54 protein-coding genes, 1 tRNA gene and 1 pseudogene (2 of these 56 only partly in view) are annotated in these 55,203 nt (G+C 63.4%); 41 read left to right on the top strand and 15 right to left on the bottom strand.

What is annotated here, in order from left to right; all coding sequences use genetic code 11:
* A protein-coding gene (dprA, locus tag IVB18_RS29030; protein ID WP_247983814.1) for a DNA-processing protein DprA crosses the window boundary here: on the bottom strand, positions 1-940 show its 5' portion. The gene continues 179 nt to the left of window position 1, outside the view; 940 of the gene's 1,119 nt are visible here — the first part of the coding sequence; it begins with the start codon at positions 938-940; the stop codon falls past the left edge of the window.
* A 24-nt stretch (positions 941-964) separates the two neighbouring features.
* Here dprA and IVB18_RS29025 point away from each other — a divergent pair, with 24 nt between their 5' ends.
* From IVB18_RS29025 to IVB18_RS29015, 3 genes are read left to right on the top strand one after another with little or no spacing between them, the layout of a single operon-like run.
* Complete coding sequence (locus tag IVB18_RS29025) at positions 965-1,285, top strand: DUF6471 domain-containing protein (RefSeq protein WP_247983813.1); 321 nt, start codon at positions 965-967, stop codon at positions 1,283-1,285.
* 42 nt (positions 1,286-1,327) lie between these two features.
* Positions 1,328-1,492: a hypothetical protein gene (locus IVB18_RS29020; RefSeq protein ID WP_247983812.1), complete on the top strand. Its 165-nt coding sequence runs from the start codon at positions 1,328-1,330 to the stop codon at positions 1,490-1,492.
* Positions 1,455-2,690, top strand: a complete 1,236-nt coding sequence (locus tag IVB18_RS29015) for an IS701 family transposase (protein ID WP_247983811.1) — start codon at positions 1,455-1,457, stop codon at positions 2,688-2,690. Before IVB18_RS29020 ends, IVB18_RS29015 begins: the two co-directional genes overlap by 38 nt.
* A 171-nt stretch (positions 2,691-2,861) precedes the next feature.
* Here the strand turns inward: IVB18_RS29015 and IVB18_RS29010 are convergent.
* Positions 2,862-3,703: pseudogene (locus IVB18_RS29010) on the bottom strand (IS5 family transposase).
* Between the two features lie 59 nt (positions 3,704-3,762).
* Between IVB18_RS29010 and IVB18_RS29005 the strand changes: the two are divergent.
* The 5 genes from IVB18_RS29005 to IVB18_RS28985 all read left to right on the top strand — a co-directional run bounded on the left by IVB18_RS29005 (position 3,763) and on the right by IVB18_RS28985 (position 9,602).
* On the top strand, positions 3,763-4,497 hold the full coding sequence (locus IVB18_RS29005; RefSeq protein WP_247983810.1) for a hypothetical protein: 735 nt from the start codon (positions 3,763-3,765) through the stop codon (positions 4,495-4,497).
* Between the two features lie 186 nt (positions 4,498-4,683).
* On the top strand, positions 4,684-6,480 hold the full coding sequence (locus tag IVB18_RS29000; protein WP_247983193.1) for an IS1634 family transposase: 1,797 nt from the start codon (positions 4,684-4,686) through the stop codon (positions 6,478-6,480).
* 303 nt (positions 6,481-6,783) lie between these two features.
* Positions 6,784-8,025: an amidase gene (locus tag IVB18_RS28995; RefSeq protein WP_247983809.1), complete on the top strand. Its 1,242-nt coding sequence runs from the start codon at positions 6,784-6,786 to the stop codon at positions 8,023-8,025.
* Positions 8,026-8,099: 74 nt separating this feature from the next.
* Positions 8,100-8,957 (top strand): AraC family transcriptional regulator, encoded by an 858-nt coding sequence (locus IVB18_RS28990; RefSeq protein WP_247983808.1) that lies wholly within the window; start codon positions 8,100-8,102, stop codon positions 8,955-8,957.
* Between the two features lie 42 nt (positions 8,958-8,999).
* The gene (locus IVB18_RS28985) at positions 9,000-9,602 is read left to right on the top strand and encodes a cupin domain-containing protein (protein WP_247983807.1); all 603 of its coding nucleotides are present in this window, start codon (positions 9,000-9,002) and stop codon (positions 9,600-9,602) included.
* Positions 9,603-9,610: 8 nt separating this feature from the next.
* Here IVB18_RS28985 and IVB18_RS28980 read toward each other — a convergent pair whose 3' ends face one another.
* From IVB18_RS28980 to IVB18_RS28965, 4 genes are all read right to left on the bottom strand, one after another.
* The gene (locus tag IVB18_RS28980; protein WP_247983806.1) at positions 9,611-10,819 is read right to left on the bottom strand and encodes a patatin-like phospholipase family protein; all 1,209 of its coding nucleotides are present in this window, start codon (positions 10,817-10,819) and stop codon (positions 9,611-9,613) included.
* Positions 10,820-10,961: 142 nt separating this feature from the next.
* On the bottom strand, positions 10,962-11,558 hold the full coding sequence (gene plsY, locus IVB18_RS28975; protein WP_247991762.1) for a glycerol-3-phosphate 1-O-acyltransferase PlsY: 597 nt from the start codon (positions 11,556-11,558) through the stop codon (positions 10,962-10,964).
* A 204-nt stretch (positions 11,559-11,762) separates the two neighbouring features.
* On the bottom strand, positions 11,763-13,064 hold the full coding sequence (locus IVB18_RS28970; RefSeq protein WP_247983805.1) for a dihydroorotase: 1,302 nt from the start codon (positions 13,062-13,064) through the stop codon (positions 11,763-11,765).
* Positions 13,065-13,069: 5 nt separating this feature from the next.
* Entirely contained in the window at positions 13,070-14,017 is a 948-nt protein-coding gene (locus tag IVB18_RS28965; protein ID WP_247983804.1) for an aspartate carbamoyltransferase catalytic subunit, read from the bottom strand.
* A 218-nt stretch (positions 14,018-14,235) separates the two neighbouring features.
* On the opposite strand from IVB18_RS28965, the gene IVB18_RS28960 reads away from it, so the two are divergent.
* The 3 genes from IVB18_RS28960 to IVB18_RS28950 all read left to right on the top strand — a co-directional run bounded on the left by IVB18_RS28960 (position 14,236) and on the right by IVB18_RS28950 (position 17,577).
* Positions 14,236-15,000, top strand: coding sequence for a M15 family metallopeptidase (locus tag IVB18_RS28960; RefSeq protein ID WP_247991761.1), 765 nt, complete (start codon positions 14,236-14,238; stop codon positions 14,998-15,000).
* A gap of 20 nt (positions 15,001-15,020) precedes the next feature.
* Positions 15,021-16,664 (top strand): acyl-CoA dehydrogenase family protein, encoded by a 1,644-nt coding sequence (locus tag IVB18_RS28955; RefSeq protein ID WP_247983803.1) that lies wholly within the window; start codon positions 15,021-15,023, stop codon positions 16,662-16,664.
* Positions 16,665-16,809: 145 nt separating this feature from the next.
* Positions 16,810-17,577: a type II CAAX endopeptidase family protein gene (locus tag IVB18_RS28950; protein WP_247983802.1), complete on the top strand. Its 768-nt coding sequence runs from the start codon at positions 16,810-16,812 to the stop codon at positions 17,575-17,577.
* Positions 17,578-17,595: 18 nt separating this feature from the next.
* Here IVB18_RS28950 and IVB18_RS28945 read toward each other — a convergent pair whose 3' ends face one another.
* Together IVB18_RS28945 and ruvX are read right to left on the bottom strand one after the other, a co-directional pair.
* A complete protein-coding gene (locus IVB18_RS28945) occupies positions 17,596-18,519 on the bottom strand; it encodes an AEC family transporter (protein WP_247983801.1) in 924 nt (307 codons plus the stop codon).
* A 3-nt stretch (positions 18,520-18,522) separates the two neighbouring features.
* Entirely contained in the window at positions 18,523-19,014 is a 492-nt protein-coding gene (gene ruvX / locus IVB18_RS28940) for a Holliday junction resolvase RuvX (protein WP_247983800.1), read from the bottom strand.
* Positions 19,015-19,061: 47 nt separating this feature from the next.
* On the opposite strand from ruvX, the gene IVB18_RS28935 reads away from it, so the two are divergent.
* Positions 19,062-19,277, top strand: a complete 216-nt coding sequence (locus IVB18_RS28935; protein ID WP_247983799.1) for a hypothetical protein — start codon at positions 19,062-19,064, stop codon at positions 19,275-19,277.
* Here the strand turns inward: IVB18_RS28935 and IVB18_RS28930 are convergent.
* Positions 19,264-20,154 (bottom strand): LysR family transcriptional regulator, encoded by an 891-nt coding sequence (locus IVB18_RS28930; protein ID WP_247983798.1) that lies wholly within the window; start codon positions 20,152-20,154, stop codon positions 19,264-19,266. The genes IVB18_RS28935 and IVB18_RS28930 overlap by 14 nt on opposite strands.
* Positions 20,155-20,207: 53 nt before the next feature.
* Between IVB18_RS28930 and IVB18_RS28925 the strand changes: the two genes are divergently transcribed.
* The 11 genes from IVB18_RS28925 to IVB18_RS28875 all read left to right on the top strand — a co-directional run bounded on the left by IVB18_RS28925 (position 20,208) and on the right by IVB18_RS28875 (position 30,750).
* Positions 20,208-21,266, top strand: coding sequence for a nitronate monooxygenase (locus tag IVB18_RS28925; RefSeq protein ID WP_256476403.1), 1,059 nt, complete (start codon positions 20,208-20,210; stop codon positions 21,264-21,266).
* Between the two features lie 12 nt (positions 21,267-21,278).
* Positions 21,279-22,355: a nitronate monooxygenase family protein gene (locus IVB18_RS28920; protein WP_247983796.1), complete on the top strand. Its 1,077-nt coding sequence runs from the start codon at positions 21,279-21,281 to the stop codon at positions 22,353-22,355.
* Between the two features lie 76 nt (positions 22,356-22,431).
* Entirely contained in the window at positions 22,432-22,719 is a 288-nt protein-coding gene (gene gatC / locus IVB18_RS28915; RefSeq protein ID WP_247983795.1) for an Asp-tRNA(Asn)/Glu-tRNA(Gln) amidotransferase subunit GatC, read from the top strand.
* 83 nt (positions 22,720-22,802) lie between these two features.
* The gene (locus IVB18_RS28910) at positions 22,803-23,015 is read left to right on the top strand and encodes a hypothetical protein (RefSeq protein WP_247983794.1); all 213 of its coding nucleotides are present in this window, start codon (positions 22,803-22,805) and stop codon (positions 23,013-23,015) included.
* Positions 23,012-24,487, top strand: a complete 1,476-nt coding sequence (gene gatA, locus IVB18_RS28905) for an Asp-tRNA(Asn)/Glu-tRNA(Gln) amidotransferase subunit GatA (RefSeq protein WP_247983793.1) — start codon at positions 23,012-23,014, stop codon at positions 24,485-24,487. The genes IVB18_RS28910 and gatA overlap by 4 nt, the downstream gene beginning before the upstream one ends.
* Entirely contained in the window at positions 24,478-24,780 is a 303-nt protein-coding gene (locus IVB18_RS28900; protein ID WP_247983792.1) for a hypothetical protein, read from the top strand. The genes gatA and IVB18_RS28900 overlap by 10 nt, the downstream gene beginning before the upstream one ends.
* Positions 24,777-26,255: an Asp-tRNA(Asn)/Glu-tRNA(Gln) amidotransferase subunit GatB gene (gene gatB / locus IVB18_RS28895; protein ID WP_247983791.1), complete on the top strand. Its 1,479-nt coding sequence runs from the start codon at positions 24,777-24,779 to the stop codon at positions 26,253-26,255. Before IVB18_RS28900 ends, gatB begins: the two co-directional genes overlap by 4 nt.
* Positions 26,256-27,795: 1,540 nt before the next feature.
* Positions 27,796-28,062 carry a hypothetical protein gene (locus tag IVB18_RS28890; protein WP_247983790.1) on the top strand — a complete coding sequence of 89 codons (267 nt, stop codon included), beginning with the start codon at positions 27,796-27,798 and terminating at the stop codon, positions 28,060-28,062.
* 73 nt (positions 28,063-28,135) lie between these two features.
* A complete protein-coding gene (locus tag IVB18_RS28885; RefSeq protein WP_247983789.1) occupies positions 28,136-28,459 on the top strand; it encodes a hypothetical protein in 324 nt (107 codons plus the stop codon).
* A 66-nt stretch (positions 28,460-28,525) separates the two neighbouring features.
* Positions 28,526-28,619, top strand: a tRNA-Ser gene (locus tag IVB18_RS28880).
* Between the two features lie 553 nt (positions 28,620-29,172).
* The gene (locus IVB18_RS28875) at positions 29,173-30,750 is read left to right on the top strand and encodes a porin (RefSeq protein ID WP_247983788.1); all 1,578 of its coding nucleotides are present in this window, start codon (positions 29,173-29,175) and stop codon (positions 30,748-30,750) included.
* Positions 30,751-31,187: 437 nt separating this feature from the next.
* On the opposite strand, the gene IVB18_RS28870 is transcribed toward IVB18_RS28875, so the two are convergent.
* A complete protein-coding gene (locus IVB18_RS28870; RefSeq protein ID WP_247983787.1) occupies positions 31,188-31,667 on the bottom strand; it encodes a MarR family transcriptional regulator in 480 nt (159 codons plus the stop codon).
* Positions 31,668-32,208: 541 nt separating this feature from the next.
* Between IVB18_RS28870 and IVB18_RS28865 the strand changes: the two genes are divergently transcribed.
* Both IVB18_RS28865 and IVB18_RS28860 read left to right on the top strand, forming a co-directional pair.
* Positions 32,209-33,000, top strand: coding sequence for a tyrosine-type recombinase/integrase (locus IVB18_RS28865; protein ID WP_247983786.1), 792 nt, complete (start codon positions 32,209-32,211; stop codon positions 32,998-33,000).
* A 342-nt stretch (positions 33,001-33,342) separates the two neighbouring features.
* On the top strand, positions 33,343-34,752 hold the full coding sequence (locus tag IVB18_RS28860) for a primase-helicase family protein (RefSeq protein ID WP_247983785.1): 1,410 nt from the start codon (positions 33,343-33,345) through the stop codon (positions 34,750-34,752).
* A gap of 203 nt (positions 34,753-34,955) precedes the next feature.
* Here IVB18_RS28860 and IVB18_RS28855 read toward each other — a convergent pair whose 3' ends face one another.
* Complete coding sequence (locus tag IVB18_RS28855; protein ID WP_247983784.1) at positions 34,956-36,569, bottom strand: tyrosine-type recombinase/integrase; 1,614 nt, start codon at positions 36,567-36,569, stop codon at positions 34,956-34,958.
* 221 nt (positions 36,570-36,790) lie between these two features.
* Between IVB18_RS28855 and IVB18_RS28850 the strand changes: the two genes are divergently transcribed.
* On the top strand, positions 36,791-38,362 hold the full coding sequence (locus IVB18_RS28850; RefSeq protein ID WP_247983783.1) for a porin: 1,572 nt from the start codon (positions 36,791-36,793) through the stop codon (positions 38,360-38,362).
* Positions 38,363-38,647: 285 nt separating this feature from the next.
* Here IVB18_RS28850 and IVB18_RS28845 read toward each other — a convergent pair whose 3' ends face one another.
* Positions 38,648-39,457 carry a YkgJ family cysteine cluster protein gene (locus IVB18_RS28845; protein WP_247983782.1) on the bottom strand — a complete coding sequence of 270 codons (810 nt, stop codon included), beginning with the start codon at positions 39,455-39,457 and terminating at the stop codon, positions 38,648-38,650.
* Between the two features lie 218 nt (positions 39,458-39,675).
* A complete protein-coding gene (locus IVB18_RS28840; protein ID WP_346732678.1) occupies positions 39,676-41,841 on the bottom strand; it encodes a transglycosylase SLT domain-containing protein in 2,166 nt (721 codons plus the stop codon).
* A gap of 272 nt (positions 41,842-42,113) precedes the next feature.
* Between IVB18_RS28840 and dapA the strand changes: the two genes are divergently transcribed.
* Genes dapA through IVB18_RS28820 form a run of 4 tightly spaced genes read left to right on the top strand, consistent with a single transcriptional unit; the run spans position 42,114 to position 44,594 of the window.
* Positions 42,114-43,004 carry a 4-hydroxy-tetrahydrodipicolinate synthase gene (gene dapA / locus IVB18_RS28835; RefSeq protein WP_247983781.1) on the top strand — a complete coding sequence of 297 codons (891 nt, stop codon included), beginning with the start codon at positions 42,114-42,116 and terminating at the stop codon, positions 43,002-43,004.
* A gap of 54 nt (positions 43,005-43,058) precedes the next feature.
* Positions 43,059-43,475, top strand: a complete 417-nt coding sequence (gene mscL / locus IVB18_RS28830; protein ID WP_247991759.1) for a large conductance mechanosensitive channel protein MscL — start codon at positions 43,059-43,061, stop codon at positions 43,473-43,475.
* A gap of 59 nt (positions 43,476-43,534) precedes the next feature.
* A complete protein-coding gene (gene smpB / locus IVB18_RS28825) occupies positions 43,535-44,008 on the top strand; it encodes an SsrA-binding protein SmpB (protein ID WP_247983780.1) in 474 nt (157 codons plus the stop codon).
* A 4-nt stretch (positions 44,009-44,012) separates the two neighbouring features.
* The gene (locus tag IVB18_RS28820; protein ID WP_247983779.1) at positions 44,013-44,594 is read left to right on the top strand and encodes a peroxiredoxin; all 582 of its coding nucleotides are present in this window, start codon (positions 44,013-44,015) and stop codon (positions 44,592-44,594) included.
* On the opposite strand, the gene IVB18_RS28815 is transcribed toward IVB18_RS28820, so the two are convergent.
* Positions 44,591-45,265, bottom strand: a complete 675-nt coding sequence (locus tag IVB18_RS28815; protein ID WP_247983778.1) for a uracil-DNA glycosylase — start codon at positions 45,263-45,265, stop codon at positions 44,591-44,593. The genes IVB18_RS28820 and IVB18_RS28815 overlap by 4 nt on opposite strands.
* Positions 45,246-45,890 carry an NYN domain-containing protein gene (locus IVB18_RS28810; protein ID WP_045008001.1) on the bottom strand — a complete coding sequence of 215 codons (645 nt, stop codon included), beginning with the start codon at positions 45,888-45,890 and terminating at the stop codon, positions 45,246-45,248. Before IVB18_RS28810 ends, IVB18_RS28815 begins: the two co-directional genes overlap by 20 nt.
* Before the next feature lie 343 nt (positions 45,891-46,233).
* Between IVB18_RS28810 and rpoZ the strand changes: the two genes are divergently transcribed.
* The 11 genes from rpoZ to parC all read left to right on the top strand — a co-directional run.
* Entirely contained in the window at positions 46,234-46,626 is a 393-nt protein-coding gene (gene rpoZ / locus IVB18_RS28805) for a DNA-directed RNA polymerase subunit omega (RefSeq protein ID WP_008133017.1), read from the top strand.
* 210 nt (positions 46,627-46,836) lie between these two features.
* Positions 46,837-49,122 carry a bifunctional (p)ppGpp synthetase/guanosine-3',5'-bis(diphosphate) 3'-pyrophosphohydrolase gene (locus tag IVB18_RS28800; protein WP_247983777.1) on the top strand — a complete coding sequence of 762 codons (2,286 nt, stop codon included), beginning with the start codon at positions 46,837-46,839 and terminating at the stop codon, positions 49,120-49,122.
* A gap of 45 nt (positions 49,123-49,167) precedes the next feature.
* Entirely contained in the window at positions 49,168-49,920 is a 753-nt protein-coding gene (locus IVB18_RS28795) for a pyridoxine 5'-phosphate synthase (RefSeq protein WP_247983776.1), read from the top strand.
* On the top strand, positions 49,917-50,336 hold the full coding sequence (gene acpS / locus IVB18_RS28790; protein ID WP_247983775.1) for a holo-ACP synthase: 420 nt from the start codon (positions 49,917-49,919) through the stop codon (positions 50,334-50,336). The genes IVB18_RS28795 and acpS overlap by 4 nt, the downstream gene beginning before the upstream one ends.
* A gap of 250 nt (positions 50,337-50,586) precedes the next feature.
* Entirely contained in the window at positions 50,587-51,351 is a 765-nt protein-coding gene (gene lepB / locus IVB18_RS28785; RefSeq protein ID WP_247983774.1) for a signal peptidase I, read from the top strand.
* The gene (gene rnc, locus IVB18_RS28780) at positions 51,348-52,169 is read left to right on the top strand and encodes a ribonuclease III (RefSeq protein WP_247983773.1); all 822 of its coding nucleotides are present in this window, start codon (positions 51,348-51,350) and stop codon (positions 52,167-52,169) included. Before lepB ends, rnc begins: the two co-directional genes overlap by 4 nt.
* Positions 52,159-53,085 (top strand): GTPase Era, encoded by a 927-nt coding sequence (gene era / locus IVB18_RS28775; RefSeq protein WP_247983772.1) that lies wholly within the window; start codon positions 52,159-52,161, stop codon positions 53,083-53,085. The genes rnc and era overlap by 11 nt, the downstream gene beginning before the upstream one ends.
* A 21-nt stretch (positions 53,086-53,106) precedes the next feature.
* Positions 53,107-53,487: a hypothetical protein gene (locus tag IVB18_RS28770; protein ID WP_247983771.1), complete on the top strand. Its 381-nt coding sequence runs from the start codon at positions 53,107-53,109 to the stop codon at positions 53,485-53,487.
* Positions 53,488-53,617: 130 nt separating this feature from the next.
* Positions 53,618-54,370 carry a DNA repair protein RecO gene (gene recO, locus IVB18_RS28765; protein ID WP_247983770.1) on the top strand — a complete coding sequence of 251 codons (753 nt, stop codon included), beginning with the start codon at positions 53,618-53,620 and terminating at the stop codon, positions 54,368-54,370.
* Between the two features lie 90 nt (positions 54,371-54,460).
* A complete protein-coding gene (locus tag IVB18_RS28760) occupies positions 54,461-54,736 on the top strand; it encodes a hypothetical protein (protein ID WP_247983769.1) in 276 nt (91 codons plus the stop codon).
* A 60-nt stretch (positions 54,737-54,796) separates the two neighbouring features.
* Positions 54,797-55,203, top strand: the 5' end (the start) of a protein-coding gene (gene parC, locus IVB18_RS28755; protein ID WP_247983768.1) for a DNA topoisomerase IV subunit A. The gene runs 1,852 nt beyond the window's last position; 407 of the gene's 2,259 nt are visible here — the first part of the coding sequence; it begins with the start codon at positions 54,797-54,799; its stop codon lies beyond the right edge, outside the window.

Below are 55,203 nucleotides of genomic sequence, written 5' to 3'. Positions count from 1 at the left end.
CGCTCTCGAACGGTTCGCTGTCGGGTTCGCCGGCCGGGTGCATCATCGGCCGCTCCATGATCGGCTGGACCGCGTTGACGACGTCGGCGGCTTCGGTGACGAGGGTCGCGCCCTGCTTGATCAGATCATTGGTGCCGGCGGCGCGCGGATCGAGCGGCGAGCCCGGGACCGCAAACACCTCGCGGCCCTGTTCGGCGGCCATGCGGGCGGTGATCAGCGAGCCCGAGCGATGCGCGGCCTCCACCACGACCACACCGAGCGAAGCGCCCGAGATCAGCCGGTTGCGGCGGGGAAAATCGCGGGCACGCGGCTCGTGGCCGAGCGGCATCTCGGAGATCGCCGCGCCGTTGTGGTCGAGGATCGCTGTGAGCAGGTCGCCATGTTCGGGCGGATAGACGCAGTCATGGCCGCCGGCGAGCACCGCGAGCGTGCCGCTCGCGACGCTCGCGCGGTGCGCGGCCTGGTCGACGCCGCGGGCGAGGCCCGAGATGGTGACAAAGCCGGCCTCACCGAGCTCGCGGGCAAGCTGGCCGGCGAATTTCAGCCCGGCGCCGGAGGCATTGCGCGAGCCGACGATCGCGATCATCGGCCGCATCAAGGTCGCGACATCGCCGCGCACGGCGAGCAGCGGCGGAGCGTCGTCGAGCATTGCAAGCCGCGCCGGATAGCCGTTTTCGCCGGGCGCGAGCCAGGAGAGGCCGAGCTTTCGGCTCGCGGCAAGCTCGGCCTTCGCTTCGTCCGCGCTACAGATGCGCGCCGATCGCGACGCACCGCCTCGGCGCGCGAGATCGGGCAGGCGCTCGAGCGCCGCCCGTGCGGTACCGAAATGATCGACCAGCGAACGGAAGGTGCGCGGCCCGACATTATCGGAGCGGATCAGCCGCAGGCGGTCGACCCTGTCGGCCTCGGTCAGCTCTACGCTTGAATTGATGGCGTCCACGGCGTCTCCTTGCAGGCGCGCAGCATGGAACAACCTGAGGGCGTGGGCAACAGCTGCGTGCGCCTGCGCGACCTCGGCGCGATGCTAGACGCGGTCCCAAGTTGCCATGGTCCTATCCAAGACGGAGGAGGAATGGGGCACCGTGCCGCCACCTTCCTCAGGGCCGAAATGAAGAAAGCCGACGTAACTTATGCCGATCGGGTCAAGCGACTGAAAAAGCACGGCCTCAAGGAGACGGAGGCAGGGATCACTATGGAGCTTAAACGAGGGTCCTTTTCCGCAATATTCTTTCTTGCGTGTGTTGCGGCCTTGGAACTCGAACAGGTAGTATTGGAGGAGATTTAGCGAACCCTGCGACGGCACGGGGCCTTTATCCCGTAAAATGTAATGATCGCCAGCGCGATGATCGAAGCCATGGCTGAAGCAAACAACGCCAACGACCATTCTCTGCTGTGGGGGTATTCCTTAGCATTACAGTTGCTTTGTTTGCGGGCTTCTGAATCCATGGGCAACCATGATTCGAATGTCGTGGACGCGGGCCGCGTCGGTTGAGGAGACGCTTGCGTTGTGGGCGGCGTCGCTTCGAGAGGTCAAGCAGCGGATACGTCCGTTGTTCACGCAAGAGCGTGTGGCGACGAATGCAGGCCTGTTCCTGGAAGGTCTGCTCGGAGATGAGCAGCGCAAGACCGGTTGGATGCGCGCGGAGGCGGCTGGCGATCCCGGCCCATGGCGGCAGCAGGCGATCCTGGGTCGCGGGGATTGGGACGCTGATGCCCTGCGCGACATCGTCCGGGACTATGTCATCGAGCATTTGGCGGATGACGATGCGGTGCTGGTGATCGACGAGACCGGCTTTCTCAAGCAGGGTAAGGCCTCGTGCGGAGTGGCGCGGCAATACACTGGTTCGGCAGGGAAGATCACGAACTGCCAGATCGGCGTCTTCGCTACCTACGTTTCGCGTCATGGTCATGCGTTCATCGATCGCGCGTTGTATCTTCCGAAGGAATGGACCGACGATCCAGATCGTCTGGAAGCCGCATACGTGCCTGCCGATGTCGGCTTTGCGACCAAACCAAAGCTTGCGACGAGAATGATCGCACGTGCGATAGCCGCGTCTGTACCATTCAAGTGGGTTGCCGGTGACACGGTCTACGGTGTTGGCGATATCGAACAGCAGCTACGGCGGGCAGGCAAAGGCTATGTGCTCGGGGTCAGCAGCTCTCATGTCTTCCGATCCTGGGGCAAGCGACAGCCGGTCGCCGGCAAGGCCGAAGACATCGCCCGGACGCGGCGCCCGTCCGACTGGAAGCGCTTGTCGGCGGGAGCCGGAACCAAAGGACCGAGGCTGCATGACTGGTGTTATCTCGAACTGGCCGATCTCGAGGTCGAGCAGTTCAACAGCGCAAATGATGGTTTATGGACGCGCGGTCTGCTGATCCGTCGCCATATCGCCGATGGCGATCTCGCCTTCTTCACCACCTGGTGCCCAGCGGGAACATCAATTGAAACGCTGGTCGCGGTCGAAGGCCATCGATGGGCGATCGAGGACAGCTTTGAAACCGCGAAAAACGAGTTCGGGCTCGATCACAACGAGAGCAGGTCCTGGCATGGCTGGCATCGCCACGTGTCCCTGGTGATGCTCGCCTTCGCCATGATGGCGGCGATCCGCCATCGCGCCAATCCGCCACCGCCCAAAAAAACCAAACGCCGCCCCCCGGCAAAAGCCAAAGCACACCCACGCCGCCGCTGATCCGTTGGTCAATCCAGGAAATCCGCCGCATCGCCATCAGGCTTGCTCGAAAGCGGATCCAACCCGCGCATGTCATCGCATGGTCATTCTGGCGCAGAGCTCACCAGGCTGCCGCTCAGCGCGCGCATCTCAAAGCAAAACGGCAACTGTAATGTTAGAGTCTGTCCGGGATCATGCTGTTTTTTGGCAGAGCTTTCGCAGCATGAGGCGGATTGAGGCGAGGCGCAAGAACGCCAATGCCTTTCGGTTGAGGCACTCCCAATCCTTGGCCAAACGGCGGCAGCGGTTGAGCCAGGCGATGGTGCGTTCGACGATCCATCGCTTGGGCAAGATCGCAAAACTCTTTGCTGTATCGGAGCGCTTGACGATCTCGACGTCGATTTGCCGGAGGATTTTGCGAACGGCGGACTGAAAGATCGGCCCCTGATAGCCGCCGTCAGCATAGAGCTTCAGCAGGAATGGATGCAGGCCAAACAGCGTGGCCATCACCAGCACCCCACCGTCACGATCCTGGATGTCCGCCGAATGCACGAGGGCGTGGAGCAGCAAGCCTTGAGTATCGACTAGGATGTGGCGCTTCTTGCCCTTGATCTTCTTGCCCGCATCGTAGCCATGCGGGTCGATCCACGCCCCCCTTTTTCCGCGCTCTTGACGCTTTGACTGTCGATGATGGCGGCGCTCGGGCTGGGTTCTCGGTTAGCCAATTCTCGACATTGTACATAGAGCGCGTGATGGATGCGATCGAGCGTGCCGTTCCAAGCCCACAAGTCAAAATAGTCGTGCACCGTGCTGCGTGGCGGCAGGTCCTTCGGGATCGCTCGCCATTGGCAACCGGTGCTCAGCACATACATCAGGCCATTGATCACCTCGCGCACATCGACCGTGCGCTTGTTGCCGCCTCGCTTGGCTGGCGCAATCAGCGGCTCCACCAACGCCCATTCCTCATCAGTCAAATCGCTTGGATAGCGTAGCCGGCTTCGGTCGTAACGACCGCGGTTCTCCTTCGTCCACATGGGCGCCCCTTCGAATCGGACCGCCACCCTTGAATCACAAATGATTCCGATGATTCAAGATGTTCCCGGACAGACACTTAGAGCTTTGGGACCGTATCGGTCTCTGGTCGCTTGTCGCTGGCGCAATTCTCGGCGTCATCGCGCTACTCATCACTGCCGCGTCAGCATACATCCTGTATCGGGTAGCAGATGCAGCCCAAGTAGAACTTGCCGCCGAAACGAAACGCGGATCAGTTCGTATCGAGGAGGCAAAGGCCGATCTTGGGGTGGCGCAAGCCGACATTGCCAAGGCAAGCGCGCAAATCGCTGAAGCGAATGCCCGCACCGCGGCGGCAGAGCTTCGCTTGGAGGAGCTGCGGCAGAAGCTCGGCCCCCGCCGCATAGACGAGAAAATCTTTCTCAGCGCCTTGGAGGGCGTTCCGCAACGGAGCGTGCTGGTGTCACACGCGCCAGATGACCCTGATTCGTACTTTCTGGCGAGCAGCTTGGTAAGCATTCTCACCGTTGCAAAATGGGAAGTGCGGTATGTAGAAGTGACAAGCGCCAACGTTAAGGCGTGCGCAGCCCCATTCGGAGGCGTTACAGTCCTGTCGAAGTCGATCTCGGATGAGGAAGGCGCGGCCCTCGCAAAGCCGATAGACGAGAGGCCAAAGACCGCATGGCTTTCCCTTGCCCACGCCCTTACGGAGTCGCTGCAAGGGCATAGCGTTTTCCAAGCAACTTGCCCCTCTCTTCCAGATGGGGCTTTGCAGGTCGTCGTCTCGCCCCGCTTCGTTTTCTTCCCAAAGCAATAACCGCGCATCGTCCACTCCTAACCCGACTTCGCGGATTCGCGCTCGAAATCGCGGATTTTGAGATTTTTTGCTCGGCTAAGTGATTGATTTGCAAGGAGCGAGGTCGTCGGATTCGGCCGAAAATGGCTGTAGTGAAGACCTACCCGATTCCCAAGGGCGGGATGATGCGGATAGATTCTGCGCGTCATGTTCCTGCGACGCACCGAGCGAAAGAAGAACGGCAAGGCGCACCATTACTGGAACGTCGTCGAGAGCAAGCGGCTCGACGACGGACGCGTGGTACAGCGGCATGTGCTGTATCTCGGCGAGATCAACTCTTCGCAGGCGGCGGCCTGGCGCAAGGCGATCGAGGTGTTCGACGAGGATGCCGGCCGCCCGCGGACACTGGCGCTATTCCCGGAGGATCGATGCGATGCGGTCGCAGGCGATGCGTCTGTCGTTCAGCTTCGCCTGTCCGAGATGCAGCTTCGTCGCCCACGCCAATGGGGCGCGTGCTGGCTGGCCGGGCAGTTGTGGCAGGAACTTCAGCTTGATCGGTTCTGGGCCGATCGGTTGCCCCCGAGCCGCAAGAAGACGAGGTGGGATCAAATCCTGCAAGTGCTCGCGACCTATCGGCTGATCGCGCCGGGCAGCGAATGGCGGCTACATCGGCAATGGTTCGGCAACAGCGCGATGGCCGATCTCTTGGGGACTGACTTCGGCCTGGCTGAAGAGCACAAGCTCTATGCCTGCCATGACCTGTTGCTCGAGCATAAGGAGGCGCTGTTCTCGCATCTGGTCGGGCGTTGGCGCGATCTGTTCAACGCCGACTTCGACGTGCTGCTGTACGATCTGACCAGCACCTACTTCGAGGTCAACGCCTCGGACTTGCCGCAAGGCAGCAAGCGCCGCCACGGCTACAGCCGCGACAAGCGGCCGGACTGCCCGCAAGTCGTGATCGCGCTGGTGGTGACGCCGGACGGCTTGCCGCTGGCTTACGAGGTGCTGCCCGGCAACACCGCCGACAGCAAGACGCTGCGGATGTTCCTGGGCAAGATCGAACTGCAATATGGCAAGGCGCGGCGGGTCTGGGTGATGGATCGCGGCGTGCCGACCGAGGCGGTGCTGGCCGAGATGCGCAACAGCGATCCGCCGGTGCAGTATCTGGTGGGAACGCCGAAGGGACGCCTGAACCGGCTGGAGAAGCACCTGCTGCAAAAGCCATGGCAGGAGGCGCGGGAGGGCGTGAAGGTGAAGCTGTTGGCCGAGGACGGCGAGCTTTATGTCTTCGCGCAAAGCGCCGATCGGGTCACCAAGGAACGCGCGATGCGGCGGCGGCAGTTGAAGTGGCTGTGGAGGCGGCTCCGGCAAATCGACGCGATGGAGGTCACGCGCGAAGAGCTGCTGATGAAACTCGGCGGCGCGCGTTCGAAGGCGCCGGCCGCCTGGCGTCTGGTTGATATCGAGATCGACAAGGAGCGCCCGAGCTTCACCTTCGCGCTCAATCGCAAGAAGCTGCGAACGACACGGCGGCGCGAAGGCCGCTACCTGCTGCGCACCAATCTCAGCGACAACGATCCCGCCCAACTATGGCAATACTACACCCAGCTCGTCGCCGTCGAAGAGGCCTTCCGCAATCTCAAAGGCGACCTGGCGATCCGTCCGGTCTTCCATCAGGACGAGAAGCGGATCGAAGCCCACATCTTCATCGCCTTCCTGGCCTACTGCATGCAGATCACGCTGACCCGTCGCCTTCATGCGCTGGCGCCCGGGCTGACCGCGCGCAGCGCGCTCGAAAAGTTCGCCGCCGTCCAGATGATCGACGTCCATCTGCCGACCACCGACGGGCGCGAGATCCTGCTCACTCGCTATACCCACCCAGAACCCGAACTGCAGCTCTTGATCGACCGGCTGAAACTCCGCCTGCCACCGCAGCCGCCGCCCAGGATCACCACAGCCGCCGTCACCCAAGCCAACCGCCGTAGTGAAGACCTTTTGACATAAGCCTTTGATTTACAACGACCGGGTATCTTCAAAACCCGCCAATCCGCGAAGACGGGCTAAATGGACGGTATTTGGTGCTTACGCTTGCGGCGTTTGCGCCACAATACCGCGCGGCCCCGACATTGTCGGCGCGGATCAGCCGCAAGCGGTCGACCCGGTCAGCTCCACGCTTGGATTGATGGCGTCCACGGCGGCTCCTTGCAGGGGCAGCATGGAACAACCTGAGGGCGTGGGCAACATCTCCGTGCGCTTGCGTGACCTCGGCGCGATGCTAAAAGCGATCCCAATAAGAAGGGTTTTGCCATGATCTCACTCGCCGATCTCCAGCGCCGCATCGATAGCGGCGAACTTTCGCCCGATGCTGCGATCGCGCAATCGCTCGAGGCGATCGAGGCGCGGGAGAAGGATGTCCATGCCTTCGTCCGGTACGACAAGTCCGCAAGAGCGCAAGCCTCCGGTCCGCTGCGCGGCGTCGCGGTCGGGATCAAGGACATCATCGACACCGCCGATTTCCCGACCGAGATGGGCTCGCAGATCTACCGTGGCTGGCAGCCGCGCGCGGACGCGCCGGTCGTGATGATGCTGAGGCGGGCAGGCGCCACCATCGTCGGCAAGACCACGACCACGGCGTTCGCCTCGCGCGATCCGACACCAACGCTCAATCCGCATCATCTTGGCCATACGCCTGGCGGTTCGTCCTCCGGTTCGGCGGCCGCTGTCGGCGCGGGCATGATCCCGCTGGCGCTCGGCACCCAGACCGGCGGCTCGGTGATCCGGCCCGCCGCCTATTGCGGGGCTGCCGCGATCAAACCGTCGTTCCGCATGCTGCCGACGGTCGGCGTCAAATGCTATTCGTGGGCGCTCGACACGGTCGGCCTGTTCGGGGCCCGCGCGGAGGATCTCGCGCGCGGACTGTTGGCGATGACCGGCCGCACCGAATTCTCCGGCGTCATCCCGGCGAAGTCGCCGCGCATCGGCGTGGTCAGGCAGGAGTTTGCCGGCGCCGTGGAGCCTGCGGCCGAGCAGGGACTGCAAGCCGCGATCAAGGCCGCCGAGCGCGCCGGCGCCAGCGTCCACACGGTCGACTTGCCCGAGGCTGTGCAGGAGGCCTGGCGTATCCACCCGATCCTCCAGGATTTCGAGGCGCATCGCGCGCTCGCCTGGGAGTTTTCGGAGCGCCACGACGAGATCGCGCCGATGCTGCGCGCCAGTCTCGATGCAACGGTCGGCCTGACGCCGAAGGAATATGACGAGGCGCGCCGGATCAGCCGCCGCGGCCGCCGCGAGCTCGGCGAGCTGTTCGAGGGCATCGACGTGCTCTTGAGCTATTCTGCGCCGGGCGCCGCACCGGCCAAGGAGCTCGCCTCCACCGGCGACCCCCGCTACAACCGGCTCTGGACGCTGATGGGCAATCCTTGCGTCAACGTGCCGGCGCTCAAGGTCGATGGCCTGCCGATCGGCGTGCAGGTGATCGCGCGCTTCGGCAACGACGCGCACGCGCTTGCGGCGGCGTGGTTCCTCGAGCAGGCGCTGGCGCGGACCTGACGTATTTCGGGCGTCAACTTTATGTGAGCGCGGCGCATGCAACCGCGCCGGCGCTGGGCCGACCAATTGAACTCATGGCTGTTCCGGACCAACTTATCAAGCGCAGCTCGCAATTCTTCGGCGCGGGCGAGATGCTCGGCGATATCGTCGAGGCATTTTGGGATGCCGATCTCGACGACACCCTGGCCGCGAGCGTGCGGACAATTAAGGTGCTGCCGACGACGTCGCCGGTCCTCATTGTGCACTACCGCGCGCCGATGACGTCGCATCGCGGCGTCTACAAGCGCATCGTCCAAGGTATGCATACCAAGGCCGCGGCGTTGAAACCGAGCGGTCCGCTCGGCGCCGTGTTGGTGCGGCTGAAGCCGGACGCGGCAGACCGCGTGCTCGGCACGAAGCCTGTAGATCTTCTGGATGCAAGGGTTGAGCTGTCGGACATCTGGGGCGACGGCGCTGCCGCATTGATCGAGGAGCAACTCGCGGAAGCCGGCGATGCCACGGCGCGCGTTGCTTGCATGCGAAGGTTCCTCCAGCAGAGGACGGGGACAGACCGTCTCGATCCGCTGGTCGCGCGGGCGATGCGTGCGATCAAGCAGCAACCGGCGATCTCCATGCGCGCACTCGCGGGTCGCCTCGATATCGGCGAACGCAGGCTCCAGCGGCGCTTCAAGGCCGAGACCGGTGCGAGCGCAAAGCGGTTCGCGCGGATCGAGCGGATGCAGCGAGCCGTCGCCGCGCGCCGCGCTGGTGCCGACTGGGCCGATGTCGCGCATGCGGCCGGCTTTTCCGACCAGGCGCATCTGATCCGTGATTTTCGTGCACTTGCGGGTGCGCCGCCGGAGGCTTTCTGCCGGCGGGTTGCCGTCGACAATGTGCAGGACTGGAACGCCAAGCTTGGGGTGTCGGATTTTTGCAATACGTTCGTCGCCTAAGGCGCTACCAGCGCGTCTCCCTGGATTGTAAGGAGATGCAACATGCTGAATGAGATCGCCCGCGGTACGCGGCTGCGCAATGCCTTCAACAAGGAGATCTTCGTCTTCTCGGGACCGCTCGACGATCCTCACGTCGCGCGCTTCGGGGTGATTTTGGAGACGGGCGGCTCGGGCGGAGGCAATGCGCTGGTACATGTCCATTCCGGCGCGGACGAGCATTTTTCGGTCAGGAGCGGCCGCATCAAGGTCGTCGTCGATGGCCGCGAGCAGTTCGTGGACGCCGGTGGCACCGCCATCGTGCCCCGCGGCCGACCGCGTTACTTTGCCAATGTCGGCGACGACAATGCCGAGCTCGAAATTTCGTTCTCTCCAGCACAGCAGCACCTGCGCTTCTTCGCGAATTTCGCGATGCTTACGGTGAAACAGCCCTCGTGGTTTTCGAGCGCCGGCGATCCGGACTTTCTCCTGATTGCGCTGGTGCTGCATACCTACAGCGACCACCTCTATCTCGCGGGCGTGCCGATCTGGCTACAGAAACTGCTGTTCGCCGCGCTTGCGCCGGTGGCACGACTGTGCGGCTACCGAATGGCGATCGAGCCGCTGCGCGAGGCGCCTGCGCGCGCGAGATCAGGCCTCGCTGCATGAGGTGAAGGTCAGAGCAGCGCCGGCTCGGCCGTTACGGGTATCGCGCGTTGGGTCTCGGCGGGCGCCGCCACGGCAGCCTGACCGAGCCAGCGGTCGGCGGCCTCGCGGCCACTCCGGTGCAACAGGCGGATGAAGCCGCGGCCGAGATCGGTCGAAGAGCGCTGCGCCAGGCCGTCGACCGAGTCCTCCGCCGCAATCCTGAACAGCCGCAGCGCGGGTGCTGCACTTGATTGCGCCCATTCGATCGCTGCGACCTCGGCATTGAGCGCGGCGTTGGCCGCGATCTGGTCGAGCCGGCGGTCGATCGCGGCGAGCGTGATCGGCACATAGCTGTCGCGCGCCGGCGTGACCTGGACGATCAGGAGGTCGGAGGTTGTCGTTTCCCGCGCCAGCCGCAGCAGCGGCGGATTGCCGCCCAAACCGCCGTCCCAATAGGCCTCGCCGTCGATCTCGACGGCGCAGTGAACCAGCGGAGGGCAGGTCGAGGCGAGCGCGACATCCGCGGTGATCGCGTCGTTGCGAAAAATCTGCTGTTGCCCGTCGCGGATCCGCGTCGCCGCGATCAGGAGCTTTGGGCACTTCGCGTCGCGGAGCACCGCAAAGTTGATGTCACGCGACAGCGCCTGCCGCAGCGGATCGAGGTCAAAGGGATCGAACTGGCCGGAGCGCAGCGTCGGACCGAACGCGACCGAGCTTCCCGCCGGCGAAAATCCGCCGACCAGCATCAGCGAGCGGAACGAAGCCTCGTGCATCAGCCGGACCCAGAACCGGTTGAGCCGGGCGCGGGCGCCTTCGCGGCCGCCCTCGGCAAGGCCGGAGGCGAGCAGAAGCGCGTTGACGGCACCGGCGCTGGCGCCGCTGATGGTGTCGATTTCGATGGCAGGCTCTTCCAGCAGCCGCTCCAGCACGCCCCAGGTGAAGGCGGCAAAGGTGCCGCCGCCCTGGAGGGCCAACGATAGTTTTTGCGGCGGCCATTGTCTGGGCGCCTGATCGCGCACGATGGGCGCGGCGACGGTTACGACCTCGACCGGTTCCGGTGCTTCCACGATGGCATCGGGCATCCGCGATCGCGGCGAGACGGACGCAGGCTCTGGAGTGCGAGGCGGTGAGGGGACATCGGACCAGATGTCAGTCGTCAAGAGCAGTCGGCTTGCGGCGGTGCGCGCAGCACCGCGCGAACCAACCTCATCATGCGCGCCAACAATCTTCTCGCTCATTCTGAGCAACCGCCATTTCCACTGTCAGGATGACAGGCATGGAACCTGTTCGCCAATACAGCCGTGATTCGGTCGCCAGTTGCGAACAGGATTTGGCACATAATGCGGAAAGGGTGCGGCGGTATCCGCACTTTTTCCGGCCTTACGCCTTCTCGCCGATCCGGCTTTCTCTGCCCGATTGCAGCCGCTTGATGTTCTCGCGATGCGCGTAGAGCAGCAGCAGCGTCAGCACCGCGGCCAGCGCCGCCAGCGCGAGGTGGCCGAACCACCACAGGAACAGCGGCGTGATAAAGGCCGCGACCAATGCCGAAAGAGAAGAGTAGCGGGTGGTGAAGGCGGTTGCGAGCCAGAGCAGGCAGAACACGATCGCGCCGGGCCAGAACAGGCCGAGCAGGATGCCGATATAGACTGCGACGCCCTTGCCGCCCCTGAACTTGAGCCAGACCGGGAAGAGATGGCCGAGGAAAGCGCCGAGGCCCGCCACGATCGCCGCATTGGGTCCTGCGATGTAACCGGCGATGATGACCGCCGCGGTGCCCTTCAGCGCGTCGAGCACCAGGGTTGCCGCGGCGAGACCCTTGCGTCCCGTGCGCAGCACGTTGGTGGCGCCGATACTGCCTGAACCGATCGAGCGCAGATCCTGCGTGCCGGCGAGTTTTGTCAGGACCAGCCCGAACGGGATCGAGCCGAGCAGATAGCCGATGACGAACGCCACCGGCAGGAACACTTCAAGCCCCATGTCTGCAAATCCCATGGCCGCATCTCCCTGTCGAACTGCGACGCCACGCATGATCCTGTCCCGATGCGCCGTCGCGGCGCCAGGCGAGGTCCGAAACCGTCACCCTAGCCATGATCCGGAAAAGTGCGAAGCGGTTTTCCGAAAAGATCATGCTCAAACAACAACCTAAAGCGCGATGATGATTCATCCTCATCTCATCGCGCTTTAGACATGCTCAAAGACCGTCCGCCCGTTGACGATGGTCCGCACCACGCGGCCTGTAAAGCGGGCTTCGTCGAACGGCGTGTTCTTGCAGGGCGATTTGAGATCGGCGGGATCGACGACCCAGGGCGTATCGGGATCGATCACGATGACATCCGCCGGCGCGCCGACGCGCAGGGTTCCACCGGGCAAGCCCAGAATCTCGGCCGGTCGGGTCGACATCGCCCGGATCAATGTCTTCAGTTCCAGCTCGCCATTATGCACGAGCCGCAAGCCGGCCGGCAGCATGGTCTCGAGGCCGACAGCACCCGGCGCGGCTTCCGCGAACGGCAGCCGCTTGACCTCGACGTCCTGCGGATTGTGGTCGGACATGATGACGTCGACGAGGCCGGAGGCGACGGCTGCGACCAGCGCGCGGCGGTCGTCCTCCGTGCGCAGTGGCGGCGCCAGCTTCAGGAACGTCCGGTAGGGGCCGATGTCGTTCTCGTTCAGCGCGAGGTGGTTGATCGAGACCGAGGCGGTGACGGGGAGCCCGGCATCGCGGGCGCGCTTCAGGACGTCGAGCGAATCCGTGCAGGACAGCGCGGCGGCGTGATAGCGGCCGCCGGTCAGCGCGACGAGGCGCATGTCGCGCTCCAGCATCACGGCCTCCGCCGCGTTCGGGATGCCCATCAGGCCAAGCCTCGTGGCGAACTCGCCCTCGTTCATCACGCCTTCGCCGACGAGCTTGGGATCCTCGGTATAATGCACGATCAGCGCGTCGAAATCGCGCGCGTAGGTCAGCGCCCAGCGCATCACCTGCGCGTTGGTGACGCTTCTGTCACCGTCGCTGAAGGCGACCGCTCCGGCGGCCTTCAGGAGGCCGAACTCGGTCATCTCCTCGCCGCGCATGCCCTTGGTGAGCGCCGCCATCGGCAGAATGTTGACGATCGCCGTGTCGCGGGCGCGGCGCATCACGAAGTCGACGGTCGCGGAATTGTCGATGACGGGCTCGGTCTCGGCCTGGCAGATGATGGTGGTGACGCCGCCGGTCGCCGCCGCCTGGCTCGCCGAAGCAAATGTCTCGCGATGGCTGAAACCGGGCTCGCCGACAAAGGCGCGCATGTCGACCAGGCCGGGGGCCACGATCTTGCCGGAGCAGTTGACGATGTCGGTACCCTCGGGGACGCCGGCCGCGCCGATGCCGCGCCGGGTCTCGCGGATGGTGCCGTCGGCGATCAGGACGTCGCCGGGACCGTCGAAATCCCTGGAGGGATCGACGACGCGGGCATTGGCAAGCAGGATGGGTCGTCGATCGGTCAACATGAGCATCACGCGTTCGGCAGGTTGCGGGCGAGCGCTTCCAGCACGGCCATGCGCACTGCGACGCCCATCTCCACCTGTTCGCGGATCAGGGACTGAGCGCCGTCGGCCACAGCTGAGTCGATCTCCACGCCACGGTTCATGGGGCCGGGATGCATCACGAGCGCGTCCGGCTTGGCGTAAGCGAGCTTCTTCTGGTCGAGCCCGAAATAGTGGAAGTATTCGCTGGACGAGGGCACGAAGGAGCCGTTCATGCGCTCGCGCTGGAGCCGCAGCATCATGACGATGTCCGCACCGTCAAGTCCCTCGCGCATGTCGCGCGCGACCTCGACGCCCATCCGTTCGAGCCCCGGCGGCAGCAGCGTGGAGGGGCCGACGACACGGACGCGCGCGCCCATGGTGTTGAGCAGGATGATGTTGGAGCGGGCGACGCGCGAATGCAGCACGTCGCCGCAGATCGCCACCACGAGGCCTTCGATCCGGCCCTTGTTGCGGCGAATGGTCAGCGCATCGAGCAGCGCCTGGGTGGGATGCTCGTGCGCACCGTCGCCGGCATTGATCACGGAACCGTCAACTTTGCGGGCCAGCAGTTCCACGGCGCCGGAGGCGTGATGCCGGACCACCAGGATATCGGGGTGCATGGCGTTCAGCGTCACCGCGGTGTCGATCAGCGTCTCGCCCTTTTTCATGGACGAGGAGGAGACCGACATGTTCATGACGTCGGCGCCCAGGCGCTTGCCCGCGAGCTCGAACGAGGATTGGGTGCGGGTGGAGGCCTCGAAGAACAGGTTCACCTGCGTCCGTCCACGCAAGACGGTGCGCTTCTTGTCCACCTGGCGGTTGAGCTCGACATATTCCTCGGACAGGTCGAGCAGGCCGGTGATGTCGGCAGCGGAAAGGCCCTCGATGCCCAGCAAATGCCGGTGGCCGAGGACGAAGGTCGATTTCGATGTCATTAAAGCGAGAGCTATAGGCGGGGATGGCTGGGGGGGCAAGGGCCAAAGGTGAGGCAGTGAGTTATCCCCTGATCTGTCGGGCCTGTCGGCAAAGCGTGCCCAATCTGACCATTCGCAATTTTCTCCGTCATGCCCGGGCTTGTCCCGGGCATCCACGATCTTCTATCGCATTTGACGCAAAAAGGACGTGGATGGCCGGGACAAGCCCGGCCATGACGATGTGGAGGCATATCGTGAGATCATTTCTAGCTGCGATTATTGCAATCGCCTCAATCTCATCCGCCCATGCCCAATCGCTCCCCGGCGGCTTCGTCTATTTGCGCGACGTCGACCCAACTATCATCCAGGACATCCGCTACGCCACTTCCAACAATTTTATCGGCCGTCCGCTGCGCGGCTATAGCGCCGGAGAATGCGTGGTGAAGCGGGAGGTGGGGATGCGGCTGAAGGCGGTCCAGCAGGAGCTGGCGGCGCAAAACCAGTCGCTCAAGATGTTCGACTGCTACCGGCCGGCGCGCGCCTCTCTCGACATGATCGCGTGGTCGCAGAACGGCCGCGAGACCGCGGCAGAGCGACGCTATAACCCGAAGATCCCCAAGACCGAGCTGTTCCGCCTCGGCTATATCGCGAGCCGCTCGCAGCATTCCACAGGCGCCGCGCTCGACCTGACCCTGGTCGACCTCAAGGCCGACAGTTCCGCCAAATACGATCCATCGAAGGCCTACGCGGACTGCACCGCGCCGGTCGAGGCACGTGCGCCGGAAGGCAGCGTCGACATGGGCACCGGCTATGATTGCACCGATGCGAAGGGACATACCTCCGCAGCGTCGATCACGCCGGATCAGCGCGCCTGGCGCAAGCACCTGGTGGCTGCGATGGCCCGGCAAGGCTTTGTGAACTATTCGAAGGAGTGGTGGCATTTTTCCCTGCCGGGGGCGGGCGGGGCGGCCTATGATTTCCCGATTCCGCCGCGGCGGAACTGATTCCGCTTCGAGGACGCGCCATGACCCAGCCGAGCTTTGCAACCCACGAGGTCTTCAACCAGTCGCCGCCCTTTGAAGAGGTCGACCTGTTCGCTCTCGACCGGCCGCTGGTCGAGGCCGTGAAGGCCAATGGCGGCGCGGCGGCGGAACGGGAGCTGTCCGAATTCGGCAGGCAATGGGGCTCGGCAGCGATGGCCGAGCGCGGGCGCGTGGCCAACGAAAATACGCCAAAGCTCCGGACCTTTGACTCCAAGGGCAACCGTCGCGATCAGGTCGAATTTCATCCGGCCTATCACGAACTGATGGCGCACAGCGCCCGTGCCGGCATGCACAACTCGACCTGGACCGCCGACGGCAACCCCGCGGGCGATGCCGCCGAGGTTATTCGCGCGGCCAAATTCTACATCGCCTCGCAAGTCGAGACCGGCCATCTCTGCCCGATCACCATGACGCGCGCCTCTGTCGCAGCGCTGGCGATGCAGCCGGATCTGCTCGGGCGTGTGATGCCGGTGCTGTCGACGAAGAGCTACGACCCCAACTTTGCGCCGTGGTGGGACAAGCGCGGCATGACGCTCGGCATGGGCATGACCGAGAAGCAGGGCGGCACGGACGTGCGCGCCAACATGACGCGGGCGGTGCGCGATGGGGATGCCTATCGCATCACCGGACACAAATGGTTCATGTCGGCGCCGATGTGCGATGCGTTTCTGGTGCTGGCGCAGGCCGACCAGGGGCTGACCTGCTTCTTCATGCCGCGCTTCGCGCCCGATGGATCGGTCAACGCGATCCAGTTCCAGCGGCTGAAGGACAAGCTCGGCAATCGCTCCAATGCCTCATCAGAGGTCGAGTTCGTCGGCGCCTACGCCGAACGGGTCGGCGAGGAAGGCAAGGGCATCCGCACCATCATCCAGATGGTGCAGTTCACGCGGCAGGATTGCGCGATTGCCTCCAGCGGCCTGATGCGCTCGGGGCTCGCGCACGCGCTGCATCACGCCCGTCACCGCAGCGTGTTCCAGAAACACCTTGCCGATCAGCCCTTGATGCAGGCGGTGCTGTCGGACATGGCGCTGCACGTGGAGGCGAGCGTCGCGCTGGTGATGCGGCTCTGCCGCGCCTTCGACCGCACCCCGCACGATCCGGCTGAAGCGGCGTATATGCGGCTGCTGACGCCTGCGATCAAATACTGGACCTGCAAAAGCGCGCCGGCGTTCCTCTACGAGGCAATGGAATGCCTCGGCGGCAACGGCTATGTCGAGGACGGCATTTTAGCGCGCCACTACCGGGAGTCGCCGGTGAACGCGATCTGGGAAGGCTCCGGCAACGTCATGTGCCTCGACGTGCTCCGTGCGCTGGCGCGGGAGACGGATGCGGCGATGGCGGTGCTGCAAGGACTTGCGGCGGAGACGAAGGGCTTGTCCGGAGCAGGCGAGGCGATCTCTTTCATCGGCAAGACCTTCCGTCGCGCGGACGGCGAGCGCGTCGCGCGGCTTGCGGTCGAGAAGCTGGCCCTGCTTGCCGCAGCCGCCGCGCTCAACGGTGTGTCGCCCCGCCATGCCGAGCTGTTCGCCGTCACGCGGCTCGCGGCCAACCACGCCAGCATGTATGGCGCGGTGGAGCTGGAGAGCGGTGAGGTGCGTGCACTGCTGGAGCGGGCGCTGCCTTGAACGCGACCGACCTTCTCCTCACCGTCATGCCCGGGCCTGTCCCGGGCATCCACGCCTCTCTACACGTGCCGGTGCACGTGGATGGTCGGGACAAGCCCGGCCATGACGAGGAGGCGAAGGCAGCGCACCTAACGAAGGCCTTTTGATGGACTCTCTCAATCCCGACCATCCGCCGCTCATCGAAGCGCCTACGGACGCGCCGCGCGTCTGGATGTTTGTGGGCACGGCGCTGTGGGGCCTGCTCATCTTCGTTGCGATGTTCGTCGGTCAGGTCGGAGCGATCCTCCTTTTGGTAGCGCTTCGCGGCCTTCCGATCGACATGGCCTCGATCCAGCTCGTCGGCAGGGAGCCGCAGGCGCTCGCGCTGTCGGTGATCATGGGCCTGCCCGCGACGCTTGTCGCGGTGTGGCTTGCCATTCGCATCAAGAAGGCCTCTTTCGTCGACTATCTCGCGCTGCATTGGCCGTCCTGGACGCAAATCCTGTTCGGCGCCATCGGTCTCATTTTGCTCGTGGTGGCCTGGGAGACGATGTCGCGGAGCCTGGGCCGCGAGGCGACGCCGGGCTTCATGACTGATCTGCTGAAATCGGGCCGCGACAAAGGCGCCGCGATGTTGCTGCTGTTCGCCTTCAGCGTGGCGGCGCCGATGTCCGAAGAGGTGCTGGCGCGTGGCTTCCTCTATCGGGGCTGGTCGGAAAGCTTCCTGCGCGTGCCCGGCGCGATCCTCCTGTCGTCGCTGGTCTGGACGGTCGTGCATCTGCAATACGACATCTACTTCCTCGCCGAGGTCTTCACCATCGGCGTCTGGTTCGGCTACATGCGCTACCGCAGCAACTCGCTCTGGCTCACGATCGTGCTGCATGCGCTGAACAATATGACGGCGGTGGTGCTGACGATGTGGCTGGGGAGTTGATGTGTCCGCGGACCCGTCTCAAGCCACCAATGCGATCGCGATCGGCATCGTGACGGCCGCCAAGATCGTTTGCAGCGTGATGATCTGAGCCAGCAGAGGCGCGTCGCCGCCCATCTGGCGGGCCAGCACATAGGCGCTGGTCGAGGTCGGCACCGCGGCGCAGATCGCGACGATGGCGAGGCTGTCGCCGGACAATCCAAACCAGGCGGCGAGCACCAGCGCGAGCACGGGCATCAGCACCAGCTTGAACACCACGCCGATGGCGGCGCCCACGCTTGGACGGAGCAGGCCTTCGAGATGCAGGCCGGCGCCGGTGACGAGCAGGCCGATGGCGAGGGAGGAGCGGCCGAGTGCATCTGCCACCTCATGCCAGATCCTTGGCAGCGTGAGGTGGATGACGTTGATGACGAGACCGATCGCGCAGGCCCAGATCAGGGGATTGCGGACAACCGTTATGACGACGGTGCGCGCGGATTGCTTCTCCGGCGCAGCGTAATGCGCGAGCACCGCGACGCTGAGCACGTTGACCAGCGGAATGATCGCCACCATCGCGACGGAGGCGAGCGCCAGCCCGACATCGCCGAACATGTTGGCGGAGACGGACAGCCCGACATAGGTCTGCCAGCGGATCACGCCCTGGAAGATCGAGGAGAAGGCGGGGCCGTCGATGTCGAGCTGCGCGAGGGCCGGTCGGAGTGCGAGGCACAGCAGCGACATCGCGAGCGCCGAGAGCAGCAGCGCGCCGCCGACGCCGGCGACCGGCACCTTGGAGAGGTCCGCCTTCACCAGGGTCTGGATCAGCAGCATCGGAAACAGCACGAAATAGGTCAGCCGCTCCAACCCGTGCCATTGCGTGTCCAGCCGCATCAAGGTGCGCTTCAGCACGACGCCGAGCACGATGAGGATGAAGACCGGGAGAAGCGCCGCGATCACGACGGCCATGGATCAGCTTTTCTCGGACGCAGCGCGAAGGTTCGCCAGCCGGTCCAGCGCGCCCTGCAGGATGAAGATCGCGGCGTGCTCGTCGATCACCTCGGCGCGCTTGGCGCGACTGACGTCCATGCCGATCAATTCGCGTTCGACCGCAGCCGTCGACAGTCGTTCATCCCACAACCCGATCGGCAGCGCGGTCAGCGCGGCAAGGTTGCGAGCGAAGGCGCGGGTCGATTGCGCGCGCGGGCCCTCGCTGCCGTCCATGTTGATGGGCAGGCCGAGCACGAAGCCGACCGCCTTGCGCTCAGTGGCAATCGCGAGCAGGCGGGCGGCGTCGTGCTTGAAGGCCTTGCGCTGGATGGTCTCGACGCCGGTCGCGAGCCGGCGGTCCGGATTGGACACGGCGACGCCAATGGTCTTCGTGCCGAGGTCGAGGCCGACCAACCCACCGCGTTCGGGCCAGTGGGTTGCAGCATCGATCAGGGGCAGGATAAGAGCCGGCATGGCACCAGCGCTTAGCATGCGTCGCGCTGCGGAGTGAACCCTGGACAATGGATGCATTGACACTATTCGGCCTGTTTGCCGTGACCGCGATGCTGGTCTGCTATGCCCTGGAGGACCGCAGCCCCTGGTTCGTGCTGCTGTTCTCCGGATCCTGTGCGCTTGGCTCGGCCTACGGTTTTCTGCAAGGTGCCTGGCCGTTCGGCCTGGTCGAGGCGATCTGGGCCCTCGTTGCGCTGCGGCGATGGCATCTCAAGCCGCGATGACGTCGTCGTCTTTCTTCAGGCAGGAGATGAAACCGCTGAGCGCGCTGTATTGATGCCCGGCGCGGCGCTGGATGAACAGCGTTTCGACGCGGGCATGGGCCGGGCTCAGCGCGTGGATCGACACGTTGCCGATCATCGCGCTGCGTTCGACGACGGCACTCGGCAACAGCGTCACGCCCATGTCGGCGGCGACGCAGCCGATCATGCCGTCGAGCGTGCCGAGCTCGAAGCGTGCCGACGAAGGCCAGCCGAACTCGACGAAAATCTGCTCGAGCCGCTGGCGATAGGTGCAGCCGGTGCGGAACACCAGCGCGGTTGGACCGGATTCCGGCGTGCCGGCGCGCAGCTCGGCAAGCGAGGCCCAGCGCCGCGCGCTGACCAGCACCAGCTCCTCGCGGAACGCGCTTGTCGCGATGAGATCGGCATGCGCGATCGGACCGGCGACGAAAGCGCCGTCGAGCGTGCCGTCGAGCACCGCGGCAACGAGATCGGCGGTCGGCGCGGTGCGCAGGCTCAGCCGCACGGCGGGAAAGCGGCGGTGGAAATCGGCGAGCAGCGGCGGCAGCCGCACCGCGGCCGTGGTCTCCATCGAGCCGATCGCCAATGGTCCTTTCGGCTCGCCATCGTCACGCGCGGCGAGCACGGCTTCGCACGACAATGCTGTCATCCGCTGTGCGTAAGGCAAAAGCCTTTTGCCGGCGCCGGTCAGGGTCATGCCGCGGCTATGACGCTCGAACAGCGGCGTGCCGATCTCCGCTTCGAGCGCCTTCACGCGCTGGGTGACGTTCGATTGCACCGTGTTGAGCTCTTCAGCGGCGCGGGTGATGCCGCCGGTGCGGGCGACCGCGGCAAAGGTCTGGATGTCGCTGAGTTCCATGGTTTCGTTTCGCTTTTGAGATGGCAGCGTTCGTTAGAATTCAATTTCCGAGAATGCTATTCCGGCCTAATGTTGCTGTCCACAGGGGAGGAGCCATGCTGATCACCACGCCGCTGACCCAGCTCCTAGGGATCAAGCATCCGATCCTGCTGGCTCCGATGGATACGATCGCGGGCAGCCGGTTGACCCGTGCCGTCAGCGAGGCCGGCGGCTTCGGGATCCTGGGTGGTGGCTACGGCGATCAGACTCGGCTCGAGGCCGAGACCAGGCAGCTCGGCGGCTTCGTCCCATTCGGTATCGGCTTCATCACCTGGAGCCTGGCGAAGCAGCCAAAACTTCTCGACATCGCGCTGGACGCCGATCCGCAAGCGATCATGTTGTCGTTCGGCGATCCCGCGCCGTTTGCACCCCGCATCAAAGAGCGAGGCGTGCGGTTGATCTGCCAAGTGCAGAGCGAGGACATGGCGAAGCAGGCGTTGGACGCCGGTGCGGACATCCTGATCGCGCAGGGCACCGAGGCCGGCGGCCACGGCGCATCGCGCACCACCGTCGACATCGTCCCGGCGATTGTCGATCTCGCGGCAGGGCACGTGCCCGTCGTCGCGGCCGGCGGGATTGCCGATGGTCGCGGCCTGGCGGCGATGATGATGCTGGGCGCATCCGGGGTGCTGATCGGGACACGTTTCTATGCAAGTGTCGAGGCAAGCGGCGCGGAAGAAGCGAAGCAGCGTATTCGCGCGGCAAACAGCAACGACACGGTGCGGGGCGTGATCGTCGATTGGTCGCGAAGCCTGTTCTGGCCGGCGCCGTTCACCGCGCGCACGCTGGTCAACGACCACATCAGGCGGTGGACCGGCCGCGAGATCGAGCTCATGCAACGCGCAGACGAAATTTCCGTTGAGTATGCCGCGGCGAGAGCCGCCGGCAATTTCGAGGTCGCGGCGGTCTTTGCCGGCGAGGCCGTCGGCCAGATCCATGATATCCCACCCGCTGCCGAGATCGTCGAACGGATCGCGACCGAAGCCGAGCAGCTGCTCGCCGGCCGGCGCAATTCGGCAGGTGTCTACCCTTCTCCCCTTGCAAGGGGAGAGGGATTTCATCGAGCCAACTAGAGAGACACCACCATGTGGCCCGACCGTCGACTGATCGATCTCTTCAAGACCGAATTCCCGATCGTGCTGGCGCCGATGGCCGGCGTGATGGATGCGGATCTCGTGGTTGCGGCCGCGCAAGGCGGGGCGCTTGGATCGCTGCCCTGCGCGATGCTGTCGGCGGAGAAGATCCGCGAGCAGGTCAACATCATTCGCCATCGCGTGACGGCGCCCGTCAATTTGAACTTCTTTTGTCACACACCCGTCGAGCTCACGGCGGAGGCGGAGGCGCGCTGGAAGCAACGCCTCGCTGGCTATTACAGCGAGCACGGCCTCGATCCGGCGGCGCCGGTCAACGCAGCCAACCGGGCACCGTTCGATGCGGCGATGTGCGCGGTCGTGGAGGAATTGAAGCCGGAGGTCGTCAGCTTCCATTTCGGCCTGCCGGAGCATGCCTTGCTCGACCGCGTCAAGGCGGCCGGCTGTCTCGTGATTTCCTCGGCGACCACCGTGAGGGAAGCTGTATGGCTCGATCAGCGCGGCGTCGATGCGGTGATCGCGCAAGGCGCCGAGGCTGGAGGCCATCGCGGCATGTTCCTGACCGAAAACATCGCTGAGCAGCCCGGTACGTTCGCGCTGGTGCCGCAGATCGTCGACGCCGTGAAAGTGCCGGTTATCGCGGCCGGCGGCATCGGGGACGGGCGCGGCATTGCCGCGGCTTTCACGCTGGGCGCGTCCGGCGTGCAGATCGGCAGCGCTTACCTGCGATGTCCGGAGTCCAAGGTGAGCGCGGCGGGGCGCGCCGCGCTTGCCGCGGGACGCGATGATTCCACCGTCATGACCAACGTCATGACCGGGCGGCCGGCGCGCGGCGTCCAGAACCGGCTAATGCGCGAAGCCGGCCCGATCTCACCGGATGCGCCGCCATTTCCCCACGCCGCAACGGCGCTGGCGCCACTGAAGGCGGCGGCAGAGAAGCAGGGCAGGGTCGATTTCACCAATCTCTGGGCGGGGCAGGCGATCGCCATGGGCAGGGAGCTCCCCGCGGCCGAATTGACCCGGGATCTCGCGAAATCGGCCCTGGCGCGCCTGCGCCAGATGGCAGGCTAGTCCCCAGCGCCGGTTGCAGCGCAAAAGGGGCCTCTGCTATACGGCGGATAGGTTTTGCCGTTAGAGGCCTTATATTATGTCCGTCGACGCTGCTACCGTCCGCCGCATCGCGCATCTCGCGCGTATTGCGGTTTCCGACGACGAGGTTCCGCATCTGCAGGGCGAGCTCAATGCGATGCTCGCCTTTGTCGAGCAGCTCTCGGAGGTCAATGTCGAGGGCGTTGAGCCCATGACTTCGGTCACCCCGATGCAGATGAAGAAGCGCCAAGACGTGGTCAATGACGGCGAAATCGCCGACGATATCGTTGCCAACGCGCCCGCGACCGAAGGCCACTTCTTCCTGGTGCCGAAAGTCGTCGAGTAACTTACATAGCGTTTTCGAGCGAAGTGGATACCGGTTCGCGTAAAGAAAACGCGTCAAATAAAAGACTCTTAGGACCTTGTCCGATGTGCCTGCTATGCGACGATGAGAAGGCCTACCAGGCCTATATGAACTATCTCGACAAGATGGAGCGGCAGGGCAAGGCTGCCGATCCCAATGTGGCCGTCAATGCCGTGCTCGACGAGATCGAGGCGGCGGCGAAAGCTTCGCCCAAGAAAGACGACCCGGCCAACGACAAGACCCTGTCTCCGTTCTTCTGTAGCCCGATCAATAAATGACCGAATTGACATCACTGACGCTCGCCGAGGCCCGCAAGGGTCTCGCGGCCAAGATTTTCACGTCGCTCGAGCTGACCGACGCGCATCTTTCCGCGATCGAAGCCGCCCGCGTGCTCAACGCCTTCATCATGGAGACGCCGGACCAGGCGCGCGCCATGGCGCGCGAGGCGGACGCCAAGATCGGGAAGGGCGATGCCGGTCCGCTCGCCGGCATACCGCTGGGCATCAAGGACCTCTTTGCGACCAAGGGTGTGCGCACCACCGCGTGCTCGAAAATCCTAGGCAATTTCGTGCCGACCTACGAGTCGACCGTGACCTCGCAGCTCTGGCGCGACGGTGCCGTGATGCTCGGCAAGCTCAACAATGACGAGTTCGCGATGGGCTCGTCGAACGAGACCTCCTGCTTCGGCCCGGTCGGCAATCCCTGGCGGCGCGACGGCTCCAACACGACGCTGGTGCCGGGCGGCTCGTCCGGCGGCTCGGCGTCCGCCGTGGCCGCGTTGCTCTGCATGGGCGCGACTGCGACCGACACCGGCGGCTCGATCCGCCAGCCGGCCGCGTTCACCGCGACCGTCGGCATCAAGCCGACCTATGGCCGCTGCTCGCGCTGGGGCATCGTCGCCTTTGCTTCCTCGCTCGACCAGGCCGGCCCGATTGCTCGCAGCGTGCGCGATGCCGCCATGCTGCTGCGCTCGATGGCCGGTCATGACCCGAAGGATACGACCTCGGTCGATATGCCCGTGCCGGACTACGAGACGGCGGTCGGCAGGTCCGTGAAGGGCATGAAGATCGGCATTCCCAAGGAATATCGCCTCGACGGCATGCCGGCCGAAATCGAAAAGCTCTGGAAGGACGGCGCCGACTGGCTGAAGGCCGCCGGCGCCGAGCTCGTCGAGGTATCGCTCCCGCACACGAAGTACGCGCTGCCGGCCTATTATATCGTGGCGCCGGCGGAGGCCTCGTCGAACCTCGCCCGCTATGACGGTGTCCGCTACGGCCTGCGCGAGCAGGGCAGGAACATCACCGAGCTGTACGAAAACACCCGCGCCGAAGGTTTTGGCGCGGAGGTCCGCCGCCGCGTCATGATCGGCACCTACGTGCTCTCCGCCGGCTATTACGACGCCTATTATCTGCGCGCGCAAAAAGTGCGCACGTTGATCAAGAAGGATTTTGAGGATTGCTTCGCCAAGGGCGTCAACGCGATCCTCACCCCCGCGACGCCGTCGGCCGCCTTCGGCATCGGCGAGAAGGGTGGCGCCGGCCCCGTCGAGATGTATCTGAATGACATCTTCACGGTGACCGTGAACATGGCGGGCCTGCCCGGCATTGGCGTGCCCGCGGGCAAAGACGCGCAGGGTCTGCCGCTCGGCCTGCAACTGATCGGCCGTCCGTTCGACGAGGAGACGCTGTTCTCGCTCGGCGAGGTGATCGAGCAGGCCGCCGGCCGCTTCACGCCCGCGAGGTGGTGGTGACGGTGGCGGCGTTCATCGCCAGCCTCGACGGCGCTTCGCCGGCGCCGGATCTCAGCGCGCCGCTCGCCGGCCTGTGGTGGGCCGCCAAGGGCGACTGGGACCAGGCGCACAAGATCGTTCAGGACGACAGCAGCCGCGACGCCGCCTGGGTGCACGCCTATCTGCACCGTGTCGAGGGCGACCTCGGCAACGCCGGCTACTGGTATCGCCAGGCCGGCCAGCCCACGGCAAAGGATTCATTGCAGGCGGAGTGGGAGCGGATCGCTGCCACGCTGCTCGGGAGCAAGACATGAGCACGGCCACGCATAAGCTTCTTAAAGGAGCCACCGGCGACTGGGAGATAGTCATCGGCATGGAGATCCATGCTCAGGTGACGTCGAACTCAAAGCTGTTCTCGGGCGCCTCCACCGCGTTCGGCGGCGAACCGAACAGCCATGTCTCGCTGGTCGATGCCGCGATGCCGGGCATGCTGCCCGTCATCAACGAGGAATGCGTCAGGCAGGCTGTCAGGACCGGATTAGGCCTCAATGCGCAGATCAACCTGCGCTCGGTGTTCGACCGCAAGAACTATTTCTATGCGGATTCGCCGCAGGGCTACCAGATCAGCCAGTACAAGTCGCCGGTGGTGGGCGAGGGTGAGGTGCTGGTCGAGCTCGACGGCGGCCGCAGCGTCACCGTCGGCATCGAGCGGCTGCATCTGGAGCAGGACGCCGGCAAATTGCTGCACGATCAGTCGCCGACCATGTCTTATGTCGATCTCAACCGCTGCGGCGTGGCGCTGATGGAGATCGTGTCAAAACCCCATATCCGCGACGCCGAGCAGGCCAAGGCTTATGTGACCAAGCTGCGCTCGATCCTGCGCTATCTCGGCACCTGCGACGGCGACATGGAGAAAGGGAGCTTGCGCGCCGACGTCAACGTCTCCGTGCGCAAGCCGGGAGGGCCGCTCGGCACCCGCTGCGAGATCAAGAACATGAACTCGATCAACTTCATCGGCCAGGCGATCGAGTACGAGGCGCGGCGCCAGATTGAAATCATCGAGGATGGCGGCGTCATCGACCAGGAAACGCGGCTCTACGACCCCAACAAGGGCGAGACGCGTTCGATGCGGTCCAAGGAAGAGGCGCACGACTACCGCTACTTCCCCGATCCCGATCTGTTGCCGCTGGAATTCTCGCAGAGCTTCGTCGATGCGCTGAAAGTTGAGCTGCCCGAGCTGCCGGACCAGAAGAAGACGCGTTTCGTCGCCGATTTCGGTCTGTCGAGCTACGACGCGAGCGTGCTTGTCGCCGAGCGCGAGAGCGCGGTGTTCTACGAGACCGTGCTGGACAAGCTCGGCAACCGCGCCCGCGACGGCAAGATGGCAGCAAACTGGGTGATCAACGAGCTGTTCGGCCGTCTCAACAAGGAAGGCCGGGATATTACGGGCTCTCCGGTCAGCGCGCAGCAGCTTGCTGCGATCATCGATCTGATCGGCGAGGGCACGATCTCCGGCAAGATCGCGAAGGATCTGTTCGAGATCGTCTGGCAGGAGGGCGGCGATCCCCGCGCGCTCGTCGAAAGCCGTGGCATGAAGCAGGTCACCGACCTCTCGGCGATCGAGAAGGTGGTCGACGACATCATCGCGGCCAATCCCGACAAGGCCGCGCAGGTCAAGGACAAGCCACAGTCGCTCGGCTGGTTCGTCGGCCAGGTGATGAAGTCATCCGGCGGCAAGGCCAACCCGCAAGCAGTCAACGACCTGCTCAAGTCCAAGCTCGGCATCTGACGTCGCGCGTCGAGCGAGGTGACGGACGACCTCCGTCACCTCGCTTCAGTTCGAGATGCGACGCTCGCGCGCGTCATCGGCGGCAAACATCATCCCGCTCAAACCCGCGAAGCGCCTCCGAATCGCCGTGATGCGATTCGCGCAAAAAGGTGACTTGGACGCGCTCCGGCGAGCGCTCGCGCCGTTAAGCATGAAAATATTTTCGTTGCCAAAATCCGCGACTCAGAGTCCGCGAAACGCCTCTACGACGCGATCGAGCGAACAGCGACACGCATCACAGCATCGATCATGCGCAATGCGCGAGCGCAGAAAAATACTTGCTGCATAGAGTTTTCCTGCAATCGCTGCTCTCGCCGACGTCGATGCGACGGCGCTCTTTGCGATTGCAAGCGCGCCTCTCTTCGCACACCCGCATCGAGCGCGCGAGGCGCGTGCGCTTTGCGCCGTCAACACTTCCTTAAGCGAGACGCTGTTTTTTTCGTTGTGTTGGTGTATTCGGGATGAAGTGCATCTCGATCCCCGAGTGCACGCAGCGATTACAGCCATCTCACACATCGGAGGGCAACATGGCCAAGAAAGCGAAGAAGGCGAAGAAGGCGAAGAGCGCAGTGAAGAAGACTGCGAAGAAGACCCGCAAGGTCGCGAAGAAGAAGAAGTAACTTCGCTTCTGAAGTTGCCGGCTCCTAGAGAGCCGGCACGTCATCAGCGCCTCTCAAAAGGTTCTGGTCGACGATAGAGGGTGTCGGCGAGACATCAGGTCAACGGTCGGATCGTTTTCTTTCGCGGGTTCGCTCGCCGAAGTCCGGTCCGGCAGAAGAAACAAGTTTTCTTCGTTCGGTGCGGGTCTCCTTCACAGGGCTCCGCAATTTCACAGGCGGCCTTCGGGCCAAAGTGAAATCTGGTCCTGACGTGTTCGCCGACGCCCTCGTTCTCTTGAGGCCGGGGTATTGCCGGCATTCCTTTTCCGACATTGTTGATCTGACCGTGACGTGGCAGCGCTGCCTTGGGGCAGGCGAGAGCTGCGGCTTTTTCATTGCGCGGCGTCCGTGCGTCGTTTTCCCATTCGCGGTGTCATCGCCCGGCTCCGACCGGGCGATCCAGTACGCCGCGGCTTCTCGATGGATGACTGCCGTCTCTGGAATACTGGGTCACCCGCCTTCGCGGGTGAAGATAAGGCGTGGCGGAGTGTACGCGACAGCGCCCGCCACCGCGCGCGATGGTTATCGTTGTCCAAAAATCGCAGGGTAAACCGAATCTGACGAATCGCAGAAGTGGCCGTCAATTGCGGACTTCTTGCATTCCGTTCGCGCGCGTCGGGCTTCCGCGTTTACGGTCCCTTCATCGCGATGCTTAAACTGCCATTCAAATTTGCCCGCCATCATCGCCTCCAACAAGCCGGCAAACGGCATGGGGATGAGTTGAACAGCGCATGATCCCGGAAAAGTGGCTTCCGGTTTTCCGGGAAGGATCATGCCAAATCAGAGTTGGACGGGAGCCGCGCTCGGGCGAACAAGCCGGCAGAAGAAAAAGGGGATGCGTTATGTTTCAGGGTACATTCGATCTGGAGACGGCGACGCCGATCGACGCGGGCGCGCTGTCGGACGTGCTGTTCGAGCGCGGGATCTATTGGGCGAGCGGCCGTTCCGGCCTCGTCGATCTCGTCGCCGCACACAAATGGTTCAACCTTGCCGCGCTGAAGGGCCGCAAGGACGCCGTCACGTTGCGCCAGGAAGTCGCCGGACAGATGTCGGACGCCGAGATATCGGCCGCGCAGCGCGAGGCGAGGGCGTGGGTTTCCACGCACTGAGCCGAGAATCGCGCCGAGCCCGGTTGCGCTGAATCAAGACCATGCGTCGTGCCGCCGCCTAGACCTGCGCGGCATGAGCGACCCCGACAAGAATGGCCAATGGCTCCCGATTCAGATCGCGCCCGATGAATGCGATCTGGAACTCGGGCGGCCGCAAAAGACCGGCATTGTGCCCTGGACCTTTCCATGCCGGCGCAAGTCCGGCCTGTGGTTCCAAGTCCGCCATATGGTTCAATGTCTGGACCGGCGAGCCGGTGCCGATTTCGCCCTCGCATTGGCGAGTCTGGCGCTCCTGCCGCTAGATGCGGACACACCATATAAGGAGAACGCGAATCAGGCTGCACCGCGGATGCTGCCGCGAGGCTTGCGTGGCCGGCCGATGGCGGCTTTCAGGTGAAAGAACGCGCCGACCTCAATTCTGCCGCTTGCGGCTCGCCGCCGTGTCGGGCATACCCGGCATATTGGAGACGTGGCCGAGTGGCTGAAGGCGGCGGTTTGCTAAACCGTTATAGGCTTGTAAAGGCCTATCGAGGGTTCGAATCCCTCCGTCTCCGCCAGCCGAGCTGCCGGCCCCGATCTCAATATCCCCTGCTATCCATATAGAGTCTCCGCTGTTAGCGTTTCCGCCGCGGACCTTGCCTGCTGTTTGGCGGATGGCGTGCCTGTCGCTACGTCGAGAGGCTTTTGCGCGTCCTCTTGAGTCCCTGTCCGATTCTACGATTCGAGCGCGCCTGAACCGCAACAAGGCCTCAGCTCGCTTGCGTCGCCCTAGGTGGGGAAATTTGGCGGCAAATGGAACCTTCTCAAAAACATAAGTAAAAACAATAAGTTGCAAGGTCGGTTTGATCACATCTACGTGTTATTTGTGCAACACCTCTTGGAAAACGCGCTTCATATGCCCGTTTCGGAGCGTTCTCTTGTTGTGTGTGCAAGGACGTTCAGTAATTGTGACTGAGCGACGGAGGGGGGCATCCCGAGGTCGTCCCGTTTAGGTCTTTCGCTTAAGTAGACCATCGTTACGAGGATGCGTTGATTTCCAACGTCTTTTCGCGGGTAGCTCAATCGGCTTTGTACGAGGAATTGTACGGGGCTTCAACTTGGAGGTTTAACATGAAGTTCAAGGGCCTTTTGCTCGGCTCCGCGGCAGCACTGCTCGCCGTGGGGGGAGCACAAGCGGCTGATCTTCCCGTAAAGGCCAAAGCGGTCGAATACGTGAAAATTTGTTCGCTCTACGGTGCGGGTTTCTACTACATCCCTGGCACTGACACTTGCATCAAGCTGGGTGGTTATCTGCGCGCTGAGGTCGCGCTGAACACCAACTCGGACTACAATGGTCAGTTCACCTCGAACAACGGTTCGCGCAACCGTCTGTCCAACTACTACACGATGCGCGCTCGTGAAGACCTCAACATCGACACGCGCACCGCGACCGAGTATGGCGTCGTCCGCACGTTTTTCGACGGCGTGTTCTCCTGGACGACCGGCAACTATGCCGGCACCGGCAGCGCGTTCGGTACGACCGCCTACAGCAGCACGCTGGCCCTCAACACCTCGGGTGCGACCCCGGCACTCGTTGGTTCGGCGGTCAACGGCACCGACGGCGCCACCTCGGGCGGTTCGCTCGGCGTGTACTACGCCTTCATCCAGTTCGCCGGCTTCACGATGGGTAAGGCCGTGTCGCAGTTCGACGCGCCCTGGACCAACTATCCCGGCAACAACTACGACGGTCTCGTCGGCGGCAGCGGCACGGTCACTGGTGTGGCCCAGTTCTCCTACACCGCTGACTTCGGCCAGGGCGTGACGGCGGCGTTCTCGGCGGAAGATGCGACAGCCTACTACCAGGCTGGCAACCTGAACCTGGCGGGTGCGACTGCAGCTGGCATCCTCGGTGGTTCCTACGGCGCCAACGCCATCGGCGGTTCGCGCTCGCCGAACCTCGTTGGTATGGTGCGTGTCGACCAGGCTTGGGGTCTCTTCCAGGCGTCGGTGGCTGCGCATGACAACCACGTTGCCTACTACGGCGCGACCGAGCCGACTGGCCATCCCGACGACAAGTGGGGTTGGGCGGTTCAGCTCGCTCTGTCGATCAAGAACATCCCGACCGGTGCGGGTGACGTGATCAACATCCAGGGCGTCTACACGGATGGCGCGACCCGCTACAACTTCCAGAACCTCGCGGGCAGCAGCTACTCGATGTTCGGTGGTTCGAACGTCGCCTACGGCAGCGTGGGCTTTGCCAATGCTCCGGACACGGTGTACACTTCGCTGGGTGGCGGTTCTTCGCAAGAAACCGTCAAGACCTGGGGCTTCCGTGGCGCTTACACCCATAACTGGGATCCCTACTGGAACACGGCGATCTACGGCGCCTACGCTCAGGCGCAGTTCGGTTCGCTGGCCAAGACCGCTCTGTGCGGTGCTGGCGGCACGTTTGCTGTCGGTGTCGTGGCCGGTGTGACGGGATGTAATCCGGACTTCGCCATCGAACAGGCGGGTATCATCACCCGCTGGACCCCGGTCAAGAACCTGACGTTCTCGGCTGACTTTGCCTGGACCCGCGTTGACCAGAAGTATTCTGGTATCGTTAGCACTCTTGCCCCGTCCGGGACGACCGCTAAGCCGGTTGCAACCTACGAGCTCAAGGATCAGGACACCTTTACCCTGCTCCTCCGCGCTCAGCGCAACTGGTAAGTCTGGTCTAACGACCTGACCTCCAAGGCCCCCGGCGGGAAACTGCCGGGGGTCTTTACGGTTGAGAGGCTATCCAAACCTCCGGCCTCCAATAGAGGTGCCCGTGGACGAAAGGGATCAATTCCTCGGCCGCTCAGACGAGCTGATAAAGGCGTGGAGCGAGACTTTTGGGACTGCCGGCCCAGAGTGGATGATTTTGGCGGCGCTTTCAGAGGCGGATCAAAATGCTGGCCTTCGCGCCGACATGATCGCAAAGCGGCTTAACGTCAGCGTTTCCTACGTGACCGCGCAGTCAAGGCTTCTAAAGGTGCGAGGTCTTCTGCGGTTGGCTACTGCCCGCGACCCGAAAGCAACTCGCCTCTGGCTGACTGAGGATACGAAAAGTCGCATCTCTGCGATAACTCAATTGTCGCCAGAGGCGTCTCAAGCATCAGCTGTCACGAGACGTCGATAGCCAGCAATCGTGCAGCCAGTCGAGCGTTCTTGGCAATAGTTGCAAGCGCAACGTTCAGAGCTGCCAAGGTCTGCTCGTCCAGATCGTTGAACATCGTCGAATTCAAGGCGAGCTTTCTCTTGGACAGTTTTTCGATTTCCCTTGTCGCCTTTGCCGTAAGCGACATCAGGACATAGCGCGCGTCGTCTGCTGCCGGTTGCCGCGTTAGAAAGCCGCCCTTTTCGAGGGACTTGGTCTGATTGGTCACGAAGGCCGGGTGAACGCGCAACTTGTTCGCAATGTCGATGCCGGCGACGCCTCGTCCCCCGTCCAGTTCAGTGATTGCCATCAAGATCAACCACTGTGGCTCGGTAATGCCCAGCAGCTCGGCCCAACTGTTGTGGATGTCCTCCAGCTGAGAGTGGATTTCGACGACATTCCAAACGAAGTCCGTAATCGCCCTGTCGAGTTTCTTCTCGATCATTTTGGTTCCTGGTTTCGTTGCTGAACGATGCTGCCGGACGTCGCATTGCAGCAAAAAGCAGTCCTTGATACTAACAATTAATTCAATCATTCCGTACGCGCCGTATGCCGAATGAGGGACGGTATTATTGGACGGGATAGGCTCCCTCCCTAAGCCGACTGCAACGCTCAACGACATTGATCCGCAGGCTTGTCTCGCGGTCCTGGCCCACCTGTCACCTGCCAATCGCATTCACAACTCCTGCCCTGGAATTGGCGTCCTCAGAGCGGCGCTCACGCCAAGCCGCACAGCGTGAGACCATTCCGCCAAACGTTGCTGGCTTAAGGGCGTCGTCTTACTTAGGTCTACCCTCGCGAGACACGCGCGTGAGACACAAAGATTGTCTCGATAGGATCGAATTTCATGTTGCGACACGCCGTCGTCTCAGGGTGTGGACCTGATCGAGACAAGGTCGACCGATGCGACTGGGCATCTGTGAGTGGGAAGCGCTGGACGGACACACGGCTTCCTCAAGCCGGGCGGCGGCTGCGGCCTTTAGGCAATGTTTTTGAAATTGCCCCCCCGGCCTCGTGAAAAAGGGGCCCACCTCAAGAAAGGGGACCCGGCAAAAGGATACTTCGAGAGGCAGGAAGCAGCCGAAGATCCCTTGCAAACTGTTCGTAGTTCGGCCATTCTACGAACAGTCGTTCTTCTCATTCTGGTGAAAACATTGGCCAAATCGCACCTCCGCTTGATCACCCCCGACACCGAAAAACGAACAGTTACGCCCAAGCGGCCTCCAAATGCCGACCTGCGCACCCGCGAGTACCTGACCGAGGCTGAGGTTGAGCGGCTGATCGAGGCCACCAAGGGAAACCGTTGGGGCCACCGCGACGGCACCATGATCCTTGTGGCTTACCGTCACGGCCTGCGGGCATCCGAACTGGCCGACCTTCGCTGGGATCAAGTCGACTTCACGACAGCCACCCTGCACGTCCGTAGGGTCAAGCAGGGCAGCCCCAGCACGCACCCGATCCTTGGGGACGAACTGCGGCGGCTGCGGCGGCTACAGCGCGAGCAGCAACCCAAGTCGCCCTTTGTGTTCACTTCGGAACGTGGGGCGCCGTTCACCACAGCAGGCTTCGCGCGCATGGTCGAGCGGGCGGGCGTGCAGGCAGCCTTCGGGTTCAAGGCCCATCCGCACATGCTGCGGCATGCCTGCGGGTTCGCACTGGCCTCCAAGGGACACGACACCCGCGCCCTTCAGGCCTACCTCGGCCACAAGAACATCCAGCACACGGTGCGATACACCGAACTGTCACCCACGCGCTTCCGCAATTTCTGGCGGGACTGATCACAGCCCCGCCATAATTGTTTATGTCCGATTGGATAAGTTAATGACTGGGTAGGAAGCGGAACCCGCCCCAACAAATTCGAACTCCGATCGATTGATGCTGGCCACCGGGTCCGTGGTTTCCGCGGCCCTGCCGAGACCGATTTCCATCAAATTTAATGTCCGATTGGGACAGTTTATGACCATACGGCAGCCGGAACTGCCTTGAAGGAATTTCGAGTTCCGAGCGATTGTGGTTTGCGTTGTTACGATGAGCTGACTATCTGGGGATCGCGCGCGCACACTGGCGGCTTTGCCTGCGGCGTGCGAGTTCCACACGGATACACATAAGAAGGATGCGCCGTGGCAAACGGCAGCACGCACAGCTCTCTGAAAATGCAATCTACCGATCAGCCCACCGAGACCCAAGTCCAAGACGATTTGCCCCGAGCGGGCACACCCGAGTTCGAAGAGCGATGCGAGCAGGCCATGAAAAAGGTCTGCGAGAAATACGCTTGGACGGCTCAGCATGGCGGCATGGTGCTTCGTCGCAATCCGCTCAAGATGGCGCCGCTCCAGGACTACGTCTTCATGCGCATAGCGAAGGCAGAGTACGGGTTTCGCTACTACGACAGCGCAGGGCGAAAGAAGGTCTGGTTTCCGTCCTTCGAGAAGGTTCTGTCGCAGTACTACGAACCTGAGTATCACGAGGATGACCCGTATGACGGCGTCTTTGTCATCGCCGAACGCGTCGAGTTTCTGCCCGGTGCGCCCGAGATAACACACGACGGCGACGGTTGCCGCGTGCTCAACTTATGGAAACCTCCACCGTGGAATGACGAGGGGCACACCGAGGAGCCTGCGGTATTCCTTGAGCATCTCGCGTATCTCCTCGATAACGACACGCCCGCGATTGAGCACGTCTTGGACTTCCTCGCTCATCTCGTGCAGCGTCCCCATGAGCGCATAGGGCACGCGCTGCTGATCACCAGCGAAGCCAAAGGCATCGGCAAGTCCACCTTGGGGACCGTAGTGCGCCGCTTGGTGGGTGATCAAAACAGTCGCGTTGCTCAGACCAAGGACCTCAAGAGTTCCTTTGACGGCTGGCTCATTGGCAAACTCGTGGTGCAGGTCGATGAAGTCTACGAGGCGGGAAACTGGGATTTGGCCAACAAGCTCAAACCTCTGATCACCGAGCCGACCGTCAGCGCCAACATCAAGTACGGCCCTCAGATTGAAATCGAGAACTACGCCCGGTTTCTCATGTTTTCGAACCACAGCGCGCCCCTGAACATCGAGGAGGGCGACAGGCGTTACTTCGTGTTCAACAGCAACGCACAGCCGCGCGAGGACGCCTACTACGACCGCCTGTACAGCTACATCGAGGCGCCGGAAGCCATGAACGCCATCTATCGGTTCCTCAAGAGACGTGACCTATCCGGCTTCAACCCGTTCCGGCGCCCCCCGATGACCGAGGCCAAGCGGCAGATCATCGCGGAGAGCGAGCATCCGCTTCACACCTACATCATCGACGCCGTGGTCAGCGGCCACTTCCGTAGCGAGCTTGGAGCCGAGTTCTCATTTGACGCCCTTGCGAGGCAGTCGTCGAAAGACGGCTATGGTGCGCAGGCGAAGAATACGAAGGAGGTGGGCGCGGCCTTGCGGCTCGCGGGGGCCACACAGGTTCGCAAAACGGTGGGGGACCGAAAGGTACGCATGTACGTGCTCCCGGCGAGGGAGGACGACGGGGACGGCGAAGACACAAAATTCTGATGTCAGTAAGAGTTTCAGAACCACCCCGGCCTACCCGGTCCACACGCACACCTACTACATTTTCCGAGGTATTCTGCGGGCCGTGGTCGGAATACCTACCCGGTCCCACCATGGTCCCTTTTGGCCCCTCGTAAGCCCATGGGGGTCGGGCGTCCAGCGGACGTGCGAGAGTTCGAGGCCGGGGTGCTTCGCGGCAATCACTGTCAATCCAGCTTGTATCTTGGGAACTTCTTCAGCGCTTCCGCGAGGTCCTCGGGGGTAGGGGTGGTGTATTTCCTGCCGGTTGTTGGAGGCACGTGACCGGTAATGGCATCGCTGTATCGCTCATCAATCCCAACACGTGCTGCCATCGCTTTGAACGTATGGCGCCATGCGTGGTTCGGGCTGACCTCTGGATCAGCAATCCCGAGCGAACGCACCCAGGTGCCTACTTGGGACCTCATACGCTCAGCAGGGCTCTGCCGAGGACGCTCGTCAGACTTTGCCTTTGCTGGGCGAACGGCTGTGTAGAATAGAGCCTGCCCTTTAGCCCGCGCAACGAAGGTCAGGAAACCTTGGGCTACTAAGTGTTCGTGAAGTGGAACGGTGCGGGCCTTTCGCGTTTTAATTTTCCCTGCGGACGGTGTCAGCCTCGCGAAGTAAAGACCGCCTCGCTCTTGAATGTCGCCGGCACGAAGCTGAGTAATTTCTCCCGCGCGAGCCCCCGTGTAAGCACAGATCCAAGGCACCCATCGACAGGCGCGTTCAGTGAACGACTTCGTGTCATCGCATCTCGATGCGGCTGACAAGATTGTCTTGACCTCTGCTGCGTCAAACGCCTTCGTCTCGCGCTCGACGTTCTTGCGCGGGACATTGATGCGTACCTGGGGAAACGGATTGCTATCGACAATCTTCTCTAGGACACCCCATGAGAAGACCGTTTTGAGGGCAGTGCGCCACGCGGTCGCTACCGTGTTGGCCGAGCGCTCTTCGTTGACCAAGCCGGTCATCCACACCTTGGCCTGATCGTAACTTATATTCCTGACATCAGAAAAATGGCGATCAGCTTCTTTAAAAACCGTTTCCCAACGATAGACCGTACCTTCCGCAGGCTGCACAGCCTTTGCCCAAGCGCCGAAAAGCTCCAGCGCCTTCACTGGCGGCTGGGCACTGACCTGTTGCTCGAACTGAGGGAATACCTGGGGGTGAGTGTCTGGCGAGTAGTCACCACGCGCGAGCGCCTCCAGTCGCTGGAACGCCGGCAGCAGATTGTCGCTAACAGCGTCCACGAAGAGGTTCGTCGCATCGGTGCTTAGGTTTAGACCCTGTTCAATGAGGAACGCTCCGGTCTGAGCTTCGATTGCGATGGCAGGACGCACCTCTTCCCGGACCTCCGCGCTTAACTTCCAATCCCACTCGGGATCGTCCTTCGGACGCTGTTCGTATTCCTCAGGGGCATGCGGCCGGATTACGTCCCATACCAAGGTGTCACTTAGGGTCTTCCAGTGGGCTGGGGTGCGAAGGTCGTGCTCATTCCTGGCGAGAAACCAAGAATACCATCGTCCCGCTAAGGCGTAGGCGCTCTGGCGGGTAAGCGGCTGTGGGCCGTTCTTCTTCGCCGCCCGTAGGCCTCCGATGCGGGTTTCGATATCCGCCAACCATTCGCCGAAGCGCGCGCGGGCCTCATGCTCTGACACCCCGGCATCCAGGTGGAACTTCTCTTCCCAGGCTTTGCCGTACTTGGCCCCGTACGCCGGTCGGATGTCCTCTGGGATCACCTTTCGGGCCACGTAAACCCCTGTGGAAGTTCGCTTCAGTCCAGCCATCAACACAGCCATTTGTACGGTGCCTTGTAGTTACAGGCATCCAAATAGCGTTGGCAATCAGTAACTTACTGATTTTTCTTACGTCGGGTCACCGAAAATTCGGATCGCTTAAGTCCCTCGCGTTCAGCGGGTGTGTCCGAAGACGCGAAGTGGCTCAAGCGGTGATTTAAAGGGGTTGGGGAATTGGCCGTCCGGTCAGTGACCTTCCCTGAAGAGCAACTTGGAGGTTTAACATGAAGTTGGTTAAGAGCCTTTTGCTCGGCTCAGCGGCGGGTCTTATCGCCGTGGGCGGAGCGCAGGCAGCCGATCTCCCCGTGAAGGCCAAAGCGGTCGAATACGTGAAGATCTGCTCCCTGTACGGTGCCGGATTCTACTACATCCCGGGCACTGACACCTGCATCAAGCTGGGTGGTTATCTGCGCGCTGAAGTCGCGCTGAACACCAACTCGGACTACAATGGTCAGTTCACCACGAACAACGGTTCCCGCAACCGTCTGACGAACTACTACACGATGCGCGCTCGTGAAGACCTCAACATCGACACGCGCACCGCGACCGAGTACGGCGTGGTCCGCACGTTCTTCGATGGCGTCTTCTCCTGGACGACCGGTAACTACGCCGGCACTGGCAGCGCGACCGGCACGACCGCCTACAGCAGCACGCTGGCCCTCAACACCTCGGGTGCGGTCCCGGCGCTCGTTGGTTCTTCGATCAACGGCACGGACGGCGCCACCTCGGGCGGTTCGCTCGGCGTGTACTACGCCTTCATCCAGTTCGCTGGCTTCACGATGGGTAAGGCCGTGTCGCAGTTCGACGCGCCCTGGACCAACTATCCCGGCAACAACTACGACGGTCTCGTCGGCGGCAGCGGCACGGTCACTGGTGTGAACCAGTTCTCCTACACCGCTGACTTCGGCCAGGGCGTGACGGCTGCGTTCTCGGCGGAAGATGCGACGGCCTACTATCAGGCTGGCAACCTCAACATGACCGGCGCGTCTGCGGCTGGCATGATTGGTGGTGCGTATGGCTCCAACGCCATCGGCGGTTCGCGTTCGCCGAACCTCGTTGGTATGGTGCGTGTCGACCAGGCTTGGGGTCTCTTCCAGGCGTCGGTGGCTGCGCATGACAACCACGTTGCCTACTACGGCGCGACCGAGCCGACTGGCCACCCCGACGACAAGTGGGGTTGGGCGGTTCAGCTCGCTCTGTCGATCAAGAACATCCCGACCGGTGCGGGTGACGTGATCAACATCCAGGGCGTCTACACGGATGGCGCGACCCGCTATAACTTCCAGAACCTCGCGGGCAGCAGCTACTCGATGTTCGGCAGCTCGGGTACGGCCTACCAGAGCATTGGCTTTGCCAATGCCCCGGACACCGTGTTCGTGACCGGCAGCTCGCAGGAAACCGTCAAGACCTGGGGCTTCCGTGGCGCTTACACCCACAACTGGGATCCCTACTGGAACACGGCGATCTACGGCGCTTACGCTCAGGCGCAGTTCGGTTCGCTGGCCAAGACCGCTCTGTGCGGTGCTGGCGGTGCCGGCGGCGTGTTTGGCGGCCTGGCGGGAGTTACGGGTTGTAACCCTGACTTCGCCATCGGCCAGGCGGGTATCATCACCCGCTGGACTCCGGTCAAGAACCTGACGTTTTCGGCTGACCTCGCCTGGACTCACCTCGACCAGAAGTACTCTGGTACGGTTGGCGTTACCCCCTCCGGTGTGACCGCCAAGCCGACCGCGCTCTACGAGCTGAAGGATCAGGACACCATTACCCTGCTCCTCCGCGCTCAGCGCAACTGGTAAGTCTGGTCTAACGACCTGACCTCCAAGGCGCCCCCGGCGGGAAACCGCTGGGGGTTTTGCTTTTCGATAAGGAAGTTGCCAGGCTTCCGTCTGCCGGGCGTCCATGCTGCTGCGTATCCAGGCATTGGTGCTACCGGTAAAGACGCTGGTGCTGAGCGGGCATTGAGTGGGTTTGAGACGCCTCCGATGAAGTAGTCGCGATTTACATCATTCGCGAACTTTTCAACCCCGCCGGGCGCGTCGAGCGGCACGCGGCGAATCACGCGGCGTTGCCCGCCGCGGAGTTCAGGCGTGGTTCGATAAGCGGAGAAGAGCGGGCCGGTAAGGCGGATGGGGATCGTCGTCGGCCTCATCCGGGATCGCGCAGGAGCCGAATTCCTGCCTGATCCGCTCGATCTCGGCGATGCGCTCGTGCAGCCGCTGCAAATGCTCCTGCGACTTCGCGTTCCAGAACCGGAAGGTGTCGGCCGTAAGCGGCAGGAACGCTGTTCCGAACAGCGTCGGTTCGGGAACGATGGTCCGTCCGAGCAGCAGAAACTTGTCGACGCCGGACACGACGAGGGTCGCGTAACCGCGGTTTCCGATTCTCCTGATGCCGTTCAGCGACCATTCGGCGAGCTTGCAGAAATAGGGCTCCTCGCGCCAGCGATCGGGGCAATGGTCATCGACGGTAACGTTGACCGCGTCCTGACTGAAATGCACGATGATGCCCGATTTCGCGGGAAACCAGTCGTCGTCGAGATGACCTTGCAGCCAGGCGCAGACGAAGGACCGGCACATCTGCGGACGGCGGTCGTAGATGGTGCATCCCGTGCCCGTCTGCCAATGCCTGCACAGCTGGTTCACCGGCTTGTCCACGGCGGCCACCTCGAGGATATCGCAGCAGGCGTTGCACGATCCGCATTGCCGTGCTGCCTTCGGCAGACTGGTCGGCCTAAACCCCTGGCCGTCTCGAACCAGGAGCTTCTGCTTCTCCAGCGCATTCAAGGCACGTTCGATTTTGAGACGGGATAGTCCGGTGGCGTCGATCACGCCCTTCATCGTCGTCGCGCCTGCCTCTACCGCACGGGCGACGCTCAACATTGCCTGATCCATTTTTGTTGTTCTTTTTCTTCTCTTATTACTTCGCGCCCGATGCGCCCTGCACGATCTTCTCGTTCAGCTTCTGGTCCACGGTCTCGACCGTGCGGTTGCGAGCACTTCGGCCGGATGTTGATGGCCATGGCCTCAAACGCCGGGAGCTGATCGCGTCATCCCCTCGCGCGGACGCTTTGTCATCGGATCGCCGCAAGCGAGTCGTTAGGGGCACGCAGCTACTCCACGCTGCCGGCGCCGCGGCGCAGGTCGGCCTCGATCTGCAATCGCGTGCCGCCGCCGAAGCGGGCGCGGTAGACCTGAAGATTCTCCATGATCCGCTGCACGTAGTTGCGCGTCTCCGAGAACGGAATCAGCTCGACCCAGTCGACCGCATCGACCTTCGCGTCGCGCGGGTCGCCGTAGCGGTCGACCCACTTCTTCACGCTGCCGCGGCCGGCATTGTATGCGGCAAACGTCATGATGTAGGAGCCGCGATAATCCTCGAGCAGCCCGCCGAGCTCGGCCGAGCCGAGCGTGGCGTTATAGGCCGAATCGTTCTTCAGCCGTGACAGATCGTAGGTCCCGCCGTGCCGCTTGCAGACATAGCGCGCCGCGTCCGGCGTCACCTGCATCAGCCCATAGGCCTGCGCCGGCGAGACCACCGAGGGGTTGAACGCGCTTTCCTGCCGCGCGATGGCGTAGACGATGCTGCGCTCGACCTCGGGGCCGATCGGGGTGAACTGCGGAATGCCGTTGACGGGATAGGCATAGAAGTCGAACGGCAGCCCGCGATTGAGCGCGGCCTTGCCGACCAGCAGCATGCCGCGCGCGTCGCTGTAGCGCTGGGTGAGCTCGCCGAGACCGGTGAGGGCTTCGGGATCGCCGTTCTCGCCCATGTCGGCGAGAACAGGCACCGCCATCTCGCGCTCGTCGAGCTCGTACAGCAGTTGCGCGGCGCGCACGATCTCGAGACGTTCGGCGCCGCGGCCGCGCGGCTGGCTGTTGAGCTCGATCTGCGGCAGGCCGAGCTTGGCGCGTGCGAGCTGTCCGTAATAGCTGGTCGATTGCTCGGCGGCGCGGGCGTAGGCGTTGCGCGCCTCTTGCTGGCGGCCCGCGGCTTCCGCGGCGCGGCCCTGCCAATAGCCGGCGCGCGCCAGCGTGGTCGGGTTGACGCTGCCGACGCCGATGCGGGCGAAATGCTGGGTGGCCGCTGCTGGATCGTTGAGGAAGCGTAGCGCGATCCAACCCGCCGTGAATTCCTGCTCGGTCTTGTAGATGTCGCGCGAGGGCAGTGCGGCATCACGCGCGATCAGATAGGCGCTGCGGAATTCCTCGGTGTCGATCATCTTGCGCGCCAGCAGGCGCCGCTCGATCCACCATTCATCGAGATTGTAGAGCCGGTTCGGATCCTTCGGCGCCGACAGCATGAGCTGTGCGGCCTCGGCAAACTTCTCCTCGCGGCGCAGCAGCTGGATCTTGCTGAAGATGAAGCCGGGATCATTGTGCAGTTCGCGCGGCACGGCCTCGAGCAGCGCACGCGTGTTCGGCGCCTTCTTGAGGGAGGCGATGCGGGCCTTGGCGAGTGCGACATAGCCGGCGCCGAGGCGCTTGGCCGCGCGCAGCGCCGCCTCGTTTTCGCTGCCATAGAGCAGGGTGTCCATCCGCGCCTTCTGATCGCCCGGCGTCAGCAGGGCGCCGAACTGGTCGAGCGCGTTGTTCTCGGTATCCTCCGACATCGGATCGCTGCGCCAGGCCTCGCGCACCAGCCGCTCGGCATTGCCGCGGTCGCCGCGCGCCAGCATCGCCTTGGCAAGCGTGAAGCGGCCCTTGGCCGAGATCGGGGATTCGTTCTCGAACCACGACCACGCGACCGAGTCGTCGCGCCTGTCGTCCCACATCGCGGCCTCGAGGCGGCGGCGCAGGAAGGTCTGTGACGGCCAGCTCGGATTGGCGGAGAGGAAGGCGCGGTAGCGTTCCACGGTCGCGCCATTGTCCTCGCTGCGCAGGATGATCCATTCCGCGAGTTTTCGCGCGACCGGGTCCGAGATGGTGGCTGCTGCGTTGGTGGCGTCGCCCGATTTGCGCTTGCGCACGAGCTCGATGACGTTCTCCAGCGTGTCCTTGTCGGCTTGCGAGGTCGACGAGGTCGCAGCGACCGCGGCGGGCAGCACGGGCTTGCGTGGCGTCGCGTGCTGACGGGTTGCCGGGGCAAGGACGGGGGCCGCGACGGGAGCGGTCGGCTTGATCGCAGCCGTGGCGCCCGGTGCGTCTGCCGGCTTGGCGGGAACAGGCTGGCCCTTGGGAACCAGATTGCGGGCGATTGGCCGCGGCTTCGGCAGCGGAACCTTGGGCGCAGCCCAGGCCGTGGCCGGAGCCAGCGCAATCGCCGCCGTCAGACCCATGGCAAGGCCTGCGGATATCAATCCGGCACGGGCAGGAGAGGTCACGGCGTTACGTCGCCCCGAATCAGTCAAATGGCTCAAGACCTAGCTGTATTTGATTGAATATGCGGACAAAATACCAACAGCCGCTTACTGTCGCCCGCTTTGCACCATCACCGCGGCAAAATCGCGGCCTAAACGGTGCGTCAGTCGGCAGCAGCCCTTTTACGGGCAGTATAGACCCGATATGAAGGGGGCTTGCTCTAAAAGCCCGCCGCGTACGGAGGAATTCCATGGCAGCCAAGACGAAATTCCGGGGATCGTTCACCGCCTTGGTCACGCCGTTCAAGAACGGCTCGCTGGACGAAGCCGCGTTCCGCTCGCTGGTCAACTGGCAGATTTCCGAGGGTACCAACGGCCTGGTCCCGGTCGGCACCACCGGCGAAAGCCCGACGCTCAGCCATGACGAGCACAAGAAGGTTGTCGAGTGGTGCATCGGTGAGGCCAAGGGCCGCGTGCCCGTGATCGCCGGCGCCGGCTCCAACTCGACCAAGGAAGCGGTCGAGCTGGCCCAGCACGCCGAGAAGGCGGGTGCGAACGCCGTGCTGGTGGTGACGCCCTACTACAACAAGCCGACCCAGGAAGGGCTCTACCAGCACTTCAAGGCGATCAACGATGCGATTGGAATTCCGATCATCATCTACAACATCCCGCCGCGCTCGGTGATCGACATGTCGGTCGACACCATGAATCGGCTGTGGGAGCTGAAGAACATCGCCGGCGTCAAGGACGCTACCGCCAGCATGGTGCGCGTGTCGCAGCAGCGCGCGGCGATGGGCGAGGATTTCAATCAGCTCTCGGGCGAGGATGCGACCATCCTCGGCTACATGGCGCATGGCGGCCATGGCTGCATCTCGGTGACGTCGAACGTCGCGCCGCGGCTGTGCTCGGAGTTCCACATCGCCTGGCAGAAGGGCGATCATGCGACCGCGTTGAAGCTGCACGACAAGCTGATGCCGCTGCACAACAACCTCTTCATCGAGAGCAATCCGGCGCCGATCAAGTATGCGTTGTCGCTGCTCGGCAAGATGGACGAGACGCTGCGGCTGCCGATGGTGCCGGTCTCCGAGCCGACGCGCGTTGCGGTGCGTAGCGCCATGGTGCACGCCGGCCTGATCAACTGACGCACTGCTACCCGGGAGCTTGTCGTGAGTGCAGTCGACGAAAAGGGCAGGCGGATGCTCAGGGAGTTCCGCGAGTTCGCCATGAAGGGCAACGTCGTCGACCTCGCGGTCGGCGTCATCATCGGCGCGGCCTTCGGCGCCATCGTCAATTCGCTGGTCGGCGACGTGATCATGCCGATCATCGGCGCCGCCACCGGCGGGCTCGACTTCTCGAACTACTTCACCCCCTTGTCGAGCAAAGTCGTGGCCACCAACTTGGCTGACGCGAAAAAGCAAGGTGCGGTACTTGCTTGGGGCAGCTTCCTCACGCTAGCGATCAACTTCATCATCATTGCCTTCGTGCTGTTCCTGGTCATCCGCGCTATAAACACGCTGAAGCGCAAGGAAGAGGCGGCACCCACGGCGCCGCCGAAGCCGTCAGCCGAAGTCGAGCTGCTGACCGAGATCCGCGATCTCCTCAAGAAGTCTTGACGCGCGCACTTCATCCAAACTGTTAGCGTTGACGCGCATCTCGATCCGGTACCTGAGCCATGGCCGAAAAGAACGAACGTCCTATCAAGGTCATGGCGGAAAATCGCAAGGCCCGCTTCAACTATGCGATCGAGGATACGGTCGAGGCCGGCATTGCGCTGACCGGCACCGAGGTCAAGTCGATCCGCAACGGCAAGAGCACGATCGCCGAATCTTACGCCGACTCGAAGGACGGCGAGATCTGGCTGATCAACGCCACCATTCCCGAATACCTCCAGGGCAACCGCTTCAACCACGAGCCCAAACGGCCGCGAAAATTGCTCCTGCACCGCAAGCAGATCAACAAGCTGATGGGCGCCGTGGACCGCGAGGGCATGACGCTGATCCCGCTCAAGCTCTACTTCAACGAGCGCGGTCGGGCCAAGCTGCAACTGGCGGTGGCAAAGGGCAAGAAATTGCACGATAAGCGCGAGACCGAGAAGAAGCGGGATTGGAGCCGGGAGAAGGGCCGCCTGCTGCGGGCGAGGGGATAACGGGATGAATCAGAGAAACCTCCTCGAGGTCGACTGGAGCCAGATTCCCGCGCCCGCTGATGACGGCGGCGCCGCGCATCTGAAGGGCATGCCGCTGCCTGCGATCAGCCTTCTTGCGACCGACGATACGTCAGTGACGCTGTCGGCGCTGTCCGGGCGCACCATCGTGTTCGCCTATCCCCGCACCGGCGAGCCCGGCAAGATTTCGCTGGTCGACGATTGGGACATGATTCCGGGCGCACGCGGTTGCACGCCGCAGACCTGCGCGTTTCGCGACCTGTTCGCCGAGCTCAAGGCGGCGGGCGCCTCGCACGTGTTCGGTCTCTCCACCCAGAGCAACGAATATCAGACCGAAATGGCGTCGCGACTGCATCTGCCATTCCCCGTGCTTTCGGACGAGAAGCTGGCGCTCGCGCGCGCCCTCAAGCTGCCGACCATGGAGGTCGCAGGACTGACGTTGATCAAGCGGCTTGCGCTGATCATCGACGCCGCGCGGATCACGCAGGTGTTCTACCCGGTGTTCCCGCCCGACCGGAACGCCGGCGATGTGCTGGATTGGCTGAAGGCAAATCCTGCCAAAGGCTAGTCGAGGCCGGCCTTCACCTTGGCAAACACCGACCGGAACATCTCCGGCGTCAGCACGCGCGTGTTCGTGTTGTAACGGGAGCAGTGATAGCTGTCGTAGAGCCTGAACGCGCCGGCCTGATGCACCGCGCCGTGGCCGAAAGGGGCTTGCGAGGCCTTCAGTTTCAGCGACTTGAGCACGGTGTCGTGCGCAATCCGCCCGAGCGCAACGATGGCGCGCAGATTGGGCATGGTCTCGAGATTCGCTTCGAGAAACTGGCGGCAGGTGTTGATCTCCGCCGGCAGCGGCTTGTTCTGCGGCGGCACGCAGTGCACCGCATTGGCGATCCGGCAGTCCACCAGCTTCAGGCCATCGTCGGGACGCGCCTGATAGGTGCCCTTGGCGAAGCCGTATTCGAGCAGCGTCGCGTAGAGCAGGTCGCCGGCAAAGTCGCCGGTGAACGGCCGGCCGGTGCGGTTGGCGCCCTGCATTCCCGGCGCAAGGCCGACGATCAAAAGGCGCGCCTTGATGTCGCCAAAGGGGGCAACCGGCGCATTGTGCCATGACGGCTCGCGCGCGCGGTTCGCCTCGCGAAAGGCGACCAGGCGCGGGCAGAATGGACAGTCACGGTCAGGTACGAGGATGGGGGCCTGGCGGCTCGACCGGGCCGCCTCACTCCTCGAAGTCGTCATCGCCCCTCGGCGCCATCGTGGTCGCGCGCTGGAGGAACTGCGGGGCGTGGTGGCGCGCCTCGCGCTCGCCGCGATCGCGCGGGGCGGGGCGTTCGGACGGATCGCGGCCGAGCTTGGATTGCAGCTCGACGAGGTCGGTGAAGACATCGGCCTGGCGGCGCAGCTCGTCGGCGATCATCGGAGGCTGGCTCGCGATCGTGGAGATCACGGTGACCCGCACGCCGCGGCGCTGGACGGCCTCGACCAGCGAGCGGAAGTCGCCGTCACCCGAGAACAGCACCATCTGGTCGATGTGCTCGGCGAGTTCCATGGCATCGACGGCAAGCTCGATGTCCATGTTGCCCTTGACCTTGCGGCGGCCGGAGGCGTCGATGAATTCCTTGGTCGCCTTGGTGACCACGGTGTAGCCGTTGTAGTCCAGCCAGTCGATCAGCGGGCGGATCGAGGAGTATTCCTGATCCTCGATGATGGCGGTGTAGTAGAACGCCCGCAACAACGTTCCGCGGCTCTGAAATTCCTTCAGCAGGCGCTTGTAATCGATGTCGAAGCCGAGAGTTTTCGCCGTCGCGTAGAGATTGGCTCCATCGATGAAGAGCGCGATCTTGTCGGTAGAGGAAGGGGACATTCAGTTTGCTCGCGTAGTGTTCGTGATTGATCGTTTATTGTTGGCGCGGCAGCAGTAAGCCGCGCAGTTCAGATTGCTGCCGAAACCCGTCGAAACCGCAAAGCCGGAGAAGTCGGGGCAATCAAGGTGTAGTAATCAAGGTATAGTTATGGCGTTCTTGCATACACCGGCGCCGCCCTCGCTGGCAGCCCGGGGAAATCCACCCATCTAAGCCCCAATGTGGGGGTAGCAGAGCCGTTTGGCGAGGCCAAATCACAAATTGGCCTTGCGAAACCGCCCCGGCCCCTATAACTAGCCCGCATCATCCACATATTTCGTCCCACCCACAACGGAGCGACAGTCCATGGCTCGCGTCACCGTAGAAGATTGTATCGACAAGGTCGACAACCGGTTTGACCTGGTCCTGCTGGCCGCCCACCGTGCCCGCATGATTTCGTCCGGTTCACAACTAACGGTTGACCGCGATAACGACAAGAACCCTGTTGTGTCTTTGCGCGAAATTGCTGACACGACCATTTCGCCGGAGGACCTCCGCGAGGAGCTGGTGCACTCGCTCCAGAAGTTCGTCGAGGTCGACGAGCCCGAACCCGATACGGTGCCGCTGATCGGTTCCGCCGGCGCGAGCGTCGATGCCGACGATACCGAAGTTGCCGTTGAACGCATGACCGAAGAGGAGCTCCTGAAGGGCCTCGAAGGCCTCGCGCCGCCGGAGGAGCAGCCCGAGGAGGACGAGTAAATCGTCCCGTCGCAGTCGTCGACTTCTTGTGATCTTATCAAAGGCCCGAACCCGTGTTCGGGCCTTTGCTTTTGTTGGCGTTTTCGTGGTTACCATAGCGTCGTCGAATGGCGGCGCGCGCACAGTCACTGAATTGATCGAACGCGCGCGCGATCGGGGCTAAGATGTATACAACGGGCTGTCTGATGGTCCGTTTGAAGGCAGGACGGAATGGTGTATCGGCGTCGCAGACCAACGCAGATGCAGGCCGCAACCGAATCGGTTGCCGTGGCCCCGACTGCGCCGGTGGCGCGCCCGGCGAAGCCGCGCGCGCGCATGATGCGTCAATATGACCTCGTCGAGCGCGTCAGGTCCTATAATCCCAACACCAACGAAGACCTTCTGAACCGGGCCTATGTCTACGCCATGAAGGCGCACGGCTCGCAGACTCGCGCCTCCGGCGACCCGTATTTTTCGCACCCCCTCGAGGTGGCGGCGATTCTCACCGACCTCAAGCTCGACGATGCGACCATCGTGGCCGCACTGCTTCATGATACGATCGAGGACACCGAGGCGACGGGGGCCGAGATCGACCAGATCTTCGGGCCCGAGATCCGCGCTTTGGTCGAGGGCCTGACCAAGCTGAAGCGGCTGGAGCTGGTGTCGCGGGAGGCCAAGCAGGCCGAGAACCTGCGCAAACTGTTGCTGGCCATTGCTGACGACGTCCGCGTTCTCCTGGTGAAGCTCGCCGACCGCCTGCACAACATGCGCACGCTGGATTTCGTGCCGCCGGAATCGCGCCGGCGAATCGCCGAGGAGACGCTCGACATCTATGCGCCGCTCTCCGGCCGCATGGGCATGCAGGAAATGCGCGAGGAGCTGGAGGATTTGTCCTTCCGCACCCTCGATCCCGAGGCCTATTCGGTGGTGATGCAGAGGCTCGACGCGCTCGCCGAGCGCAACCGCAACCTGATCGGCGAGATCGAGGCGCAGCTCTCCAACAATCTGCGCCACCGCGGTCTCGGCGCACGGGTCTATGGCCGCCGCAAGAAGCCGTTTTCGATCTGGACCAAGATGGAGCGCAAGTCGGTCGGCTTCGAGCAATTGTCCGACATCTTTGGTTTTCGTGTCGTCGTGAACGACGTCGAGGCCTGCTATCGCGCGCTCGGCATCGTCCACACCACCTGGCCGGTCGTGCCCGGCCGTTTCAAGGACTACATCTCGACGCCGAAGCAGAACGACTACCGCTCGATCCACACCACCGTGATCGGCCCCGGCAACCAGCGCGTCGAGCTCCAGATCCGCACCGAGGCGATGGACCAGATCGCCGAGCGCGGCATCGCCGCGCACGTCTTCTACAAGGAAGACGTGGGTTCGCCGAACGAATTCCTCAAGCGCGAGTCCAATGCGTTCGCGTGGCTGCGCCACACCATCGGCATCCTCTCGGAGAGCGCCAACCCAGAGGAATTCCTCGAGCATACCAAGCTCGAGCTGTTCCACGACCAGGTGTTCTGCTTCACCCCGAAGGGCAAGCTGATCGCGCTGCCGCGCCATGCCAACGTGATCGACTTCGCCTATGCCGTGCATACCGACGTCGGCAACAGCGCGGTGGGCTGCAAGATCAACGGCAAGTTCGCGCCGCTGTCCTCGGAGCTCCAGAACGGCGACGAGGTCGAGGTCCTGACCTCGGAAGCGCAATCGGCGCCGCCTTCGGCCTGGGAATCGCTCGCGGTCACCGGCAAGGCGCGCGCCGCGATCCGCCGCGCCACGCGCACCGCCGTGCGCGATCAATATGCCGGTCTCGGCCGGCGCATCGTCGAGCGCCTGTTCGAGCGGGCCAAGATCGAATACGCCGACGACAAGCTCAAGGGCGCGTTGCCGCGGCTCGCGCGCGCCTCGATCGAGGACGTCATGGCGGCGGTCGGCCGCGGCGAGATCAAGGCCTCCGACGTCGCCCGCGCGATGTATCCCGATTACAAGGAGGAGCGCGTCGCGCGCTACGGGATCAAGAAGGGGCTCGCGGCCAAGCTCAAGGAGAAGGTGGTATCCGAGCCGCCGCGCAGCCCAGCCATCCCGATCCGCGGCATCAATTCGGACCTCCCGGTCAAGTTCGCGCCGAACGGCGGCGCCGTGCCCGGCGACCGCATCGTCGGCATCGTCACGCCGGGCGAGGGGATCACCATCTATCCGATCCAGTCGCCGGCCCTGAAGGATTTCGAGGAGGAGCCGGAGCGCTGGCTCGACGTGCGCTGGGACATCGAAGACTCCATGCCACAGCGCTTCCCGGCCCGCATCAGGGTCGAGAACGTCAACGAGCCCGGCGCGCTGGCGCAGATTGCGACCGTGATCGCCGAGCACGACGGTAACATCGACAACATCAGCATGCAGCGCCGCTCGCCCGATTTCACCGAGACGACGATCGATCTCGAAGTCTACGATCTGAAGCATCTGAGCGCGATCCTGGCGCAGTTGCGTGCGAAGGCAGTCGTTGCCCGCGTCGAACGTGTTAATGGATAGACGTCTTTCGTAGTCGTCTGTCTCCCCGATTTCGTGAGTCCTAAAATGCCCGCTCTTCCACTTCGCCTCGGCGTCAATGTCGATCATGTCGCGACCCTGCGTAACGCACGTGGCGGACGTAATCCCGATCCGGTGCGTGCGGCGCTGCTTGCGATCGAAGCTGGTGCCGACGGCATCACGGCGCATCTGCGCGAGGACCGCCGGCACATCCGCGACGATGACATGGCACGGCTGAAGGCGGAGATCTCCAAGCCGCTCAATTTCGAGATGGCGGCGACCGAGGACATGATGCGCATCTCGCTCGCCACCAGGCCGCATGCGGTGTGCCTTGTGCCCGAGCGCCGCCAGGAGGTGACGACCGAAGGCGGCCTCGACGTGGTTGGCCAGCACAACGCGCTCGCGCCCTATATTGCACGGCTGAACGACGCCGGCATCCGGGTGTCGCTGTTCATCGCCGCCGATCCCGCGCAGATCGAGACGGCGGCGCGGCTGCGCGCGCCCGTGATCGAGATCCACACCGGCGCCTGGTGTGACGCCGTGGTCGACGGCCACACTGAGAAGGCCGAGGCCGAATGGCAGCGGATCGGGGCGGGGGCCAAGCTCGCGAAGGCCGCGGGGCTTGAGGTTCATGCCGGGCATGGGCTGGACGATGCGACGGCGGAGCAAATTGCGGTGCTGCCCGAGATCATGGAGCTCAACATCGGTTACTACATGATCGGGGAAGCCCTGTTCGTCGGCCTTGCCGAGACGGTTCGCAGCATGCGCGCGGCGATGGACCGCGGCAGGATCCGCGCATGATCATCGGCATCGGCTCCGACCTGATCGACATTACCCGTGTCGCCAAGGTGATCGAGCGCCACGGCGAACGTTTCCTCGACCGCATCTTCACAGTAGCCGAGCGGGCCAAGGCGGAGCGCCGCGCCAAGAACGAGAAGATGGTGGTCGCAACCTATGCCAAGCGCTTCGCTGCCAAGGAGGCCTGCTCCAAGGCGCTTGGCACCGGTATCCGGAGCGGCGTCTGGTGGCGCGACATGGGGGTGGTCAACCTGCCGAGTGGGCGGCCGACCATGCGGCTGACCGGCGGCGCTTTGGCCCGGCTCCAGGCCCTGACGCCGGAGGGGTTCGAGGCACAGATCGACCTTTCGATCACCGACGACTGGCCGTTGGCGCAGGCCTTTGTCATCATTTCAGCCGTCCCCGCGACGAAACCCTGAGGGGATGCGGGTAATTTTTATAATTCATGTTATAAATCAATATCTTATACAGTTTTGATGCGATCCTTGATTGCGTGGCCCCCGACAACCGTCTAAAAGTCCGCGAACGCAAATCAGGCTGGGCGAATTCGGCTTTACGCCGGAATTGGCCCTCATTATCAGAATCAGGACAATCTCCTTGGGCCGCGAAGCGATGGGCTATTCGCGGGAGGGGGGCGCTCTGTGACCGCCGGCCGGAATTGAGAGAGCAATGAGCGTGACTTCGGGAACGAAAACTGAGAGCGGCGTCGGCGAAACGATCCGCGTCGTGATCCATGCTCTCCTGATCGCGCTGGTGATCCGCACCTTCCTGTTCCAGCCCTTCAACATCCCGTCCGGCTCGATGAAGGCGACCCTGCTGGTCGGCGATTACCTCTTCGTCTCCAAATATTCCTACGGCTACAGCCACTACTCGATCCCGTTCTCGCCGCCGCTGTTCTCGGGGCGGGTCTGGGGCTCGGACCCGAACCGCGGCGACATCGTCGTGTTTCGCCTGCCGAAGGAAGATTCCACCGACTACATCAAGCGCGTGATCGGCCTTCCCGGCGACCGCGTCCAGATGAGGGACGGGCTGCTCTACATCAACGACACCCCGGTCGAGCGGCAGCGCATGAGCGAGTATGTCGGCGAGGACCCCTGCGGCTCCGAGGGCGGCGGCATCTCTCGGGTGAAGCGCTGGAAGGAGACGCTGCCGAACGGCGTGTCCTACGAGACGCTGGATTGCGCCGACAACGGCTACATGGACAACACCAACGTCTACAATGTGCCGCCCGGCCACTTCTTCATGATGGGCGACAACCGCGACAACTCGACCGACAGCCGCTTCCTCGGCCAGGTCGGCTACGTGCCGCAGGAAAACCTGATCGGCCGCGCCCAGATGATCTTCTTCTCGATCGCCGAAGGCGAGCATGCCTGGATGTTCTGGCGCTGGCCGTGGGCGGTGCGCTGGAACCGCTTCTTCAAAATTGTCCGATGAAAGACGAAGCCAAGGACATCGCGACCCAACCGATAGAGGCGCAAGCGGGCCCTGACGGCGAAGCTGTTTCCAAGACGCCCGCGCGGAAGAGGCGGGCGAAGAGCAGCAAGGCCAAGGGCACGGACGCGAACGCCGCGCTCGAGGCGCGCATCGGCCACAGCTTCGCCGACCCGAACCTGCTGATGCAGGGGATCACGCACGTCTCGGCACTGAAATCCGGGCGCAAGCGCGGCGACAGCTATCAGCGGCTCGAATTTCTCGGTGACCACGTGCTCGGGCTGGTCGTCTCCGACATGCTCTATCACGCCTTCCCGAATGCCGACGAGGGCGAGCTGTCCAAGCGTCTTGCCGAGCTCGTGCGCAAGGAGAGCTGCGCCGATGTCGCCAAGTCGCTCGGTCTGCTCGACGACATCAAGCTGGGCTCGGTCGGCCCCAGCGCCGATGGCCGCCTGCGCAAGTCGATACTGGGCGATGTCTGCGAGGCCGTGATCGGCGCCATCTTCCTCGACGGCGGCCATGCGGCAGCGTCCGAGTTCGTCAAGCGCAACTGGACCGAGCGCATGCACAAGCCGCGGCGGCCGCTGCGCGATCCCAAGACCGTGCTGCAGGAATGGGCACAGGGGAAGGGATTGCCGACGCCGGTCTACCGCGAAGTCGAGCGCACCGGCCCGCACCACGATCCGCAATTCCGCGTCGCGGTCGACCTGCCGGGCCTTGCGCCGGCCGAAGGCATCGGCGGCAGCAAGCGCGCGGCAGAGAAGGTGGCGGCCTCAGTCATGATCGAACGCGAAGGTGTCGGCGGCAGCAATGACGGTTGAAGCAAGCGGCGAGACGCCCGCCGCGACGCGCTGCGGTTTCGTGGCGCTGATCGGCGCGCCCAATGTCGGCAAGTCCACGCTGGTCAATGCGCTGGTCGGGGCCAAGGTCACGATCGTCTCGCGCAAGGTGCAGACCACGCGCGCGCTGATCCGCGGCATCGTGATCGAGAACAACGCGCAGATCATCCTGGTCGATACGCCCGGCATCTTCTTGCCCAAGCGCCGGCTCGACCGCGCCATGGTCTCGACCGCCTGGAGCGGGGCGCATGACGCCGATCTTGTCTGCGTGCTGCTCGACGCCAAGAGCGGCATCGACGAGGAGGCCGAGGCGATCCTCACCAAGGCGGCGAGCGTCAATCACGAGAAGATTCTGGTGATCAACAAGGTCGATTTGGTCCAGCGCGAGAAGCTCCTGGCGCTGGCGCAGGCCGCCAACGAGCGCATGCCGTTCGTGAAAACCTTCATGATTTCGGCGATCTCGGGCGACGGCGTCGACGACATCCGCAGCACTCTCGCCGGGATGGTGCCGCCGGGCCCGTTCCTCTATCCCGAGGACCAGATGTCGGACGCGCCGATGCGACAGCTCGCGGCCGAGATCACCCGCGAAAAGATCTTTCGCAAGCTGCACCAGGAGTTGCCCTATCAGTCCACCGTCGAGACCGACAAGTGGGAGGAGCGCAAGGACAAGTCGGTGCGCATCGAGCAGACGGTCTTCGTCGAGCGCGAAAGCCAGCGCAAGATCGTGCTCGGCAAGGGCGGCGCCACCATCAAGTCGATCGGCGCGGACTCGCGCAAAGAGCTCGCCGAGATCCTGGGCGTGCCGGTGCATCTGTTCCTGTTCGTCAAGGTGCGCGAGAACTGGGGCGACGATCCCGATCGCTATCGCGAGATGGGCCTGGAATTCCCCAGGGAATAACCAAGAAAAGATCGGTATCCGATGAGCGTGCCCCGCAACGTCCGGCGCTTCGAAGCGCTGCTCTATGCATCGCTGATGCTGGATGCCCTATCGGTCGCGGTCCAGGACCGCACGCCGACAATTGAAATGACCGACCAGATGATCATGACGGCGACGCTGCTCGCCGGCGGAATGATTTCGCTGCTGGTCTATTTCGTTTGGCTCGCGGCGCATTGGCGGAAGAACTGGCCGCGCTGGGTGCTGGCGGCGGCGCTGGTGCTGTCGGTGATCTCGCTCGGCCAGATCATTGGCGAGAAGGGAATGGAGCTCGATAGCGCCATCGAGATCGTCTCCTGCGTGCTGACGACGGTGGGATTGTATTTTTCCTTCAGCGGCGATGCGCAGGGGTGGTTCAACGCCTAGCGTCATTCCGGGGTGACCTCGAAGAGGTGAACCCGGATTCTCGAGATTCCGGGTTCGATGCTTCGCGTCGCCCCGGAATGACGAGGAGAGAGCGCTGCGCTCCCGATTGGAATCCTGTAAACTTCCTCCCATGGAATGGACCGACGAAGGCATCGTGCTGGGGGTGCGGCGGCATGGCGAGAGCAGCGCCATCGTCGAGCTCTTGACGCGCGAGCACGGGCGGCATCTCGGCCTCGTGCGTGGCGGCGCCGGCTCGCGGATGCGTCCCCTGCTGCAACCCGGCAACAGCGTCAGTGCGGTGTGGCGCGCCCGGCTCGACGAGCATCTCGGCACCTACGCGATCGAGGGCCTCAAGCTGCGCGCCGCCACACTGCTGGCATCGTCCCACGGCGTCTACGGCGTCACCCATCTCGCCTCGGTTGCGCGGCTTCTTCCGGAGCGCGATCCACATCAGGAGATTTTTGCGCAGCTCGAACATTCGCTCGACGATTTCGACGACATCGGTGGCGCCGCCGTGCATGTGATCCATTTCGAGCTGGCGATGCTCGGCGAACTCGGTTTCGGGCTGGCGCTGGAAAATTGCGCGGTGACCGGGGAAACCGCTGACCTGATCTATGTTTCGCCCAAATCCGGCGGCGCGGTCTCGCGAACGGCGGGCGAGCCGTGGCGCGACCGGTTGCTGCGGCTGCCGCCGTTCCTGCGCCATGGCGAAGCCGCAAGCGAGCTCACGGACCAGGATCTCCAGGATGGCTTTCGACTCACCGGCCTGTTCCTGCTGCGCCACGTGTTGGAGCCGCGCGGACAGGGCCATTCCGACGCGCGAGCCGGCTTCATCAACGCACTGACGCGGCAACAGGCGAGGGCGGCGATTCCGGCGCCATGAACTGACTGCGCCTCTGCATTGCCCTAATGTCCCCCGGAACAAGATCGACCCGCCAACGTTGGCTTAGGTTCCACAACGGGGTCAGCCTAAATGTTGATCAGAGGATTTGCGCTATCAGCGGCGCTATTCGCGCTTGCGCCGGATGCGATAGCCGGCGAGCCGCAACCGGGCCTGTTTCGCCGTGCTTCCTGCACCGTCGTCAGGTACTATGTAGCGAAATATTCTGCTGTGGCCGCAGAGACATGGGCGCGGTCCCATGGCGCGACCGAGGCTGAGATCGAGGCTGCCCGCCGCTGCGTCGTCAATGCGCCGGCACCTGCACAGGCCAAAAACCAACCCGTGACCGCGGGCTGGGCGGGGCAATAGCCGCCCACAGGGAACCAATCGATCCTTGCCCGATTCGCTTCCACGGTTTAACCGGGCGGCATGGGAAAACGATTGATTCCGCCGGAGAAGCCGGCTGAAATTCACGAGGTACCGCTGCGGGACGCGCTGGAAGAGCGCTATCTCGCCTATGCGCTCTCCACGATCATGCACCGCGCGCTGCCGGATGCGCGTGACGGCCTGAAGCCGGTGCACAGGCGCATCCTCTACGGCATGCGCCTGCTCAGGCTCGACCCGGGTACGGCCTTCAAGAAATCCGCCAAGATCGTCGGTGACGTGATGGGCTCGTTCCATCCGCACGGTGACCAGGCGATTTACGACGCCATGGTGCGCCTCGCGCAGGATTTCTCCTCGCGCTATCCGCTGGTCGACGGCCAGGGCAATTTTGGCAACATCGACGGCGATAATCCGGCCGCCTACCGCTACACCGAAGCGCGCATGACCGACGT

The sequence above is a fragment of the Bradyrhizobium sp. 186 genome, from assembly GCF_023101685.1.
GTDB lineage: Bacteria > Pseudomonadota > Alphaproteobacteria > Rhizobiales > Xanthobacteraceae > Bradyrhizobium.
Note: the sequence above shows the minus strand (reverse complement) of the source record. Positions and strands in the feature narration are given on the sequence as shown.

Excerpts from the sequence above, each read along its gene's own strand:
- IVB18_RS29025 (WP_247983813.1), top strand. The coding sequence starts at position 965 with ATGGAACAACCTGAGGGCGTGGGCAACAGCTGCGTGCGCCTGCGCGAC.
- IVB18_RS29020 (WP_247983812.1), top strand. The coding sequence starts at position 1,328 with ATGATCGCCAGCGCGATGATCGAAGCCATGGCTGAAGCAAACAACGCC.
- IVB18_RS29015 (WP_247983811.1), top strand. The coding sequence starts at position 1,455 with ATGATTCGAATGTCGTGGACGCGGGCCGCGTCGGTTGAGGAGACGCTT.
- IVB18_RS29005 (WP_247983810.1), top strand. The coding sequence starts at position 3,763 with ATGTTCCCGGACAGACACTTAGAGCTTTGGGACCGTATCGGTCTCTGG.
- IVB18_RS29000 (WP_247983193.1), top strand. The coding sequence starts at position 4,684 with ATGTTCCTGCGACGCACCGAGCGAAAGAAGAACGGCAAGGCGCACCAT.
- IVB18_RS28995 (WP_247983809.1), top strand. The coding sequence starts at position 6,784 with ATGATCTCACTCGCCGATCTCCAGCGCCGCATCGATAGCGGCGAACTT.
- IVB18_RS28990 (WP_247983808.1), top strand. The coding sequence starts at position 8,100 with ATGGCTGTTCCGGACCAACTTATCAAGCGCAGCTCGCAATTCTTCGGC.
- IVB18_RS28985 (WP_247983807.1), top strand. The coding sequence starts at position 9,000 with ATGCTGAATGAGATCGCCCGCGGTACGCGGCTGCGCAATGCCTTCAAC.
- IVB18_RS28980 (WP_247983806.1), bottom strand. The coding sequence starts at position 10,819 with ATGAGCGAGAAGATTGTTGGCGCGCATGATGAGGTTGGTTCGCGCGGT.
- plsY (WP_247991762.1), bottom strand. The coding sequence starts at position 11,558 with ATGGGGCTTGAAGTGTTCCTGCCGGTGGCGTTCGTCATCGGCTATCTG.
- IVB18_RS28970 (WP_247983805.1), bottom strand. The coding sequence starts at position 13,064 with ATGTTGACCGATCGACGACCCATCCTGCTTGCCAATGCCCGCGTCGTC.
- IVB18_RS28965 (WP_247983804.1), bottom strand. The coding sequence starts at position 14,017 with ATGACATCGAAATCGACCTTCGTCCTCGGCCACCGGCATTTGCTGGGC.
- IVB18_RS28960 (WP_247991761.1), top strand. The coding sequence starts at position 14,236 with ATGTGGAGGCATATCGTGAGATCATTTCTAGCTGCGATTATTGCAATC.
- IVB18_RS28955 (WP_247983803.1), top strand. The coding sequence starts at position 15,021 with ATGACCCAGCCGAGCTTTGCAACCCACGAGGTCTTCAACCAGTCGCCG.
- IVB18_RS28950 (WP_247983802.1), top strand. The coding sequence starts at position 16,810 with ATGGACTCTCTCAATCCCGACCATCCGCCGCTCATCGAAGCGCCTACG.
- IVB18_RS28945 (WP_247983801.1), bottom strand. The coding sequence starts at position 18,519 with ATGGCCGTCGTGATCGCGGCGCTTCTCCCGGTCTTCATCCTCATCGTG.
- ruvX (WP_247983800.1), bottom strand. The coding sequence starts at position 19,014 with ATGCCGGCTCTTATCCTGCCCCTGATCGATGCTGCAACCCACTGGCCC.
- IVB18_RS28935 (WP_247983799.1), top strand. The coding sequence starts at position 19,062 with ATGGATGCATTGACACTATTCGGCCTGTTTGCCGTGACCGCGATGCTG.
- IVB18_RS28930 (WP_247983798.1), bottom strand. The coding sequence starts at position 20,154 with ATGGAACTCAGCGACATCCAGACCTTTGCCGCGGTCGCCCGCACCGGC.
- IVB18_RS28925 (WP_256476403.1), top strand. The coding sequence starts at position 20,208 with ATGCTATTCCGGCCTAATGTTGCTGTCCACAGGGGAGGAGCCATGCTG.
- IVB18_RS28920 (WP_247983796.1), top strand. The coding sequence starts at position 21,279 with ATGTGGCCCGACCGTCGACTGATCGATCTCTTCAAGACCGAATTCCCG.
- gatC (WP_247983795.1), top strand. The coding sequence starts at position 22,432 with ATGTCCGTCGACGCTGCTACCGTCCGCCGCATCGCGCATCTCGCGCGT.
- IVB18_RS28910 (WP_247983794.1), top strand. The coding sequence starts at position 22,803 with ATGTGCCTGCTATGCGACGATGAGAAGGCCTACCAGGCCTATATGAAC.
- gatA (WP_247983793.1), top strand. The coding sequence starts at position 23,012 with ATGACCGAATTGACATCACTGACGCTCGCCGAGGCCCGCAAGGGTCTC.
- gatB (WP_247983791.1), top strand. The coding sequence starts at position 24,777 with ATGAGCACGGCCACGCATAAGCTTCTTAAAGGAGCCACCGGCGACTGG.
- IVB18_RS28890 (WP_247983790.1), top strand. The coding sequence starts at position 27,796 with ATGTTTCAGGGTACATTCGATCTGGAGACGGCGACGCCGATCGACGCG.
- IVB18_RS28885 (WP_247983789.1), top strand. The coding sequence starts at position 28,136 with ATGAGCGACCCCGACAAGAATGGCCAATGGCTCCCGATTCAGATCGCG.
- IVB18_RS28875 (WP_247983788.1), top strand. The coding sequence starts at position 29,173 with ATGAAGTTCAAGGGCCTTTTGCTCGGCTCCGCGGCAGCACTGCTCGCC.
- IVB18_RS28870 (WP_247983787.1), bottom strand. The coding sequence starts at position 31,667 with ATGATCGAGAAGAAACTCGACAGGGCGATTACGGACTTCGTTTGGAAT.
- IVB18_RS28865 (WP_247983786.1), top strand. The coding sequence starts at position 32,209 with ATGTTTTTGAAATTGCCCCCCCGGCCTCGTGAAAAAGGGGCCCACCTC.
- IVB18_RS28855 (WP_247983784.1), bottom strand. The coding sequence starts at position 36,569 with ATGGCTGTGTTGATGGCTGGACTGAAGCGAACTTCCACAGGGGTTTAC.
- IVB18_RS28850 (WP_247983783.1), top strand. The coding sequence starts at position 36,791 with ATGAAGTTGGTTAAGAGCCTTTTGCTCGGCTCAGCGGCGGGTCTTATC.
- IVB18_RS28845 (WP_247983782.1), bottom strand. The coding sequence starts at position 39,457 with ATGGATCAGGCAATGTTGAGCGTCGCCCGTGCGGTAGAGGCAGGCGCG.
- IVB18_RS28840 (WP_346732678.1), bottom strand. The coding sequence starts at position 41,841 with ATGGGTCTGACGGCGGCGATTGCGCTGGCTCCGGCCACGGCCTGGGCT.
- dapA (WP_247983781.1), top strand. The coding sequence starts at position 42,114 with ATGGCAGCCAAGACGAAATTCCGGGGATCGTTCACCGCCTTGGTCACG.
- mscL (WP_247991759.1), top strand. The coding sequence starts at position 43,059 with ATGCTCAGGGAGTTCCGCGAGTTCGCCATGAAGGGCAACGTCGTCGAC.
- smpB (WP_247983780.1), top strand. The coding sequence starts at position 43,535 with ATGGCCGAAAAGAACGAACGTCCTATCAAGGTCATGGCGGAAAATCGC.
- IVB18_RS28820 (WP_247983779.1), top strand. The coding sequence starts at position 44,013 with ATGAATCAGAGAAACCTCCTCGAGGTCGACTGGAGCCAGATTCCCGCG.
- IVB18_RS28815 (WP_247983778.1), bottom strand. The coding sequence starts at position 45,265 with ATGACGACTTCGAGGAGTGAGGCGGCCCGGTCGAGCCGCCAGGCCCCC.
- IVB18_RS28810 (WP_045008001.1), bottom strand. The coding sequence starts at position 45,890 with ATGTCCCCTTCCTCTACCGACAAGATCGCGCTCTTCATCGATGGAGCC.
- rpoZ (WP_008133017.1), top strand. The coding sequence starts at position 46,234 with ATGGCTCGCGTCACCGTAGAAGATTGTATCGACAAGGTCGACAACCGG.
- IVB18_RS28800 (WP_247983777.1), top strand. The coding sequence starts at position 46,837 with ATGGTGTATCGGCGTCGCAGACCAACGCAGATGCAGGCCGCAACCGAA.
- IVB18_RS28795 (WP_247983776.1), top strand. The coding sequence starts at position 49,168 with ATGCCCGCTCTTCCACTTCGCCTCGGCGTCAATGTCGATCATGTCGCG.
- acpS (WP_247983775.1), top strand. The coding sequence starts at position 49,917 with ATGATCATCGGCATCGGCTCCGACCTGATCGACATTACCCGTGTCGCC.
- lepB (WP_247983774.1), top strand. The coding sequence starts at position 50,587 with ATGAGCGTGACTTCGGGAACGAAAACTGAGAGCGGCGTCGGCGAAACG.
- rnc (WP_247983773.1), top strand. The coding sequence starts at position 51,348 with ATGAAAGACGAAGCCAAGGACATCGCGACCCAACCGATAGAGGCGCAA.
- era (WP_247983772.1), top strand. The coding sequence starts at position 52,159 with ATGACGGTTGAAGCAAGCGGCGAGACGCCCGCCGCGACGCGCTGCGGT.
- IVB18_RS28770 (WP_247983771.1), top strand. The coding sequence starts at position 53,107 with ATGAGCGTGCCCCGCAACGTCCGGCGCTTCGAAGCGCTGCTCTATGCA.
- recO (WP_247983770.1), top strand. The coding sequence starts at position 53,618 with ATGGAATGGACCGACGAAGGCATCGTGCTGGGGGTGCGGCGGCATGGC.
- IVB18_RS28760 (WP_247983769.1), top strand. The coding sequence starts at position 54,461 with ATGTTGATCAGAGGATTTGCGCTATCAGCGGCGCTATTCGCGCTTGCG.